Raw genomic sequence first — 57,671 nt, forward strand, 5'->3', positions numbered from 1 at the left:
ATCGTCGTTACCATAATTTTTCCAGTCGGGTGATTGTACCTATGTCCCTTCTGCTCGTGTTTTTACTTGGCTTTGCAACTTTAGCAGAGAAGGAGATAAGTTTGTCTACCAGAGCTACTGTCGAGCCTAGTCGTATCCTTGCAAATATCCAATCAACTAGCAACAATCGCATTCTTGTCAATCATTTGGAAGAAAATAAGCTGGTTAAGAAGGGGGATCTTTTGGTTCAATACCAGGAAGGGGCAGAGAGTGTCCAAGCGGAGTCTTATGCCAGTCAGTTGGACATGCTCAAGGATCAAAAAAAGCAATTGGAGTATTTGCAAAAAAGTCTGCAAGAAGGGGAGAACCACTTTCCAGAGGAGGATAAGTTTGGCTACCAAGCCACCTTTCGCGACTACATCAGTCAAGCAGGCAGTCTTAGGGCTAGTACATCGCAACAAAATGAGACCATCGCGTCCCAGAATGCAGCAGCTAGTCAAACCCAAGCCGAAATCGGCAACCTCATCAGTCAAACAGAGGCTAAAATTCGTGATTACCAGACAGCTAAGTCAGCTATTGAAACAGGCGCTTCCTTGGCCAATCAGAATCTAGCCTACTCTCTCTACCAGTCCTATAAGTCTCAGGGCGAGGAAAATCCGCAAGCTAAATCTCAGGCTGTTGCGCAGGTAGAAGCGCAGCTTTCTCAGTTAGAATCTAATCTTGCTACTTACCGTGTTCAGTATGCAGGTTCAGGTACCCAGCAAGCCTATGCGTCAGGCTTAAGCAGTCAATTGGAGTCTCTCAAATCCCAACACTTGGCAAAGGTTGGTCAGGAATTGACCCTTTTAGACCAGAAAATCTTGGAGGCAGAGTCAGGTAAGAAGGCACAGGGAAATCTTTTAGACAAGGGAAAAATCACGGCGAGTGAGGATGGGGTGCTTCACCTCAATCCTGAGACCAGTGACTCTACCATGGTAGCAGAGGGGACTCTACTAGCCCAACTCTATCCGTCCTTGGAAAAAGAAGGGAAAGCCAAACTAACAGCTTATCTAAGTTCAAAAGATGTAGCAAGGATCAAGGTCGGTGATTCTGTTCGCTATAGGACGACTCATGATGCCAAGAATCAACTTTTCCTAGATTCTACTATTACAAGTATTGATGCGACAGCTACTAAGACTGAAAAAGGGAATTTCTTTAAAATCGAGGCGGAGACTAATCTAACTTCGGAGCAGGCTGAAAAACTTCGGTACGGAGTGGAAGGTCGCCTGCAGATGATTACAGGTAGGAAAAGTTATCTACGTTATTATTTGGATCAATTTTTGAACAAAGAGTAATGTTCGTGTTTTGAGAGTTAAATAATTTTAAAACTGTGAGAAAGATTCTTCTTGCAGTTTTTTCTTTACAATTTTTGAAACGCATTTGTTATTTATTCGTTTAAATTCTTGTATTTTTTGGTTTTTTGTGGTAGAATGTGCTCAAGTAATACGAAAGGCGAACTTTAAAATGTCAAAACAATTGATCTATTCGGGAAAAGCTAAAGATATCTATACAACTGATGATGAAAATCTTATTATTTCAACTTATAAGGACCAGGCGACTGCTTTCAATGGTGTCAAAAAGGAGCAGATTGCAGGAAAGGGAGTGTTAAATAATCAGATTTCATCTTTTATTTTTGAGAAATTAAATGCGGCTGGCGTGGCGACTCACTTTGTGGAGAAACTCTCAGACACGGAACAACTCAATAAAAAGGTGGAAATCATTCCTTTGGAAGTCGTGCTTCGAAACTACACAGCTGGTTCCTTTTCAAAACGTTTTGGCGTAGATGAAGGTATCGCCTTTGAGATTCCAATTGTCGAATTTTACTACAAAAATGATGATTTGGATGACCCGTTTATCAATGACGAACATGTGAAATTCCTACAGATTGCGGATGACCAGCAAATCGCCTACTTGAAGGAAGAAACTCGTCGTATTAATGAGCTTTTGAAAGCCTGGTTTGCTGAGATTGGACTTAAGTTGATTGACTTTAAGCTAGAGTTCGGTTTTGACAAGGATGGTAAGATTATCTTAGCAGATGAATTTTCACCAGATAACTGCCGTTTGTGGGATGCGGATGGCAACCACATGGATAAGGATGTTTTCCGTAGGGGATTAGGAGAACTAACAGATGTTTACGAGATTGTTTGGGAAAAGTTGCAGAGTTTAAAATAAGCTGTTAGCAACGGAAAACCTTCGTCTCTCAACTAAAAGGACTCAGGCTGAAAAGGTCCCCCAGACCTTTTCACTCCGTAGGGGACTAGGTGAATTAGCCGACGTTTATGGGATTGTATGGGGAAAGTTGCAGGGATTGACATAACAACCCCAAGGTCGTTGGAACATTGTAAGAGTTGAAATAAAGGAATAAGAATTGATGGATAAACGTATTTTTGTTGAGAAAAAGGCTGATTTTCAGGTCAAGTCAGAGAGTCTGGTGAGAGAACTCCAGCACAACTTGGGACTTTCAAGCTTGAAAAGTATTCGTATTGTGCAAGTATATGATGTATTTAACTTGGATGAGGACTTATTTGCACCCGCAGAGAAACACATTTTCTCTGAGCAAGTGACAGACCATGTCTTGGATGAAACGGCTGTGCAGGCAGATCTTGCCAACTATGCTTTCTTTGCCATTGAAAGCCTGCCAGGGCAGTTTGACCAGCGTGCAGCTTCTTCACAGGAAGCTTTGCTTTTGTTGGGAAGTTCGAGTGATGTGACAGTTAATACAGCACAATTGTACTTGGTTAATAAAGATATTAATGCGACTGAGTTAGAGGCGGTCAAGAACTACTTGCTCAACCCAGTTGATTCTCGTTTCAAGGACATCACGACAGGGATTGCCAAGCAGGAATTTTCAGAGTCAGACAAGACCATTCCAAAATTGACTTTCTTTGAAAGCTATACAGCAGAAGACTTTGCTCGCTACAAGGCTGAGCAAGGGACGGCCATGGAAGTGGATGATTTACTCTTTATCCAAGACTATTTCAAGTCAATTGGACGTGTGCCAACTGAGACGGAACTTAAGGTTTTGGACACTTACTGGTCTGACCACTGCCGTCACACAACTTTTGAGACGGAGTTGAAAAACATCGACTTCTCAGCTTCTAAATTCCAAAAACAATTGCAGGCGACTTATGACAAATATATCGCTATGCGTGACGAGCTAGGACGTACAGAAAAACCTCAAACCTTGATGGATATGGCTACTATTTTCGGTCGATATGAGCGTGCTAATGGACGTTTGGACGATATGGAAGTGTCTGATGAAATCAATGCCTGCTCTGTTGAAATTGAGGTGGATGTCAATGGTGTGAAAGAACCATGGCTTCTCATGTTTAAGAACGAAACCCACAATCACCCAACTGAGATTGAGCCGTTTGGTGGGGCGGCTACTTGTATCGGTGGTGCCATTCGTGACCCGTTGTCAGGTCGCTCATATGTTTACCAAGCCATGCGGATCTCAGGTGCCGGTGATATTACAGCACCGATTTCGGAAACGCGTGCTGGGAAATTGCCACAACAAGTCATTTCTAAAACAGCGGCCCATGGTTATTCTTCATATGGTAATCAGATTGGACTTGCAACAACTTATGTTCGTGAATATTTCCACCCAGGCTTTGTAGCTAAACGCATGGAGCTTGGTGCAGTTGTCGGTGCGGCTCCTAAGGAAAATGTTGTCCGTGAAAAACCGGAAGCGGGTGATGTCATTATCTTGCTCGGTGGGAAGACTGGACGTGACGGTGTCGGTGGTGCGACAGGTTCTTCTAAGGTTCAAACAGTTGAGTCTGTAGAGACTGCTGGTGCTGAGGTTCAAAAAGGGAATGCTATCGAAGAACGCAAGATTCAACGTCTTTTCCGCAATGGGAAAGTGACACGTCTGATCAAGAAATCAAATGACTTTGGGGCAGGCGGTGTCTGTGTGGCTATCGGTGAATTGGCAGATGGTCTTGAAATCGACCTCAACAAGGTGCCTCTTAAATATCAAGGCTTGAACGGTACCGAAATTGCTATCTCTGAATCTCAAGAACGGATGGCCGTGGTAGTTCGTCCAGAAGATGTAGATGCCTTCATAGCAGAATGTAAAAAAGAAAACATTGATGCTGTTGTCGTTGCGACAGTGACTGAAAAACCAAATCTTGTCATGCACTGGAATGGTGAAAGAATCGTGGACTTGGAGCGTCGTTTCCTTGACACCAATGGTGTGCGTGTGGTCGTTGATGCTAAGGTTGTGGACAAGGATGTCAAACTCCCAGAAGAACGTCAAACATCTGCTGACACTCTTGAAGCAGATACCCTTGCGGTTCTATCTGACCTCAACCATGCCAGTCAAAAAGGATTACAGACTATCTTTGACTGCTCTGTTGGACGCTCAACGGTTAATCACCCACTTGGTGGTCGTTACCAACTCACACCAACTGAGGCATCTGTGCAGAAATTACCAGTTCAACACGGTGTGACTCATACTGCGTCAGTCATGGCTCAAGGTTTCAACCCTTATCTAGCTGAATGGTCTCCATACCACGGTGCTGCTTATGCGGTTATCGAAGCAACTGCTCGTTTGGTGGCTGCTGGTGCCAACTGGTCTAAGGCTCGTTTCTCTTACCAAGAGTACTTCGAGCGGATGGATAAGCAAGCAGAGCGTTTTGGTCAGCCAGTAGCAGCTCTTCTGGGATCAATCGAAGCTCAGATTCAACTTGGTTTGCCATCTATCGGCGGTAAGGACTCTATGTCTGGTACCTTTGAAGAATTGACCGTACCGCCAACCTTGGTAGCCTTTGGTGTGACAACAGCAGATAGCCGTAAGGTGCTCTCTCCAGAATTTAAAGCTGTTGGGGAAAATATCTACTACATTCCAGGCCAAGCACTCTCAACAGAGATTGATTTTGACTTGATTAAGTCTAATTTTGCTCAGTTTGAAGCCCTTCAAAAGGCTCACAAAGTGACAGCTGCATCAGCGGTCAAATATGGTGGTATCCTTGAAGCTCTTGCCCTTGCAACATTTGGTAACCATATCGGTGCTACTGTAACCCTTGAAAATCTTGAGACAGCTTTGACAGCTCAATTAGGCGGATTTGTCTTCACCTCTCCTGAAGAAATCGCTGGAGTAGAGAAGATTGGACAAACAAGTGCAGACTTTACACTCCTTGTCAACGGTGTGAAGCTAGATGGACACAAGCTTGACAGTGCATTCCAAGGAAAACTGGAAGAAGTTTACCCAACAGAATTTACTCAAGCGAAAGAACTTGCTGAAGTACCGGCTGTGGCATCAGCTGTTGTGATTAAAGCCAAAGAAAAGGTTGAAAAACCAGTGGTCTATATCCCAGTCTTTCCAGGCACCAACTCAGAATATGACTCAGCAAAAGCCTTTGAAAAAGAAGGTGCAGAGGTTAACTTGGTGCCATTTGTGACCTTGAATGAAGAGGCTATTGTCAAGTCAGTCGAAACTATGGTTGACAATATTGAAAAAGCTAACATTCTCTTCTTTGCCGGTGGTTTCTCAGCTGCGGACGAGCCAGATGGTTCAGCTAAGTTTATTGTCAACATCCTGCTCAATGAAAAAGTGCGTGTAGCTATTGATAGCTTTATCGCCCGTGGTGGCTTGATTATCGGTATCTGTAATGGATTCCAGGCCTTGGTCAAATCAGGTCTTCTTCCATACGGAAACTTTGAAGATGCCAGCAGTACGAGCCCAACCCTCTTCTACAATGATGCCAACCAACACGTGGCCAAGATGGTAGAAACTCGCATTGCCAATACTAATTCACCATGGTTGGCTGGAGTAGAAGTGGGCGATATCCACGCTATTCCTGTTTCACACGGTGAAGGGAAGTTTGTCGTGACGGCTGAGGAATTTGCGGAGCTCCGTGACAATGGTCAAATCTTTAGCCAATATGTTGACTTTGACGGCAAACCAAGCATGGATTCTAAGTACAATCCAAATGGTTCTGTAAATGCCATCGAAGGAATTACCAGCAAGAATGGTCAAATCATTGGGAAGATGGGACACTCAGAACGTTATGAAGACGGTCTCTTCCAAAACATCCCAGGAAGTAAAGATCAGCACCTGTTCGCGTCGGCTGTGCGTTATTTCACAGGAAAATAAAAGGTATATAAAATGACATACGAAGTAAAATCTCTTAATGAAGAATGCGGTGTTTTCGGTATCTGGGGACATCCAGATGCTGCTAAATTGACCTATTTTGGTCTCCATAGTCTTCAGCACCGTGGTCAGGAGGGGGCAGGAATCCTCTCCAATGACCAAGGAAAACTAAAGCGCCATCGTGACATGGGACTTTTATCAGAAGTTTTCAGAAATCCTGCTGATTTGGATAAATTGACAGGAACTAGTGCGATTGGTCACGTGCGTTACGCGACTGCTGGCGAAGCTTCTGTAGATAACATCCAGCCCTTCCTATTTCGATTCCATGATATGCAGTTTGGCTTGGCTCATAATGGAAATCTGACCAATGCAACCTCTCTCAAGAAAGAACTGGAACAAAGAGGAGCGATTTTCAGCGCGACTTCGGACTCGGAAATCTTGGCCCACCTCATTCGTCGTAGTCACAATCCGAACTTGATGGGAAAAATCAAGGAAGCGCTCAGCCTTGTCAAAGGTGGTTTTGCCTATATCTTGCTGTTTGAGGACAAGTTGATTGCGGCTCTTGATCCCAATGGTTTCCGTCCGCTTTCTATCGGGAAAATGGCCAACGGAGCGGTGGTGGTTTCCTCTGAAACTTGTGCTTTTGAAGTCATTGGTGCCGAGTGGATTCGTGATTTGAAGCCAGGTGAGATTGTGATCATTGATGACAAAGGTATCCAGTATGATAGCTATACAGATGATACTCAGTTAGCAATCTGTTCTATGGAGTATATCTATTTTGCCCGCCCTGATTCTAACATTCATGGTGTCAATGTCCATACGGCACGGAAACGTATGGGTGCTCAATTGGCGCGTGAATTCAAGCATGAGGCGGATATCGTGGTCGGTGTACCAAATTCTTCCCTCAGCGCAGCTATGGGATTTGCAGAAGAGTCCGGGCTACCAAATGAAATGGGCCTCATCAAGAACCAATACACCCAACGTACCTTTATCCAACCGACTCAAGAATTGCGTGAGCAGGGGGTTCGGATGAAGCTATCTGCAGTTTCTGGTGTTGTCAAAGGTAAACGTGTGGTCATGATTGATGACTCGATTGTACGAGGAACAACATCTCGTCGTATCGTTCAGCTCTTGAAAGAAGCGGGTGCGACTGAGGTTCACGTTGCTATTGGCAGTCCTGCGCTAGCTTATCCATGCTTCTACGGTATTGATATCCAGACACGTCAGGAGCTGATTGCGGCCAATCATACGGTTGAAGAAACTCGCCAAATCATTGGTGCGGACAGTCTGACCTATCTTTCTGTTGAAGGTTTGATTGATTCGATTGGGATTGAAACAGATGCGCCAAATGGCGGTCTCTGTGTCGCTTACTTTGATGGTGACTACCCAACACCTCTCTACGACTATGAAGAAGACTATCGTAGAAGTTTGGAAGAAAAGACCAGTTTTTACAAATAGACAATAGATCCTCCATTAAAGAAAAAGAAAAATAAAATGGCAAATAAAAATGCGTACGCTCCACGTCTCACTACTGACTAAAAGCTAAAGCATTTGTCAGTAGACGCTTTGCCCTATGGGACCAAAGCTAGAGACCTGACTAGTATTTTTAGATAAAATGATGGTTTATCTAAAAATACGTCGCAATCTTTCTCAAAAAAAGAAAAGGAATAAACAAAATGGCAAATAAAAATGCGTACGCTCAATCTGGTGTGGATGTTGAAGCGGGTTATGAAGTTGTTGAACGGATTAAAAAGCACGTAGCTCGTACGGAGCGTGCAGGTGTCATGGGAGCTCTGGGTGGCTTTGGTGGTATGTTTGATCTATCAAAAACAGGTGTCAAAGAGCCCGTCTTGATTTCAGGGACTGATGGTGTCGGGACCAAGCTTATGTTGGCTATCAAGTATGACAAGCATGACACGATTGGGCAGGACTGTGTGGCCATGTGTGTCAACGATATCATCGCTGCAGGTGCAGAGCCCCTCTATTTTCTTGACTACGTAGCGACAGGGAAGAATGAACCAGCTAAGCTAGAGCAAGTGGTTGCTGGTGTGGCAGAAGGTTGTGTGCAGGCAGGCGCTGCCCTCATTGGTGGGGAAACGGCTGAAATGCCGGGCATGTACGGCGCAGATGACTATGACTTGGCTGGTTTTGCGGTCGGTGTGGCTGAAAAATCTCAAATCATTGACGGTTCAAAGGTGGCAGAAGGAGATGTTCTTCTCGGACTTGCTTCAAGTGGAATTCATTCCAATGGCTACTCTCTGGTTCGTCGTATCTTTGCAGATTACACAGGTGAGGAAGTCTTACCAGAATTGGAAGGCAAGCAACTCAAGGAAGTTCTTCTTGAGCCGACTCGTATCTATGTCAAGGCTGTCTTACCACTCATCAAGGAAGGGTTGGTCAACGGCATTGCCCACATTACAGGTGGTGGCTTTATCGAAAATGTACCTCGTATGTTTGCAGCTGACTTGGCTGCTGAGATTGAGGAAGACAAGGTTCCCGTGCTTCCAATTTTCAAAGCCCTTGAAAAATACGGTCAGATCAAACATGAAGAAATGTTTGAAATCTTCAATATGGGTGTGGGGCTTATGCTGGCAGTTAGCCCTGAAAATGTAAGTCGTGTCAAGGAATTGTTGGATGAACCAGTCTATGAAATTGGTCGTATCGTCAAGAAAGAAAACGAAAGTGTCATCATCAAATGAAAAAAATAGCGGTTTTTGCCTCTGGTAATGGCTCAAATTTTCAGGTGATAGCGGAACAATTTCCAGTAGAGTTTGTCTTTTCAGACCATCGTGACGCCTATGTGCTCGAACGGGCAGACAAGCTCGGCGTTCTGTCCTATGCTTTTGAACTCAAGGAGTTTGAGAGCAAGGCAGACTACGAAGCGGCCCTTGTCGAACTCTTGGAAGAACACCAGATTGACTTGGTTTGTCTAGCAGGCTACATGAAAATCGTTGGGCCAACCTTATTGGCGGCTTATGAAGGTCGGATTGTCAACATTCATCCAGCCTACCTGCCAGAATTTCCAGGAGCTCATGGGATTGAGGATGCTTGGAATGCTGGAGTTGCTGAGAGTGGCGTGACCATTCACTGGGTGGATTCGGGTGTGGACACTGGTAAGATCATCAAACAAGTCCGTGTGCCACGTCTAGCTGACGATACCATCGAAAACTTTGAAGCTCGCATTCATGAAGCGGAGTACAAGCTGTATCCAGAAGTGTTGGATAGTTTGGGGGCTACACGAAAATAAGGAAACCCTCGAGCTGAAAGAAAATTTTCGACTGTAGCAGATGAAGAACTTTTTTAAAAAAGGAAAAGAAAGAATATGACAAAAAGAGCACTTATTTCAGTCTCAGACAAAGCGGGCATTGTTGAATTTGCCCAAGAGCTTAAAAAATTAGGTTGGGATATCATCTCGACGGGTGGAACCAAGGTTGCCCTTGACAATGCTGGGGTGGACACCATTGCGATTGATGATGTGACGGGCTTCCCAGAGATGATGGACGGTCGTGTCAAGACCCTTCACCCAAATATCCACGGGGGGCTCCTCGCTCGTCGTGACTTGGATAGCCACTTGGAAGCGGCTAAAGACAACAAGATTGAGCTCATTGACCTTGTTGTGGTCAATCTCTATCCCTTTAAAGAAACGATTCTCAAACCAGACGTAACTTACGCTGATGCAGTTGAAAACATCGATATCGGCGGGCCATCTATGCTTCGTTCAGCAGCTAAAAACCATGCCAGCGTGACGGTTGTGGTAGACCCTGCTGACTATACAGTGGTTTTGGACGAGTTGTCAGCCAATGGTGAAACGACTTACGAAACGCGTCAACGTTTGGCAGCCAAGGTTTTCCGTCACACAGCGGCTTATGACGCCTTGATTGCAGAGTATTTCACAGCTCAAGTGGGTGAAAGCAAGCCTGAAAAGTTGACCTTGACTTATGACCTCAAGCAAGCCATGCGTTACGGTGAGAACCCTCAACAAGACGCGGATTTCTACCAAAAAGCTTTGCCGACTGACTACTCGATTGCATCCGCTAAACAGCTTAACGGGAAAGAATTGTCATTCAATAATATCCGTGACGCTGATGCGGCCATTCGTATCATCCGTGATTTTAAAGACCGTCCAACCGTTGTGGCTCTCAAACACATGAACCCATGTGGAATCGGTCAGGCTGATGACATCGAGACTGCTTGGGACTACGCTTATGAGTCTGACCCAGTGTCTATCTTTGGTGGTATCGTTGTTCTTAACCGTGAGGTGGATGCTGCGACAGCTGAGAAGATGCATGGTGTATTCCTTGAAATCATCATCGCACCAAGCTATACGGATGAAGCGCTAGCCATTTTGACTAATAAAAAGAAAAACTTACGTATCCTTGCCTTACCATTTGATGCTCAAGATGCCAGTGAGGTAGAGGCAGAATACACAGGCGTGGTTGGTGGACTTCTGGTGCAAAACCAAGATGTGGTCAAGGAAAGCCCAGCCGATTGGCAAGTGGTGACCAAACGCCAACCAACTGAGACAGAAGCGACAGCTCTTGAGTTTGCTTGGAAAGCTATTAAATACGTCAAATCAAACGGAATCATTGTAACCAACGACCACATGACACTGGGTGTTGGTCCAGGTCAGACTAACCGTGTGGCTTCTGTTCGTATTGCCATTGACCAAGCTAAAGATCGTCTTGACGGTTCTGTCCTTGCTTCGGATGCCTTCTTCCCATTCGCGGATAACGTGGAAGAAATCGCCAAAGCAGGTATCAAGGCCATCATCCAGCCAGGAGGGTCCGTCCGTGACCAAGAGTCTATCGAAGCGGCGGACAAATACGGCTTGACCATGGTCTTCACAGGCGTGAGACATTTTAGACATTAAGAAGGTAAAGGGAGGAAAACAGTTTCTTTCCTTTTTTTGATTAAAAGGCAGAACGAAACGAGATTATAACGAACATTTGTGGTATAATGTTAGTAAATAATTCGTAAAAGAGGTTGTAAGATGAAGCTGTTAGTTGTCGGTTCGGGTGGTCGTGAACATGCGATTGCTAAGAAGTTGCTTGAGTCAAAAGAGGTAGAAAAGGTTTTTGTTTCCCCTGGGAATGATGGGATGACTCTGGATGGTTTGGAATTGGTAAACATCTCTATTTCCGAACATTCTGAATTGATTGAGTTTGCAAAAACCAACGATATTGCTTGGACCTTTATCGGTCCAGATGATGCCCTTGCTGCTGGTATCGTGGATGATTTTAACCAAGCTGGTCTCAAAGCCTTTGGTCCGACAAGATTGGCGGCAGAGCTAGAGTGGTCCAAGGATTTTGCCAAGGAAATCATGGTCAAATACGGCGTTCCGACAGCAGCCTATTGCACATTCTCAGATTTCGAGGAAGCCAAGGCCTATATCGAAAAGCAGGGTGCGCCTATCGTAGTCAAGGCGGATGGCTTGGCGCTTGGGAAGGGTGTCGTCGTTGCTGAGACAGTTGAGCAAGCGGTCGAAGCAGCTCACGAGATGCTTTTGGACAATAAATTTGGTGACTCAGGTGCGCGTGTGGTTATCGAGGAATTCCTCGAAGGAGAGGAATTTTCACTCTTTGCCTTTGTCAATGGGGACAAGTTCTACATCATGCCAACGGCTCAGGACCACAAACGTGCCTATGATGGTGACAAGGGACCTAACACTGGTGGGATGGGCGCCTATGCGCCAGTTCCACACTTACCACAGAGTGTAGTTGATACAGCGGTTGAGACCATTGTCAAGCCAGTCCTTGAAGGGATGATTAAAGAAGGTCGCCCTTATCTGGGTGTTCTTTACGCAGGGCTTATCTTGACAGCTGATGGCCCCAAAGTCATCGAGTTCAACGCTCGCTTCGGAGATCCAGAAACTCAGATTATCTTGCCTCGTCTGACCTCTGATTTTGCACAAAATATTACTGATATTTTGGAAGGTAAAGAACCAGCCATCACTTGGACGGACAAGGGTGTGACTCTGGGTGTGGTTGTCGCATCCAAGGGTTATCCGCTAGACTATGAAAAAGGTGTTGAATTGCCAACCAAGACAGAAGGCGACATCATCACCTACTATGCAGGGGCTAAGTTTGCGGAAAATAGCAGAGCACTGCTATCAAACGGCGGACGTGTCTATATGCTCGTCACCACATCCGATACCGTTAAAGAATCCCAAGAAACCATCTACCAAGAACTCTCCCAACAAAAAACAGAAGGCCTCTTTTACCGAACAGATATCGGAAGCAAGGCAATTCGATAAAGATATAAGAAAAAGCGACGCAGTCGCCAAATACGATAATGATTGTTTGATTTGCGAGCGTTAGCGAGCTAATATAGAACAATCACCGCTGTTGTGAAAGAACGATTGAATGACAATCCAATCGTTCAGGGAAATTGGAAGACCTTGGGCTTCCAATTTAGGCATGAGACACCTTTGGTGGCTGCTGCCGTCCCTCACAACCTAAGGTGATTGTTGAAAAAGAGGAAAAAGGAGAAGAAATGAAACCCGTAATTTCCATCATCATGGGCTCAAAATCCGACTGGGCAACCATGCAAAAAACCGCCGAAGTCCTAGACCGTTTCGGTGTAGCCTACGAAAAGAAGGTTGTCTCTGCCCACCGTACACCGGACCTTATGTTCAAGCATGCAGAAGAAGCCCGTCGCCGCGGTATCAAGGTTATCATCGCAGGTGCTGGAGGCGCAGCCCATTTGCCAGGAATGGTCGCTGCTAAAACAACTCTTCCAGTCATCGGTGTACCTGTCAAGTCTCGTGCCCTTAGTGGCGTGGATTCACTCTATTCCATCGTTCAGATGCCAGGTGGAGTACCAGTCGCAACTATGGCTATCGGTGAAGCAGGTGCGACCAACGCTGCTCTCTTTGCCCTCCGTCTCTTGTCAGTAGAGGATCAGGCTATCGCGACAGCTTTGGCAGATTTCGCGGAAGAACAAGGAAAAATCGCAGAGGAGTCGACGAATGAGCTCATCTAAAACAATCGGAATTATCGGTGGCGGCCAGCTGGGTCAAATGATGGCCATTTCTGCTATCTACATGGGCCACAAGGTTATCGCGCTGGATCCTGCGGCTGATTGCCCAGCCTCTCGCGTGGCGGAGATCATCGTGGCTCCTTATAATGACGTGGATGCTCTGCGTCAGTTGGCTGAGCGTTGCGATGTCCTCACCTATGAGTTTGAAAATGTCGATGCCGACGGATTGGATGCTGTCATCAAGGATGGACAACTCCCTCAAGGGACAGACCTGCTCCGTATTTCTCAAAATCGCATTTTTGAAAAGGACTTTCTCTCAAACAAGGCTCAAGTTACTGTGGCACCCTACAAGGTTGTGACTTCAAGCCAGGATTTGTCAGATATCGACATGTCAAAAAATTATGTCCTCAAGACTGCGACCGGTGGCTACGATGGCCATGGTCAGAAGGTTATTCGTTCAGCGGAAGATTTAGAAGAAGCCTATGCACTAGCGGACTCAGCAGACTGTGTTTTGGAGGAATTTGTCAACTTTGACCTTGAAATTTCTGTTATTGTATCAGGAAATGGCAAGGATGTGACAGTTTTCCCAGTTCAGGAAAATATCCACCGCAACAACATCTTGTCTAAGACTATCGTGCCTGCTCGCATTTCAGAAAGTCTGGCTGGAAAAGCCAAAGCTATGGCAGTACGAATCGCAGAACAACTCAACTTGTCTGGAACCCTTTGTGTGGAAATGTTTGCGAAAGCTGATGACATTATCGTCAACGAAATTGCTCCACGGCCACATAACTCTGGGCACTACTCAATCGAAGCCTGTGATTTCTCTCAGTTTGATACCCATATCTTGGGTGTTCTGGGAGCACCATTGCCAGCCATCAAACTACATGCGCCTGCTGTTATGCTCAATGTCCTCGGCCAGCATGTCGAGGCTGCTGAAAAATATGTCACAGAAAATCCAAGCGCCCACCTCCACATGTATGGTAAAATAGAAGCGAAGCACAACCGCAAGATGGGACACGTGACTTTGTTTAGTGATGCGCTGGATAGTGTGATTGAGTTTGGGAAAGGGATAGATTTTTAGGACAAGTCTATGATACAAATTATCGTTAACGCTTTTGTTGAAAAGGATAAGACTGGAGCAGTCGTGGAAGTCTTGTATGCTAGTGCTGACCAAGATAAGGTACAAGCTAAATATAAAGAACTAACTGCACAATACCCTGAAAACTATTTAGCTATCTATGATTTACCGCTGGATACGGATTTGAATACACTAGATCATTATCCGTCTGTGTTTATTGGGAAAGAGGAGTTTGAGTAGAAATCTTGTTTTACCTAGATAGCTTATTCCCAACAGCTTAAGAAGAAAGGAAAAATTAACAACATGATCAACCGTTACTCTCGCCCTGAGATGGCGAATATTTGGAGTGAAGAAAATAAATACCGTGCTTGGCTTGAGGTGGAAATCTTGGCTGATGAGGCATGGGCTGAGTTGGGGGAAATCCCTAAGGAAGATGTAGCTTTGATTCGTGAAAAAGCGGACTTTGACATCGACCGTATTTTGGAGATTGAGCAGGAGACGCGTCACGATGTGGTGGCCTTCACGCGTGCGGTTTCTGAGACGCTTGGTGAAGAGCGTAAGTGGGTCCACTATGGTTTGACTTCTACCGACGTGGTGGATACGGCCTACGGCTACCTCTACAAACAGGCCAACGACATTATTCGTCGTGACCTTGAAAACTTCACCAACATCATCGCTGACAAGGCGAAAGAGCACAAGTTCACCATCATGATGGGTCGTACCCACGGTGTGCACGCTGAACCTACAACCTTTGGTCTGAAATTGGCGACTTGGTATAGCGAAATGAAGCGCAATATCGAGCGTTTCGAGCATGCGGCTGCTGGTGTTGAAGCTGGTAAGATTTCTGGTGCGGTTGGGAACTTTGCCAACATCCCACCATTCGTAGAGCAATACGTCTGCGACAAATTGGGTATCCGTGCCCAAGAAATCTCTACACAGGTGCTTCCTCGCGACCTTCACGCTGAGTACTTTGCGGTTCTTGCCAGCATCGCGACTTCTATCGAGCGTATGGCAACAGAAATCCGTGGTCTGCAAAAGTCTGAGCAACGTGAAGTGGAAGAGTTCTTTGCCAAAGGGCAAAAAGGGTCTTCTGCAATGCCTCACAAACGCAACCCTATCGGCTCTGAAAACATGACGGGTCTTGCGCGTGTCATCCGTGGTCACATGATTACGGCCTATGAGAATGTCGCTCTCTGGCACGAACGTGATATCTCCCACTCATCAGCTGAGCGCATCATCACACCAGATACGACTATCTTGATCGACTACATGCTTAACCGTTTCGGAAATATCGTCAAGAACTTGACCGTATTCCCAGAAAATATGATCCGCAACATGAACTCGACATTTGGTTTGATTTTCAGCCAACGAGCTATGTTGACCTTGATTGAAAAAGGCATGACCCGTGAGCAAGCCTATGATTTGGTACAACCAAAAACGGCCTACTCTTGGGACAATCAAGTGGACTTCAAACCACTTCTTGAAGCCGATCCAGAGGTGACATCACGCCTCACTCAAGAAGAAATCGACGAAATCTTCAACCCAGTTTATTACACTAAACGAGTGGATGCTATCTTTGAACGTCTTGGACTGGGTGATTAATTAAAAAAATAAACAGCGAGTTGCAATCTCGCTGTTTATTTTTTATCGAAAAGACTTAGTCTTCTTTTCTTTTAGTGAGTCCGTAGGTTGCTAGTGTAGCCATGAGTCCTGCGACTACTAGTCCAGCAGAATCGTGACTTCCTGTTTCAGGAAGTTTTTTCTCTGTTGCCACAGGAGCTGGACCTTGAGGAAGAGCTTTGTTTTCCTCAGCAGGAACAGTTGTTGGAGCTGGTTGGCTTGGGATTTCTAGTTTTGGTTTTTCTTCTGTCGCAGGAGTTGGCACACTTGGGATTTCTTGTGCTGGTTTTTCTTCTTTGACAGCGGCTTGTCCGTTTTTATCACCTACATGTGTTACCAGAGTTCCGACTTCGACTACTTGTGTAACAGCTTCCTGTGCTACGACACTATTTACAAGTGTTTTCACTTCCTTGCCATCGGCAGAAATGCTCACAGAGTAGAAGTTAGTACGGCGACCGTTGACACCTTCCGTCACGATACGAGATTGTCCTTTAGGCAATTGATCGCTTTCACGGGTGATGGTTGTAAATGGAATTACTTCCTCTTGGACATCTAGTCTAGGTTTTGGATCACTAGTTGGTGCAAGACCACTTTCATCACCCTTGTGAGTTACAAGAGCACCGACTTCAACCACTTGGTTCACAGGTTCTTTGGTTACTTGACTATCTAGAACGGTTTCACTAGCCTTTCCATTTTCAGTAAGAACAGATAGGTAAGAAGTGCGTTCACCTAGAACTCCAGCTTTGACAACTTTTTCTTGACCTGCTGGGAGGTTAGGATTTTCTTTCTTAACGTTCTCAAATGGAATTTCTTCTGTTCTTGTGATAAGTTCTGGTCGATTTTCAACTGTAGCAGCAGTTTCACTCTCATCTAGGCTTCCTGAATGAGTTGCAGCTGGTTTGAGACCTTGAAGAGCGGCTTTGAGCTTACCTACTAGTGCGTCTAATTCAGCTTGTTTATTACGGTTGAGGTTGTAATTTAGAGCTGTTTTAGCTGCGTCAAGGGCCTCAAGACTTTCTTTACTATATCCTTCTAAGTTTGTAGGAATTTTAGCTAATTCCTCGCGTAGAGCATTATAATTAGCACGGAAGTAGTCTTTGTTGTGGTCTGCAAAGGCAGTCATGAGTTCAAAGATTTCCTCTTCCTTGTATTCAGCGCTTGGTCTATCTGCCCATATAGCTAACATACTACCAACTGTTGGAAGGTCTACTTCAGGATATTTGGTAGAAGCTAGTTGATTGAATGGTGTTTTTCCAGTATTCTCAATAGCTTTTTTGAGGAAACCACCACCATCTTCTGGTTTTTGACCGAGAATGTAGTACCAGTCACCGTTGGTATTCAAGAACTTATAACCTTTGCTTGCTAGATATTGAGGTGAAGCAAGGTTGTAGCCCCACCAGCCTTTAGACCAGTAAGAAATCAAGACATCCTTATCGAATTCAGCATCATCCTTGTCTTCATAGTAGAAGCCATCGTTGAAGGCCATTGGTTGTAGCCCTCTTTCCTTAGCCATAGCAGCTAGACTGTTAGAATAGTCTGCGAACTTGTTATAGAGTCCATACCATTTGAGGTAGTACCAACCTTGGGCGTTGGTCGCATCATTGGCGTATTCATCTGTACCATAGTTGAATATCTTTGATTTATCAGCAAAGTAATCCATATACTTACCGATAAGGGCTTTGGTAAATCCAACTGCTTCTTGATTTTCAAGGTCCATGGTTGTTTTTGAGACCTTATCAAAGTTGGCTTGAGGATTCGCGATGCCCAATTTTTCCATGGCAACGAGCATAGCATCCATATGTCCTGGACTATTGATAGCTGGAATCAGACCAATACCTTTTTCCTTAGCATATTGAACAAGCTCTGTCACTTCTGTCTGTGTTAGTGCAGTACCGTTTGGATCGTCGTAGTAAGCTTTAGTTCCTTCGATAATAGCTTTTTTAACATCATCACTAGCATAGGTTTTTCCGTTGGCAGTAATAGTCATATCATCGAGTAGGAAGCGAAGGGCATCATTTCCTAGAAGGAGGTGGGCATCAGAGTAGCCGAGCTCGCTCGCCTTGTCTACGATACGTTTGAGTTGATCTAGAGAGAAATATTTGCGACCTGCATCGATGGAAATGACTTTATTCTTATTCAGTTTTTCAAGTTCGCGTTTAGCATCCTCTTCTTTTTGTGCTTCAGGGGTTAAGGCCAAATTTTTAATAGCTTCTTGAAGGTTTGCGATTGCTTGTTCAATCGTGTCTTGTTGAGCACGGCTGAGATTGCTATCGAGCGAACGGATGGCTTTTTCAGCTTCTTTGACAGCAGCAAAACTTTCAGCAGTATAACGGTTAGAGTCTTTTGGAATAGTTTCTAGTGCTTTTTCTGCAGGTTCATAGTTGGCTGCGAAGTATTCAGCGTTGGCATTTGCAAAATGACGCATGAGTTTGAAAAGACGAGATGGAGAATAACGTGCAGATGGGGTATCGGCCCAAGCAGCTACCATACCACCGATGATTGGGACATCAGCTCCTTCTGTTTTGGGTACAGAAGTGATTGGTGTGTTTTTAATACCATTGAGCCCTTGATCGAGATTGTACCAACCTTGGCCATCAGCGTTTCGTCCAAGAACGTAGTACCAAGCATCATTGGTATTAAGGATTTGGTGACCTTTTTCGGCTAGTAGTTTAGAAGAAGCAACGTCGTAGCCCCCCCAACCCCCAGTCCACATAGAAACGATGATGTCTTTGTCAAAACTACCAAAGCTTGTGTCGCTATTGTAGTAGATACCGTCGTTAAAGGCCATTGGTTTGAGACCGTGAGATTTTACAATACGAGCGAGGTCATTAGCGTAAGAGATGAATTTTTCATATCCTTTTTCAGGGTAACCTTCATTTGGATAATATTTATCAGCTTGAAGCACACTCCAACCTTTAGCATCTGTCGCGTCATTGGCATATTCATCTAGTCCAATATTGAAAATTTCAGATTTGTTAGAGAAGTAGTTAGCGTATTTGTCAATCAGAGTTTTTGTGAAATCGACTGCTTGTTTATTATTTAAGTCAACAGTTCGTTCCGACTTTTTACCAAAATAATCAAAGTTAGGATTTTCAATACCAAGTTCTTTCATAGCATGGAGAATAGCATCCATATGTCCAGGACTATTGACAGTTGGAATTACTCCAATTCCTTTATCTTTAGCATAATTAATCAAATCTGTCATCTGATTTTCAGTGAGATGGTTACCATTTGGATCATCGTAATAAGCATTTGTTCCATTTTCAATGGCCCGTTTGACATCATCACTAGAGTAGGTTTTATCGCCCACTTTCATAGACATATCATCCAACATGAAACGGAGGCCATCGTTACCTACCAAGAGATGAAGATCTGTGTAACCATATTCTTTCGCTTTATCGATAATTTCTTTGAGCTGCTCAGGTGAGAAATATTTACGTCCGGCATCAATTGAAACGATTTTTCGTTTAGCTAATTTTTCATTTTCAGTTGCAGCACGTTCCTTTCCTGCCTCTGTTGCTGGTTTATCAGCTTCTGCTTTCGTTTCATCTTTTTTAGCTGGTTTATCCTTGTCAGCTTCTAGTTTGTCAGTTTTTTCTGTATCCGACTCTTTAGAATCAGCCTCTTTTGCTTCTTCTTTTTTAGGGCTAGCTTCTTCTGCCTTTTTATCGGCAGCTTCTTTTTCAACAGAAGTTGGAGTTACCACTTCTTCTTTCTCACTAGGAGTTGAACTAACTTCCTCTTGTGGTTTTTCCTCTATTTTTGGAAGACTAGCTACCTCATCAGTAGCTGGAGTTACTGTTTCTACAGTTTTTGGAGCTTCTGGTTGAAGCTCTGCTTTAGGTGTTTCCTCAGTTCGATTTTCGGATGGTTGAGGGGAATCGGAAACCGTATGGATGGTCGGTTGGTTTTCCGTAGTAGTAAGAGTAACTCCATCAGCTGCAACTGTCTGTGCTTGGAAGGCAAATCCAATTAGGACAGAAGCTGCTCCTACAGCGTATTTACGAATGGAAAAACGCTGTTGTTTTTCACGTTTCATTGCAAAACCTCCTGATTGTATTTTATATTGATAGCGTTTACATAAATCAACACCCTTATTTTATTTCTTATATTAATAAGAGTCAAGAGGAGATGATAAAAAACTATAATAAGTATAAAAAAATATAAAATTAAAGCTTAAGCTTTCAGATTAGTTAGAAAATAAACATATATATATTTAGTATAATTTTTTTAGTCCTATTTCTATAAAATACTCTACAAACTATAGAATCTACTACAAAAGGTAAGCGCTACCTTTTTGGTATGGTATAATAAGCATAGAAAAAGCCCAAGCGATTAGGCTTAGGCTTTCTTCTTAGTGATCACGGTCACATGAAATGAATTTGATTTTGTAGTAATCTGCTCGTTTATATGTTTCGCTGTATGCGAGAACTTGACCAGTAGACTCTAGTTTAGTAGTCTTGGTTTGTAAAACGGTTGGGAATTGTTCATCGACTCCGAGGACTGAAGCCGCATGTTCTGGGGTTGGAAATGCTATTTCATTGATTTCTTCAAAATGTTCATCATTCATGTGAATGTGGTAATCCAATTTGAAACGGTTATAGATAGAGCTATAATATTCAAGATTTGGATAATTTGCGTTGATGTATTGTTCTGGAATGTAAGATGTATGGTAGATGTACACAACACCATCAGTTTCGCGTACGCGTTCAATCTTGTAGTAGAACTGATCTCCGCGTAACCCAAGTTTTTCTAAGTAGCTTAGTTTGTTTCCACGCTCGATAGAAAGGACGGTCACTTTATCATCTTTAGTTTCAAAAACTTCTACATCTGAAAACTCTACGAGTTTGTGTTTGCGTGCGCGTGAAACGAATGTACCCTTTCCTTGTTGGCGGACAATATAGCCATCCTTGGCAAGGTCGTTTAAGGCGCGGACAACTGTGATAGAACTTACATCATACATTGCAATCAATTCAGCTTCAGTGTAGAATTTATCTCCACTGGCAAATTGACCAGAAATGATTTTGTTCTTTAACTCATCTTTAATATATTGATACTTTGGAATTGCCATAATTTCACCTCGAATCTCTTTCTCCATCCTCGATTCTACCACAAATGTAAAGAAAATAGTAGCATTTAGGCAGAAAAATTACAATAATAGGTTAAAAATATTATAATATGTGTAAAAAATCCATTTTATAATTGGATAACTCTCTGTATTTTTAAAATAGCCACTTTCATGCGAACTTTTGATAATTTCGGTAAAAGCTAAGTAAAAAAATGGAAAAATTTTAAAGAATCTTCCAAAACCTATTGACAAATGCAAAAAATTTGATTATATTTAATATTATAATAAATGAAAGCGCAAACTCAGTTAGTCAGAGGTAAAAAAATGACAAGGTTTAAAATTGAGGACGATTTCTATTTAGATGGAAAACCGTTCAAGATTTTGTCCGGAGCCATTCATTATTTTAGAATTCCAGCAGAGGATTGGTACCATTCGCTCTACAACTTAAAGGCGCTTGGCTTTAATACAGTCGAGACTTACGTTGCATGGAATTTACACGAGCCTGTTGAAGGGGAGTTTAATTTTGAAGGTAATCTGGATTTAGAGAAATTTCTCCAAATAGCGCAGGACTTGGGTCTCTACGCAATTGTGCGTCCGTCTCCTTTTATCTGTGCGGAATGGGAATTTGGTGGTTTACCAGCTTGGCTCTTGACCAAGAACATGCGAATTCGCTCATCTGATCGAGCATATATCGAGGTAGTTGGTCGTTACTATGATCAATTATTACCAAGACTGGTGCCTCGTCTGTTGGACAATGGCGGAAATATTCTCATGATGCAAGTCGAGAACGAATACGGTTCTTACGGAGAGGATAAATCTTACCTAAAAGCGATTCGAAAATTGATGGAAGATCGTGGAATTGATTGTCCACTCTTTACTTCAGATGGCCCATGGCGAGCTACTTTGAAAGCCGGAACCTTAATCGAAGATGACCTGTTTGTAACAGGAAACTTTGGTTCTAAGGCGCCTTACAACTTTTCACAGATGCAGGAATTCTTTGATGAGCATGGTAAGAAATGGCCACTCATGTGTATGGAGTTTTGGGATGGCTGGTTTAACCGTTGGAAAGAACCAATCATCAAGCGTGAACCTGAGGAATTGGCAGAAGCTGTTCGAGAGGTTTTGGAGCAAGGCTCTATCAATCTTTACATGTTCCATGGTGGTACAAACTTTGGTTTTATGAATGGTTGTTCAGCTCGAGGGACCTTGGACCTGCCACAAGTTACATCTTATGATTACGATGCTCTTCTGGATGAAGAAGGAAATCCAACTGCCAAATATTTGGCAGTCAAGAAGATGATGGCAACATATTTTCCAGAGTATCCGCAGTTGGAACCACTCTACAAAGAGAGTATGGAGTTGGATGCTATTCCACTAGTTGAAAAAGTTTCCTTGTTTGAAATCTTGGATAGCTTGTCAAGTCCAGTAGAAAGCCTCTATCCTAAAAAGATGGAGGAGTTGGGACAAAGCTATGGCTATCTACTCTATCGAACAGAAACAAACTGGGATGCAGAAGAAGAAAGACTTCGTATCATTGATGGTCGAGATAGGGCTCAGCTTTATGTCGATGGTCAGTGGGTCGAAACCCAATATCAGACAGAGATTGGGGAAGATATTTTTTATCAAGGTAAAAAGAAAGCGCTATCTAGATTGGATATCTTGGTAGAAAATATGGGGCGTGTCAACTATGGACACAAGTTCTTAGCAGATACGCAACGTAAGGGAATTCGGACAGGGGTTTGTAAGGATTTGCACTTCTTACTAAACTGGAAACACTATCCACTCCCACTAGATAATCCTGAGAAAATTGATTTTTCAAAAGGATGGACAGAAGGACAACCAGCCTTTTACGCCTATGACTTTACAGTCCAAGAGCCAAAAGATACTTACCTAGACTTGTCTGAGTTTGGTAAGGGAGTTGCTTTTGTCAATGGGCAGAACCTAGGACGTTTTTGGAACGTCGGCCCAACCCTCTCGCTTTATATTCCTCATAGTTATCTCAAAGAAGGCGATAATCGCATCATTATCTTTGAAACAGAAGGTGAATATAAAGAAGAGATTCATTTAACTCGTAAACCTATACTAAAACATATAAAGGGGGAAAACTTATGACAATTGTAGGATGCCGTATCGATGGACGTTTGATCCACGGACAAGTAGCCAATCTATGGGCTGGAAAACTAAATGTTTCACGTATTATGGTTGTAGATGACGAAGTTGTCAACAACGACGTTGAAAAGAGTGGTTTGAAACTAGCGACACCACCAGGTGTGAAATTGAGTATTTTGCCAATTGAGAAAGCGGCAGCCAATATTCTTGCTGGTAAATACGATAGCCAACGTCTCTTTATCGTTGCTCGTAAACCAGACCGCTTCCTTGGTTTGGTCGAAGCAGGTGTACCACTTGAAACCCTCAATGTTGGGAATATGTCTCAAACACCAGAAACTCGTGCCATCACACGTTCTATCAACGTAGTGGACAAGGATGTGGAAGACTTCCGCAAATTGGCAGAAAAAGGTGTTAAACTTACTGCTCAAATGGTTCCAAATGATCCAATTTCAGACTTTTTGAGCTTATTAAAATAGGAAAAAATTTTTAGGAGGTCATTGTTATGATACAATGGTGGCAAATTTTACTTCTCACTTTGTACTCAGCTTATCAAATCTGTGATGAGTTGACGATCGTTTCATCTGCAGGTTCCCCTGTGTTTGCTGGTTTCATTACTGGTTTAATTATGGGAGATGTGACTACTGGTCTGCTTATCGGTGGTAACTTGCAACTGTTCGTTCTTGGGGTTGGTACCTTCGGTGGTGCTTCTCGTATCGACGCAACTTCTGGTGCGGTTCTTGCGACAGCCTTCTCTGTTTCACAAGGAATTGATACAGCACTTGCGATTACAACAATCGCTGTGCCAGTAGCGGCTCTCTTGACATACTTCGACGTTCTTGGTCGTATGACTACTACCTTCTTTGCTCACCGTGTGGATGCTGCAATCGAACGCTTTGACTATAAAGGTATTGAACGCAACTACTTACTTGGTGCAGTGCCTTGGGCTCTATCTCGTGCCCTTCCAGTCTTCTTCGCCCTTGCTTTTGGTGGTGCTTTCGTACAATCAGTTGTAGACTTTGTTGAAGAATACAAATGGGTTGCAGATGGTTTGACACTTGCAGGTCGTATGCTTCCAGGTCTTGGATTTGCAATCTTGCTTCGTTACCTTCCAGTTAAACGTAACCTTCACTACCTTGCTATGGGATTTGGTTTGACAGCTATGTTGACTGTTCTTTACTCATATGTAACAGGTCTTGGTGGCGCTGTTGCTGGTATCCTTGGTACTCTTCCTGCTGATGTTGCTGAAAAAATTGGTTTCGTGAACAACTTTAAAGGTTTGTCTATGATCGGTATCTCTATCGTAGGGATCTTCCTTGCAGTGCTTCACTTCAAAAATAGCCAAAAAGTAGCTGTAGCAGCACCTTCTACACCATCAGAAAGTGGGGAAATTGAAGATGACGAATTCTAATTACAAATTAACAAAAGAAGATTTTAATCAAATCAACAAACGTAGCTTGTTCACTTTCCAATTGGGATGGAACTACGAACGTATGCAAGCATCAGGTTACCTTTACATGATCTTGCCACAATTGCGTAAAATGTATGGAGATGGAACTCCTGAGTTGAAAGAAATGATGAAAGTTCATACTCAATTCTTCAACACTTCACCATTCTTCCATACCATTATCGCTGGTTTTGACCTTGCCATGGAAGAAAAAGATGGTGTGGGTGCAAAAGATGCCGTTAACGGTATCAAGACAGGTTTGATGGGACCATTTGCTCCTCTTGGAGATACAATCTTTGGTTCACTTGTACCTGCTATTATGGGATCTATCGCAGCAACTATGGCTATCGCAGGCCAACCATGGGGGATCTTCTTTTGGATCGCAGTTGCAGTTGCTTATGACATCTTCCGTTGGAAACAGTTGGAATTTGCTTATAAAGAAGGGGTTAACCTTATCAACAACATGCAAAGTACCTTGACAGCTTTGATTGACGCTGCATCTGTACTTGGTGTCTTCATGATGGGTGCTCTTGTAGCAACAATGATCAACTTTGAAATTTCTTACAAATGGCCAATCGGTGAAAAGATGATTGACTTCCAAGACATCTTGAACTCAATCTTCCCACGCTTGCTTCCAGCAATCTTTACTGCCTTTATCTTCTGGTTGCTTGGTAAGAAAGGTATGACCTCTACTAAAGCTATCGGTATCATTATCGTGCTTGCCTTGGCTCTTTCTGCCTTTGGTAAATTTGTACTTGGAATGGGTGCATAATTTATGACGAAATCATTAATTTTGGTGAGCCATGGTCGTTTCTGTGAAGAACTTAAAGGTAGCACTGAAATGATCATGGGTCCACAAGACAATATTTATACAGTAGCTCTTCTTCCAGAAGATGGCCCAGAAGAATTCACTGCAAAATTTGAAGCTGCTATCGAAGGTTTGGATGATTTCTTAGTCTTTGCGGATCTTCTCGGTGGAACACCATGTAACGTGGTCAGCCGTTTGATTATGGAAGGTCGTGATATTGACCTTTACGCAGGGATGAATCTTCCAATGGTGATTGAATTTATCAATGCTAGCCTGACAGGCGCAGATGCAGACTATAAGAACCGTGCTGCAGAAAGCATTGTAAAAGTTAATGACCTGTTAGCTGGCTTCGATGATGACGAAGATGAATAAGATGTGACAACGTGAAAATCATAGGGAAAATAGGCGATAGGAGGATGGAGCGATGCTCCGACGATAATCGGTCTTTTTCCCAAAGATTTTAGTTGGAACTCATTTCAATAAGATGTGAAAACGTGAAAATCGTTAGAGCATTTTATATAGAATATTCATGGGAATGGGGCTTACTCCCATTCCCATATTTGATAGAAAAAGAGGAACTCAATGCTACATTATACAAAAGAAGACTTGCTCGAATTGGGTGCAGAAATCACTACACGTGAAATCTACCAACAGCCTGATGTATGGAAAGAAGCTTTTGAATCTTATCAAGCAAAACGTGAAGAAATTGCAGCCTTCCTACAAGGGATTGCTGATAAACACGACTATATCAAGGTTATCTTGACAGGTGCTGGGACTTCTGCTTATGTGGGAGATACCTTGGTACCTTACTTTAAGGAAGTCTATGACGAACGCAAATGGAATTTCAATGCTATTGCGACAACAGATATCGTTGCCAATCCAGAAACTTATTTGAAAAAAGATGTGGCGACTGTCCTTGTATCCTTTGCTCGTAGCGGAAATTCGCCTGAAAGTGTGGCGACGGTTGATTTGGCCAAAGCCTTGGTGGATGAGCTTTATCAAGTGACGATTACTTGTGCAGCGGACGGTAAATTGGCTCTTCAAGCCCATGGTGATGACCGCAATCTTTTGCTCTTGCAACCAGCTGCCTCTAATGACGCTGGGTTTGCCATGACTTCTAGCTTTACATCTATGATGTTGACAGCTCTCTTGGTTTTTGATCCTACAGAATTCGCTGTGAAAGCTGAACGTTTTGAAGTTGTATCTAGTCTTGCCCGTAAAATTCTAGACAATGCAGAAGATGTCAAAGAATTGGTTGACCTAGACTTTAACCGTGTCATCTATCTAGGCGCTGGTCCTTTCTTTGGACTTGCTCATGAAGCTCAGCTCAAGATTTTGGAATTGACTGCTGGTCAAGTTGCGACTATGTATGAAAGCCCAGTTGGCTTCCGTCACGGTCCAAAATCTCTTATCAACGAAGATACAGTTGTTTTGGTCTTTGGTACAACGACAGATTACACTCGTAAGTACGACTTGGACTTGGTTCGTGAAGTTGCAGGTGATCACATTGCTCGCCGTGTTGTGCTTTTGAGTGATCAATCCTTTGGTCTTGAAAATGTCAAAGAAGTGGCACTTGGTTGTGGCGGTGTCTTGAATGACATTTACCGTGTCTTCCCTTACATCGTTTATGCCCAACTCTTTGCCCTATTGACTTCACTCAAGGTAGAAAATAAACCAGATACACCGTCCCCTACAGGTACAGTAAACCGTGTGGTACAAGGTGTGATCATCCACGAATATCAAAAGTAAGACTGCGTTTATAGATTCTTGATAAAGGAGTTTGTAAATCATACAAGTAAACCATAGATTGTCAGTAGGCTTTCTATGGTTTGTTTGCTTGAAAGAAATAGTAAAAGGAGAAGAGAATGAAAGCATACATAGAGCGTGTGTTTGGAAATGTTGAGGGACAAGATGTCTTGGCCTATCGCTTTGAGACAAACGGTGGCTACCAGCTTGAGATTATGACTTATGGTGCGACTATCTTGCGCTATGTCACACCTGACAAGGCTGGAAATTTTGCCAATGTTATCTTGGGATTTGATGACTTTGATAGCTATGTAGGCAATAGTCCTAAGCATGGAGCGAGCGTAGGTCCTGTGGCAGGCCGTATTGCAGGTGCGACCTTTGAGCTTAATGGCAAGACCTATGACCTTGAAGTCAACAATGCTAGCAATTGTAACCACAGTGGTTCAACTGGTTGGGATTCTAGCTTGTTTGAACTAGTTGAAGTGAGTGACCATGGCTTAACACTCTACACAGAGCGTACAGATGGGACAGGAGGATTCCCTGGCAATCTCAAGATTTGGATCAGTTACCACTTGGAAGAAACTGGTGCCTATGAAATTAGCTACAAGGTGACGACAGATCAGAATACGCTGGTCAACCCAACTAACCACAGCTATTTCAACTTGTCTGGTGATTTCACGCAGACGATTGACCGTCATGTCTTCCAACTAAACACGGAGGGTATTTACCCAATTGCTCCCGACGGTGTTCCGGCCAAAACTCCAGATGTCAATCGTGATGTGGTCAAACACATCTACAATGGTGCCTTGTTGAATGATATCTTTGCAGAGGAAGATGAGCAAATCCAGCTGGTATCTGGTTTGGATCATCCATTTGCCCTTCCTGCAGGTCATGACAATGCTGGTTTTCTTTATGACCAAAACTCAGGTCGTTTCCTGCTCTTCAAGACAGAGGCTCCTTGCTTTGTAGTCTACACAGCAAACTTTGTAGATGAGAGTATCATCATAGGAGGTCAGCCAATGGTACAGCATAATGGGATTGCCCTTGAAGCGCAGGCTTTACCAGATGCCATTCACAGCGACCTCAAAGACCAGGTCATTCTTAAAGCTGGTCAAACCTTCACCAGTAAGACACGTTATGAACTTGTTGTGAAATAAAAGGATGGGAATTTCTACTTTTGGAGTCAGTAGTGTTTACCTTATAACATTAGTAGAAATGGGCAAAGAATAGAAAAATATGATATAATTTAATATTGAAAATACCTGTCCTATCTAAAGGATAAAAGGAGAAAAGATGAAGAAAATTGTATTTGCTAGCGCTTTGGCTTTGACTTTAGCTGGAGCAGTTTTGACAAATGATGTTTTTGCGAATGACAGATTGGTGGCAACACAATCTGCTGATGGTAGAAATGAAAATGTTTTGAGTTCAGAAGTGTTAAATCCTTCTAGTGGCAACGTTTTAGTTGGAATTAAGGGAGAATTTTTAACCCCAGATAAACAAGCTATTTTGGATGCGATTAATAAGATTCGTAAGGAAGCAGCTGATGAAGGTTTGGTAGATCAGTATGTCCCGATCAAATGGTCTACTGATCTTGAGAAAACTGCTTTTGTACGCGCTACTGAGGTGTCAGTAACTCTGAAACCTGAGCGTCTTTCTACGAAAGAAATCTGGACTGCTTTTCCATCTAGTAATAGTATAAAAGGAGAAGCTTTAGATGTGAACTATGAAGGTTTTCTAAAAGCAATTGAAAACTGGCATGCTGAGAAGGCGAATTATGTAGCGAAAAAGAAGGGTGGAACATCTAAAGAATTTACAGGTTATTATGAGCTTCTAATCAATTCTAAATTTACCTATGTGGGACTTGCAGCCTTTAGAAATTCAGCTAGTTCTCAAAAAGTAGCAACGATTTCTCTAGCTTTAGGTGATGATGCTTCTTCAGAGGAATTGGCTGGTGGCTATGGTCCTGCTATTCAGTATACAGAAGTGACTGCATCAAACCTTTCAACAGTTAAAAGTAAAGCTACAGTTGTAGAAAAACCACTGAAAGACTTTAGAACATCTAGTCAGTCTGGCTGGGTGAAGTCTAATGGAAACTGGTATTTTTATGAGTCTGGTGATGTAAGGACAGGCTGGGTGAAAACAGGTGGCAAATGGTACTACTTGAATGGTTTAGGTGTCATGCAGACTGGATTTGTAGAAGTTGATGGAGCATGGTATTTCCTTGATAATTCTGGCGCGATGTTTACAGGCTGGGGAACAGATGGTAGCAGATGGTTCTACTTTGATGGCTCAGGTGTCATGAAGACAGGCTGGTATAAGGAAAATGGTGCTTGGTATTATCTGGATCAATCTGGTGTCATGAAGACAGGTTGGTATAAGGAAAATGGTACATGGTATTATTTGGATCAATCTGGTGTCATGAAGACAGGTTGGTTTAAAGTAGGCCAGTACTGGTATTACGCATATGGTTCAGGAGCTTTGGCAGTTAACACAACAACACCCGATGGTTACCGTGTAAATGGTAATGGTGAATGGGTAAACTAGGCTGAAAATAGCCAGTTATAGGTACAGTATTCATCTTACCTAGGAAAAATAATGAACGAGAAGAAAGAGGTTGATGGTGAACATTGACCTCTTTTTCTTGGAATAGAGACCTCAAGTTGTCTGGCTTGACTTTCCTGATGGAAATTATATAATAGTTGTAATAATAAAAATTACAACAAAGGAAACATCCTATGACTTATGAATACAAGAGCCACATTTATTTGGCAGAGGCAGTTTTAAATGTAAAGGATTTGGCAAGCCAAACAGCCTTTTATCAGCAGATTATTGGTTTAGAAATCCTATCTCAAACTGAGACAGAGGCCGTTCTAGGCCTTAGTGGAAAAGCCTTGGTACAGCTTATTCAAGCACAAGATAGTGGAGAAGTAAGGGAACATTATGGCCTTTACCATCTGGCCATTCTTTTGCCGACGCGAAAGGCCTTGGCTGATGTCTTGAAACACCTGACAGATGTACAGATTCCTCTTGTCGGCGGTGCAGACCATGGTTACAGCGAGGCTATTTATTTGGAAGATTTGGAGGGAAACGGCATTGAACTCTATCGAGATAAGCCGGTTTCCACATGGGATATTCGAGAAGATGGACGCATTATCGGGGTGACTGAGGCCCTTGCGGCACAGGATATCTATGAGTTGGGGGAAAGAGTAGAGCCCTTTACTTTAGCAGAGGGTACGAGAATGGGGCATATCCATTTGTCCGTCAAGGATAGTCGAAAGTCTAGCCAGTTTTATCAAAAGGTGTTAGGGCTAGAGGATAAATTTAGTGTACCTAGTGCTAGTTGGATTGCAGCTGGGGACTATCATCATCATTTGGCAGTCAATGAATGGGGAGGAAAAGGTCTAGCTTCGCGTAAGCAAGGCTTGTCAGGTTTGGCCTATTATGTCATTGAAGTCGCTCGTAAAGAAGGACTGTTATCGATTGCCCAGCGAGCACAAGAAGTTGATGCACCAATCAAGTGGCTAACATCGAGCCAGTTGGAAATCACAGACCCAGATGGAATCGTGACTCGTATTCGTTTAGCAAGATAGACCGAATGTGATGAAAATCAAAGCATAAATTGTAGAAAGTAGCCCTTATCCTAGTCAAATAGGTAGAAAATTTGATATGATAGTGGAAATAAGGAGAAGAATACAATGACTAGTGAATACCAGAAAATGATAGCGGGAGAGGTTTACCGTCCATCGGACCCAGAATTGCGGGCCTTGGCTCAGGCTTCTCGCCAAAAACAGGCTGCCTTTAACAAGGAAGAAGATCCCTTGAAAGGGGCAGAGATTATCAAGACTTGGTTTGGGTCAACTGGGCAAAATCTCTATGTCAATCCACGCCTGGTGGTCGATTATGGGGTTAATATCCATCTAGGGGAAAATTTTTATTCTAATTGGAACTTGACCATGCTGGATGTTTGTCCGATTCGCATCGGAGACAATGCCATGATTGGTCCCAACTGTCAGTTCTTGACTCCCCTCCATCCACTGGACCCGCAGGAACGTAATTCAGGTGTGGAGTACGGCAAGCCTATCACTATTGGAGACAATTTCTGGGCTGGAGGTGGTGTCATTGTCCTTCCTGGAGTGACACTGGGCAATAACGTTGTTGCTGGAGCAGGAGCTGTAATTACCAAGTCCTTTGACGACAACGTTGTCCTAGCCGGCAATCCTGCGCGCGTGATTAAGGAGATACCTGTGAAATAAAGAGATTGGGCGAAAAGTTTTTAAGATAAGAGAAACGCATAATATCAGGTGTTGAAAAACTTGATATTATGCGTTTTGTTGTGGGAAGATTTACTTTATTTTCTCCAGTCTTATTGTAGTGGAGCCACTCTTCTTTACTATTATGGAATTGTGCACTTGTTGATTAGTTGAGATGGTGATGTTTTTCTATATTTACAAAAATTCATAATGGATAGCGAAATAAATATGAGGACACTTTGAGATGTTGTCATAAATCTTTTTTATGGTCACAATAGAAAATATATATTAGTCAAGCTAGAAGATTCGTAGTAGAATAATTAGCAAATAAAAGCAAAGAGGTTATTTTATGAAATTAGTTAATCTATGGTCAAAACTTTCACTCGGTTTGCAATTATTGCTAGCTTTGATTTTAGGTGTTATTGTTGCAGTAATCTGGCCACAATTTGCAGGTTTTTATCAATTTCTAGGACAAGCGTTTATTAAATTGGTGAACATGGTCATTGTTCCACTGATATTTCCAATTATAGTAGTTGCAGTGGCTAGTGTTATTGGAAAAAAATCGTTTGGTAAAATTTTAACGAAGACCTTACTCTACTTTTTTGCTGTTACAACTGCGATTACTTTATTATTTGTATTTGCTAGTTATTATTTGGGATTTGGTCAAGGTGTGAATATTGGCCAAACTGGTGGTAATGTCGATGGGATAGCTAATAATATCCAATTGAGTGAGTTTTTACTTAGTTTTATTCCATCAAATATTGTGAAGTCAATTTCAGAAGGCTCTCTTCTTCCAATTATTGTTTTTGCTATATTTCTTGGTTATGGAATTGGTAGCTTGAAGAGTGATAAAACCCAAAAAATTCTTGAAGGTTTCCAGATCTGGATTGAAGCTATTTATAAAATTGTAACTGTTATTGTAAAATTATCTCCTGTCGGAATCTTTGGTTTTATTGCAAAAGATGTCGCTAGTACAGGGATTGATAAGTTAGTTGGACTTGGTCAATTTGTTATCGGAACTTATTTGGCTTATGCAGTTCTCATTTTAGTTATTTTCCCTCTGATTGCCTTTATCTTTAAAGTTCCATATTTGACTGCTTTTCGTGAAAATTGGAGCCTCTTGACTCTAGCATTTATTTCAGGTAGTTCGAGTGTTGTGTTGCCGTCCCTATTGAAGGATTTAAAGAAACAGGGACATGATGAGAATACGATTGATTTGGTTGTCCCTTTAGGATATACCTTTAATCTAGAAGGAGCAGCTGTCTATTTTTCAGTAGCCACTGTTTTTATCGCACATGCTTACGGTATCCAATTTTCATTATCAAGTCTCTTATTTACAGTTTTACTTTTGACCTTGATTGGGAAAACTGCAGCTACTGTTCCATCAGGAGCTATCGTAGTTTTGTTGGCAGCAGCACCCCAGCTTGGATTGCCAGTAGAAGGAGTAGCCTTGATTTTTGCAGTTGATTTCTTTGTGAATGCTGGCCGTACAATGATCAATGTTTTGGGTCAAATCTTAGCGGTCAGTGTCATTGAAAAAACAGAAGGTTATAGTTTAGAGGAAGACAAGCAACATCAATTGTCAGTTAACTTTTCTTAAAGGAGATAGGAGTTATGAGTAACGCAAAAGTTTATGTGATTCATGAAAATATTGAATGGACACAGCATTTAGTAAAATGGTTAGAAAAAATACAAGTACCTTATGAATTATGGGATTTATCGAGTGGGATATTAGATCTTCAAAGCCCACCTCCACAAGGAATTTTTTATAATAGGATGTCCGCCTCTTCTCATACGAGAGGGCATCGCTATGCACCAGAGTTTACGGAGCAGGTGCTTACATGGCTAGAGGCTCATGGACGTAAAGTAATTAATGGAACTGGAGCCATCAACCTAGAAATCAGTAAGGTGAAACAATATTTGAAATTAAATGAATCTGATATTGAGACTCCAGCAACAGTTGCTGTTTTGGGACCGGAAAATATCATTGAAGCAGCAAGAAAATTGAATATCTATCCTTTGATTACCAAGCATAATAGAGCAGGAAAGGGATTAGGAGTTCAACTTTTCCAAAATGAAGAAGAACTAGAAGCTTATGTTAATAGTTCTGCTTTTGAACCTTCAGTAGACGGGATTACCTTGTTACAAGCCTACATCAAACCAAGTGATGGTCGTATCCGTCGTTCAGAGTTTATCAATCAGAAATTTCTTTATACTGTTTCAATTGATTCTTCAGATGGTTTCCAACTTTGTCCAGCAGATGGTTGTCAAATTGGTAAGAGGCCAGAACAACTGGAAACTTCTGAAAAATTCCAAATTACAGAACCTTTACCAGAATCTCAAAAAGAAGCTTATGAAGCCTTCCTTAAAAATGCTCATATTGATGTGGCAGCGATAGAATGGGTTCAATCAGAAAGCGGAGATATTTATGTGTATGATGTAAATACCAATACAAACTATAATCCTACAGCGGAACAGAATGCTGACATCTTTGCTCATCAACATCTGGCTGAATATTTAAAGAGGGAGTTAGAAGCTCTTTATAGTGAATGATCATCTTGGAAGTTAATCTTTTAAAAATTTGATAATAACTTTCAGATAGAGTGTGATACAAATACTTTTCTTTCAAGGTAACAGTTATCAGCAACAACTACTAATATATAACACCCCTCTGCAGATTTTAATTACAGAGGGGCTATGTTTGTGATGTTTACTCTAATTCCTTATGATCTATGAAATCACTGAGTGTTGAGAATTCCAAGAATACTGATATTTTTTATCCTCAGTTCCTCAGACCCCTCCTTGACACTTTGCCATCTTTTGATACAATAGTACAAAATTAGAGGAGGTAGGCTATGATTCAGAAACATGCGATTCCTATTTTAGAGTTTGATGACAATCCTCAGGCGGTCATCATGCCCAATCACGAGGGGCTGGACTTGCACTTGCCCAAGAAGTGTGTCTATGCATTTTTAGGTGAAGAGATTGACCGCTATGCGGGGGAAGTCGGGGCGGACTGTGTGGGCAAATTCGTTTCTGCCACCAAGACCTATCCAGTCTATGTCGTGAACTACAAAGGCGAGGAGATTTGTCTGGCTCAGGCTCCTGTCGGTTCAGCTCCAGCAGCCCAGTTTATGGATTGGTTGATTGGCTACGGTGTGGAGCAGATTATTTCAACCGGAACCTGTGGTGTACTGGCTGATATAGAGGAAAACGTCTTTCTCGTTCCTGTTCGTGCTCTGCGAGATGAAGGAGCTAGTTATCACTATGTGGCAGCTTCTCGTTATATGGAAATGCAGCCAGAGGCTATTGCTGCTATTGAGCAAGTTTTGGAAGCCAGAGGGATTCCTTATGAGGAAGTTATGACTTGGACCACAGACGGTTTTTACCGAGAAACGGCTGAAAAGGTTGCTTATCGTAAGGAGGAAGGCTGTGCTGTTGTGGAGATGGAGTGCTCTGCGCTTGCGGCAGTAGCCCAGCTGCGTGGGGTCCTCTGGGGAGAATTGTTGTTCACAGCTGATTCCTTAGCGGACTTGAACCAGTACGATAGTCGTGACTGGGGTTCAGAGGCATTCGAGAAGGCCTTGGAACTCTGCCTGGAGATAGTCTCTCAGTTCTAGCGCTTCTCCTTCTTTTTATGGTACAATGGATGTATGTTATTCAAATTATTTGTGAAAAAACTTGAAAGGGTCTTTGGCGGACTTTCGCCTGCTCGTCGCATTTTGTTAAGTTTCGCTGGAGTTATTTTTATAGGCTCTCTCCTTTTGAGTTTGCCTCTTGTCCAGGCGAGTGGTTCGCAGGCTACTTATTTTGACCATCTCTTTACGACGGTTTCTATGGTCTGTGTGACCGGCCTTTTTACGCAACCGGTAGCTACTACCTATAATGTTTGGGGGCAGTTGATTTGTATGCTTTTGATACAGATTGGTGGTCTGGGGCTTATGACCTTTATCGGGGTCTTTTATATTCAGGGGAAGCAAAAACTCAGTCTTCGCAGTCGTGAAACCATTCAGGAGAGTTTTAGTTATGGGGAGACTCGGTCGCTGAAGGCCTTTATGCAGTCTATCTTTTTGACGACTTTTCTGGTGGAGGGCTTGGGTGCCTTCCTGCTAAGTTTCCGTTTTATTCCTGAGTTTGGCTGGGGACGGGGTGTTTTCACCTCTATCTTTTTAGCCATTTCAGCCTTTTGTAATGCTGGTTTTGATAATTTTGGCAGTAGTAGTTTAGTAGCTTTTCAGACGGATCCCTTGATCAATCTGGTCATTGCTGGCTTAATCATCACGGGTGGTCTCGGCTTTATGGTTTGGTTTGACTTGGCAACCCAGTTTGACAAGAAGAAAAAACGCCGTCTGCGGTTCCACACAAAGTTGGTTCTCTTCCTGACTGCAGGGATCTTGCTGTTTGGAACGGTATCCACACTCTTTACGGAGTGGCACAATCCAGGAACCATTGGCAATCTCAGTGTTCCAGAGAAAGTGTTGGTCAGCTTTTTCCAAACCGTCAGCATGAGAACAGCTGGTTTTGCTTCTATTGACTACACTCAAGCTAGGCCTGTGACCTTGTTTATCTATATCCTACAGATGTTTCTGGGAGGGGCGCCTGGAGGAACGGCTGGGGGGCTCAAGATTACGACTTTCTTTGTTTTGTTGGTCTTTGCTCGTAGTGAGTTGTTGGGCTTGCCTCATACCAATGTTGCGCAGAGAACCATCGAGGCTCGCATAGTCCAAAAATCCTTTAGTGTCTTTATTATCTTTTTGATGACCTTCTTGTTGGGCTTGATGTTGTTGGGAATTACGGCAGAAGGAACACCGCAATTTATCTACCTCATGTTTGAGACCATTTCTTCTCTTGCGACAGTTGGGGTAACGGCAAATCTGACGCCAGAATTGGGCAAGCTAGCTCTCAGCATTGTTATGGTGCTCATGTTTATTGGCCGTATCGGTCCCTTGACCTTGTTGGTTAGTCTAGCGGATTACCAGCCTGATAAGAAAGATTTGATTCAGTATATGAAAGCAGATATTAGTATTGGATAAGAAAGGAAGAACGATGGCAGATCGTACGATTGGAATTTTAGGTTTGGGGATTTTCGGGAGTAGTGTCTTGACGGCCCTAGCCAAGCAAGATATGAATATCATTGCCATTGACGACCACGCAGAGCACATCAATCAATTTGAACCTGTTTTGGCGTGTGGAGTTGTCGGCGATATTACAGATGAGGAACTCCTCAGAACAGCAGGAATTGATACCTGTGATACGGTTGTAGTGGCGACAGGAGAAAACCTGGAGTCAAGTGTGCTTGCAGTCATGCATTGTAAAAGTTTGGGGGTGCCAAGGGTTATTGCCAAGGTCAAAAGCCAGACAGCCAAGAAGGTGCTGGAAAAAATTGGTGCCGACTCGGTGATCTCGCCAGAGTATGAAATGGGGCAGTCCCTAGCGCAGACCATTCTCTTTCATAATAATGTTGATGTCTTTCAGCTGGATGTAAATGTGTCTATCGTGGAGATGAAAGTTCCGAGTGTTTGGGCAGGTCAAAGTCTGAGCCAGCTAGATCTACGTGGCAAATACAATCTCAATGTCCTAGGATTTCGTGAACACGAAAATTCACCGCTGGATGTTCAATTTGGCCCCAATGATCTCTTGAAGGCAGATGTTTATATCTTGGCGGTCATTAATAATCAGTATCTAGATGACTTGGCAGAATTAAATTCGTAAGGAGGGGCACCCCTCTTTTTTGCTGTCCTAAATAGCAAATAGAGAGGAACCTATTTTCCAATTGAGACTAGAACTCCTTGTATTCTAGTAAAAGTCCTTCCAAAACCGGACTTTATGGTAGAATAGAAAGAAGTGACAAGAGAGAGTAATGCTCTTCGAAAATCTCTTCAAACCATGTCAACGTCGCCTTGCAGTAGGTATCATAGGTATAGGTAACTGACTTCGTCAGTCTTATTCACAACCTCAAAACCGTGTTTTGAGCTGGCTTCGTCAGTTCTATCTGCAACCTCAAAGCACTGCTTTGAGCAACCTGCGGCTAGTTTCCTAGTTTGCTCTTTGATTTTCATTGAGTATAAGAAGAAATCATTCCCTTAAAGGAGTAGATTATGAAGTTATTGTCTATCGCCATCCCTAGCTATAATGCCGCAGCCTATCTTCATTACTGTGTGGAGTCGCTAGTGATTGGTGGTGAGCAAGTTGAGATTTTGATTATCAATGATGGGTCTCAGGACCAGACTCAGGAAATGGCTGAGCGTTTAGCCAGCAAATATCCTAACATCGTTAGAGCCATCTATCAGGAAAATAAAGGCCATGGCGGTGCGGTCAATCGTGGCTTGGCAGAGGCTTCTGGACGATATTTTAAAGTAGTTGATAGTGATGACTGGGTGGATCCTCGTGCCTATTTAAAAATTCTTGAAACCTTGCAGGAACTTGAGAGTGATGATCAAGAGGTTGACGCCTTTGTGACTAATTTTGTCTATGAAAAGGAAGGTCAGTCTCGTAAGAAGAGTATGAGTTACGAATCAGTCTTGCCCGTCCAGCATATTTTTGGCTGGGACCAGATTGGAAATTTCTCAAAAGGCCAGTATATCATGATGCACTCGCTGATTTATCGGACAGATTTGTTGCGAGCGAGCCAGTTCCAACTGCCTGAGCATACCTTTTATGTCGATAATCTCTTTGTCTTTACCCCCCTTCAGCAGGTCAAGACCATGTACTATTTGCCTGTCGATTTCTATCGTTATTTGATTGGGCGTGAGGACCAGTCTGTCAATGAGCAAGTCATGATTAAGCGCATTGACCAGCAACTCAAGGTCAATCGACTCTTGGTAGACCAGCTTGATTTGTCCCAAGTGAGTCATCCAAAAATGCGAGAATATCTGTTGAATCATATTGAGATTACGACGGTGATTTCTAGTGCCCTGCTCAACCGAGCAGGAACAGCGGAGCATCTGGCAAAAAAACGGGAGCTGTGGACCTATATTCAGCAGGAAAATCCAGAGGTCTTTCAGGCTATCCGTAAGACCATGCTCAGCCGTTTGACCAAACATTCAGTTTTGCCAGCTCGCAAACTTTCCAATGTTGTGTATCAAATCACCAAGTCCGTTTATGGATTTAATTAATATAAGTATTTCATAAGATGGATTTAAGAAAAATTTTAACTTTTTCTTAATCCTTTTTAATTTTAGGAGATTATACTAGAGTCATCAAATAAAGAAAAACTCTAAGGAGAATCCTATGAAATTCAATCCAAATCAAAGATACACTCGTTGGTCTATTCGCCGTCTTAGTGTCGGTGTTGCTTCAGTTGTTGTGGCCAGTGGCTTCTTTGTACTAGTTGGTCAACCAAGTTCTGTACGTGCCGATGTGGTCAATCCAACCCCTGCTCAAGTTGTGCCAGATGCACCTTCGGTGAGTGAAAAGAACGACTTACCAGCAGAGGTTCTCAAAAAAGCAGTCGATGTAGCTCTTCCTTCAGAACAGGCAGAATCAGCACCTAAAGCAAGCTTGGATGCTACAAGCTCTCCAGAAAAAGCAGATGCAGGTGCTAAAGACCCAGTAGTAGCACCAAAAGAAGAAGCGCAAGCAAAACCAGAATCTAAGAAAGAAACAGAAGATGCGGTTAAACCTGTGGAAAGTCCTGCCGCTACAGTTGCTGGACAAGACCGTGAAGCAAGTGAAGCGCAACCAGCAACTACTCCAGCTGAAGTGCAAAAAGGTGTGGCTGACAATACTAAAGACACAGTAGATGTCCCAGCTACTTACTTGGATAAAGCTAACTTCCCTGGACCGTTCACAGCTGGTGTTAACCAAGTTATTCCATACGAATTCTTCGCTGGTGACGGTATGTTGACTCGTCTGATCTTGAAGGCTTCAGACAAGGCTCCATGGTCAGACAATGGCTCAGCTAAAAATCCAGCCCTTCCACCAGTAGAGAAATTGGGCAAAGGCCTTTACTTCTATGAAGTAGACTTGGCAGGTACTCAAGGTAAATCAGATAAAGAACTACTTGACCTCTTGAAACAAAACGGCACTCAAAGCTATAAAGCTACCATCAAAGTGTACGGTGCCAAAGACGGCAAGGCTGATTTGAGCAATCTCGTAGCGACAAAAGATTTGGATGTCAACTTGAATGGCCTAACTACTCCAGCTGAAGTGCAAAAAGGTGTGGCTGACAATACTAAAGACACAGTAGATGTTCCAGCTGCTTACTTGGACAAAGCTAACTTCCCTGGTCCATTTACAGCTGGTGTCAACCAAGTCATTCCATACGAATTCTTCGCTGGTGACGGTATGTTAACTCGCCTTATCTTGAAAGCATCAGACAAAGCTCCATGGTCAGACAATGGCTCAGCTAAAAATCCAGCCCTTCCACCAGTAGAGAAATTGGGCAAAGGCCTCTACTTCTATGAAGTAGACTTGGCAGGCACTCAAGGTAAATCAGATAAAGAATTGCTTGATCTCTTGAAACAAAACGGCACTCACAGCTATAAAGCAACTATCAAAGTGTACGGTGCCAAAGATGGTAAGGCAGACTTGAGCAATCTCGTAGCGACTAAGGATTTGGATGTCAACTTAAACGGCTTGACTACCCCAGCTGAAGTGCAAAAAGGTGTGGCTGACAATACTAAAGACACAGTAGATGTTCCAGCTACTTACTTGGATAAAGCTAACTTCCCTGGACCATTTACAGCTGGTGTCAACCAAGTCATTCCATACGAATTCTTCGCTGGTGATGGTATGTTAACTCGCCTTATCTTGAAGGCTTCAGACAAGGCTCCATGGTCAGACAACGGTTCAGCTAAAAACCCAGCTCTTCCACCAGTAGAAAAATTGGGCAAAGGCCTTTACTTCTATGAAGTGGACTTGGCAGGTACTCAAGGTAAATCTGATAAAGAACTACTTGACCTCTTGAAACAAAATGGCACTCAAAGTTATAAAGCTACTATCAAGGTGTACGGTGCCAAAGACGGCAAGGCCGATTTGAGCAATCTTGTAGCGACAAAAGATTTGACAGTGAACTTAAATGGACATCAGTCTCATACTCCGATGCAATCAGGTGTCGCCCCATCTTCTAATGGTTCAGCTATGCCGGCTCCAATGATGAATAGTCATCAAGATGCGTCTAAGATGAACGCTCAAATGCCTAGTGCCAATCAAGATGAAATGAAATCTAAAACGCCAGCTGCTAGTCAGGATAAGATGATGCCTAACAAAGAGCAGGACAAAACTATGAATGCTAGCCAACCTATGACAACACCAAGCATGAAACAAGATCAAGCTCCAGCAGCATCAAGCAAAATGTCTGATGAAGGCAAGATGGCATCTACTAACAAGGTGTCAACTCCAATGATGTCTGATCAAATGAAAGACCAAAAAGACATGCTTCCATATACTGGTGAAGCTCAAACATCAATGGCTACTATTGGATTCTTTGGATTAGCCTTGGCTGGACTGCTAGGTGGACTCGGTTTGAAAGCTAAAAAAGAGGAAAATGACTAGTCTAGTGACAGACTTTCTATCTAGGATTTGAAAAATCCAGATATCGTTTAGAATGTTCGTAAAGAGATTAAAATAGTGTTATACTTAAAGCAGTATAGCACTGTTTTTTTCAAAGGAGATACAGATGGGAAAGACAATTTTACTCGTTGACGACGAGGTAGAAATCACAGATATTCATCAACGTTATCTGGTTCAGGCAGGATATCAGGTTTTGGTGGCCCATGATGGAGTAGAGGCCTTAGAAATCTTCAAGCGAAAACCAATTGATTTGATTATTACAGATATCATGATGCCTCGGATGGATGGTTATGATTTGATTAGCGAAGTTCAGTATCAATCTCCGGATCAGCCTTTTCTCTTTATCACGGCAAAGACCAGTGAGCAGGACAAGATTTACGGCCTAAGCCTAGGGGCAGATGATTTTATTGCCAAGCCCTTTAGTCCACGTGAGCTAGTTTTGCGTGTCCACAATATCTTGCGTCGTCTTCATCGTGGAGGTGAGACAGAAGTCGTCAGTCTTGGGGATTTACGGATGAACCACAGTAGTCACGAGGTCCAAGTCGGAGATGTGGCGCTTGATTTGACCGTCAAATCCTTCGAACTTCTATGGCTTTTAGCTAGCAATCCAGAGCGAGTTTTCTCTAAGACAGACCTCTATGAAAAGGTCTGGCAGGAAGACTATGTGGATGATACCAATACTTTGAATGTTCATATTCATGCTCTGCGACAGGAGTTGGCTAAACATGCTAGTACAGAAACACCGAACATCAAAACAGTCTGGGGCTTGGGCTACAAAATTGAGAAAGCACGAGGTAGTTAATGAAATTAAAAAGTTATATTTTAGTGGGGTATATTATTTCAACACTCCTAACGATTATCGTGGTTTTTTGGGCTGTTCAAAAAATGCTGATTGCGAAAAGCGAGATTTACTTTTTGCTTGGGATGACTATTGTTGCCAGCCTTGTCGGTGCTGGGATTAGTCTTTTTCTCTTGTCGCCGGTATTTACGTCGTTGGGCAAACTTAAGGAACATGCTAAGCGAGTAGCGGACAAGGATTTTCCTTCAAATCTGGAGGTTCAAGGCCCTATAGAATTTCAGCAATTAGGGCAAGCTTTCAATGAAATGTCCCATGATTTGCAGGCCACCTTTGATTCCTTGGAAGAAAGCGAACGAGAAAAGGGCTTGATGATTGCCCAGCTATCGCATGATATCAAGACCCCCATTACTTCGATTCAAGCGACGGTAGAAGGGATTTTGGATGGGGTTATTAAGGAAGGAGAACAGGATCATTATCTAGCAACCATTGGGCGTCAGGCGGAAAGACTCAATAAACTGGTTGAGGAGTTGAATTTTTTGACTCTAAATACAGCTAGAAATCAAGTGGAAACGACCAGCAAGGACAGCATCTTTCTTGACCAGCTCTTAATTGAGTGCATGAGTGAATTTCAGTTCTTGATTGAGCAGGAGGAGCGTGATGTCCATTTGCAGGTAATCCCAGAGTCTGCCCGGATTGAGGGAGATTATGCCAAGCTTTCTCGTATCTTGGTGAATCTGATCAATAACGCTTTTAAATACTCAGCACCAGGAACCAAACTGGAAGTGGTGGCTAAGCTGGAAAATAACCAGCTTTCAATCAGTGTGACCGATGAGGGACAGGGCATTGCTTCAGAGGATTTGGAGAGTATTTTTAAACGCCTTTATCGTGTTGAAACTTCGCGTAATATGAAAACAGGTGGTCATGGCTTAGGACTTGCGATTGCGCGTGAATTGGCCCATCAATTAGGTGGAGAAATCACAGTCAGCAGCCAGTACGGTCTCGGAAGCACCTTTACCCTTGTTCTCAATCTCTCTAGCAGTGAAAATAAAGCTTAAAACCCCTTTACAAATCTAGCTATTCATGGTAGAATAGACTTTGTGTGAAATATCAGCAGGAAAGCATGAAGCTCGTCAACAGGTGTCTTATGATAAGTAACCTTGGCTGTTTAGGCGAAGGGCATCTGCACGAATCAGGGCTTTCTAAGTGACTATTTCCACCGAAATATTATTTATATCAGGAGGACATTCAGATGTCACGTTATACAGGACCATCTTGGAAACAAGCTCGTCGCCTTGGCCTTTCACTTACAGGTACAGGTAAAGAATTGGCACGTCGTAACTACGTACCAGGACAACACGGACCAAACAACCGTTCTAAATTGTCAGAATACGGTTTGCAATTGGCTGAAAAACAAAAACTTCGTTTCACTTACGGTGTAGGTGAAAAACAATTCCGTAACTTGTTCGTACAAGCTACTAAGATTAAAGAAGGAATCCTTGGTTTCAACTTCATGCTTCTTTTGGAACGTCGTTTGGATAACGTTGTTTACCGCCTTGGTCTTGCGACTACTCGTCGTCAAGCTCGTCAATTCGTAAACCACGGTCACATCCTTGTTGACGGAAAACGCGTTGATATCCCATCATACCGCGTAACTCCAGGTCAAGTGATCTCAGTTCGTGAAAAATCATTGAAAGTTCCAGCAATCCTTGAAGCAGTAGAAGCTACTCTTGGACGTCCAGCATTCGTATCATTCGACGCTGAAAAATTGGAAGGTTCATTGACTCGCTTGCCAGAACGCGACGAAATCAACCCAGAAATCAACGAAGCACTTGTCGTTGAATTCTACAACAAAATGCTTTAATTTTAAGAAATATCTTACAGAAAGCCTACAACAGTGGGCTTTTTGCTTTGTCTTAAAACGCTGATTTCTGGGTTTATCATCATTTTTGTCATCACTTATAACGAACTAACAGCTTTCTCATAAAATGAGACGGCTGTTTTTGCTTTTTCTTTGGAGAGATGACTGTAAGTGTCCATAGTCATAGCTAGTGTAGAATGACCTAGACGGTGTTGTAATTCTTTATATGGTATTCCAGAGTTTAGTAAAAGACTAGCGTGTGTGTGTCTAAAACCGTGGAATCCAATATTAGGTACACCAGCATGTTTGAAACGTGTGTTTAAACGAGTTGATAGTGTTTTATTGTTTGGGTATTTATGAATAAAATCTGAGAAGACAACAGTTTCAGTTCGACCAAGTTTCCAAGCTTCTTGCCTTTGTCTTTTTTGATACACTTTTAAGACCTCTATAGTTTGTGGGTCAATATCAATTGTGCGATAACTTGCTTCAGACTTTGGACTGTTAATCTCACCTAAATGATTTAGTGTCTTTGTAATATTCACAGTTGCATTATGTAGGTCAATATCTGACCAGTGTAGAGCTAAGGCTTCGTTAATACGGCAACCAGTAGCAAGAAGAAACTTATACAAAGTAATTTCATAGATATTTCTATATATTGCTAAGTTAGTCTCTTCTAAATAGCTGAGAAATTGCTTTAACTCTAAGTTATTAAAGTGTTTTACTTTGTTTCTACCCTTTTTTATTTTACGAGGAAGAATAACTTCACGAGCTGGATTTATATCAATAATCTGCATCGTCACAGCATATTGTAGTATACGTTTATTTAGCGCGTGAATTTTATCATAGTGTAGAAATGCGCCTTCTTCTCGTTTGTTAGCACGTAGAGCTAGTTGATTAACAATGCGCTGAATAATGGGAGCAGTTAACTTATCTAACTTATAAGAACCAAATAAAGGAATCACATGGTTAGATAGTAGTCGCTTTACTGAATCTTGCGTATTTGGTTTCACTGTGTGTTGATAGCTTTCCCACCATAGTTGAGCTACTTCTTCATAGCTTGTTAGTGGGATTGTTTCCTTTTTAGTGAAGCCATTATTTTGGAATTCAGCCTTAGCTGATTGAGCTTTTTTCTTCAATTCAGTTTTTGTTCTAGCTGTCAGATTAGCTTGTACCCTTTTTCCAGTTGATAAATCGGTACCAAGATATACTCTAGAACGATATACAATGCTACCATTTTGTTTCTTTATTTCTGCTATTTTCATTTCTTAACCTTTCTAACATCAGTAGGCAAGCTGTAAAAGGTTATGAAAAATAGATATTATGATTTGTGTCTAGAACGAATACCTTCAATCAGTATTTGTAGAGCAGTTAAGTCTTCAGCTGTGAGTGCTTGACCATCAATAGTTATTTTTACATTCTTCCTAAAGATATAATCAAGGTTGATTTTAATCTTTTCTCCAGTGATAATATCTTGGCTAATATCTTTGTATGTTTTTAACTTTGAGAATATGGATTCATCATTTCTTAATTCAATTAAATCTTTTAAAAGTTGCTTCTCTTTATCGTTATGAACTGAATTCATGTTGATATTGTTGATTATATCACCAATATAAGTGCTAGCCAATGTTTTATATTCAATGCAGTATTCATCGAACTCTAATCCATCTTGTTCGCATTTTTCTTTTATAGAGAGTGAAGCAATGCTTTCAGTAATATCAAGGATTTTAGTTAAACTGGGAATCTTTTTCCCATTTTCAATTTGTGAGATATAAGACTGTGATACTTTTAGGTCTTCAGCAAGGCTCTTAGTAGTTACACCGCCTTCTGTGCGGCATTTTTTAAGATATTCTCCTATCATTATTAACCTCCGTTCAATAACTTTAGTAACATTTTAGCACAAAACCCTTGACATGTAAATAGAAAACTGATAAAATTCAAAACATAACTCAAGTTAATTAACTTAGTTAACAGGCGAGCTGTAATAGTTATGAGAGGATAGTTGTGCACAAAATGGAAAAGAAAGGGGGTGTCTATGTTTAGTACACCACAAGGGATATTATCTCAAGAAGCAGAACTAGCATTATTGGAGAGGATTGAGCATTTAATAAATGATTATCTATCACATACAATGCTTCCATCTCACAGTGACTCGTTTGGCTTGATACAACAGAAAGAGTTAATCAAAGAACTAGGTATTAGTTTAGTAACTCTGCATGAATGGGAGCGTTTGGGGTTAACCCGATACTGTCCACCGATAGAAGGAACTCGCAAAGTTTTCTATAAGAAATCAGATGTTATGAAGTTCCTTTCAATTACTAGAAGGGAGTAACTGTATTGTATGAAAAAATAATAAATATAGATAAAAATTCCTATGATTACTTGAAACACATAGGTACTTGTAACCATGTTGAATCTTTGATTCAATTGCTCAAATACACTATACAGTGTGATGTTTATAAACGAAAGGAACATGACTATGTCATTAATTAAGATTAAAGCAAAAGATTCTGTATTAGAATCTGACTATGAATTTGAAAATTACCCTGAGAGTGCTATTCAATCTTTTGATAACTCTACTCCAATAGATAAATATAAGGATACATGGCGAATATATAAAGATGAGGTAATTGATTCTAACCCACATACAGATGTTTCAGATAAAGAGAAGCAGAAAAAGAGAAAACCTCCTTTTCATATTATGGCAGAATTCTTAATGGCTCATCTCATTGTGGTTAGTATAGCTGAAATAGAGGATGCTGGGGAAGGTAGCTTATTTGTGTATAATCCAAAAGAGGGGATTTATCAACCTGCTTGGGATATAGTTCCTAAATTAGTAAGAAGATTAGAACCTTCTTTTAGGAGTGCTGATATAAACGAGATTATTTGTGCACTAAGTTGTAGCTGTAAAAATGTAAGTATATATCAAGGTTTACGTTACATAGCTTTAGGGAATTGTATTTATGATACTTATTATCGGTATGGAATGAAATACAGTCCTTCAATTGTGTTTACACATAAGGTACAAGTAAATTATAATTCAGAAGCAAATTCTCCAGTATTAGGTGGTTGGTCTATTGATTCTTGGTTAGCTGAACTGTTTAATAATGATGCTGAACTAATTCACTTAGCATGGCAAACAATTTTGGCAGTGATACGTGGTTATGCTGACGAGAGAATTATTTGGCTGATTGGAAAAGGAGGAACAGGTAAGGGTAGTTTCCAGGAGTTGCTAATTAACTTAGTAGGTAGGAGTAACACAGCCTCCATGAAACTAACTGAATTAGATGGTAGAAACCGTTTTGCCACTTCACAGTTAATAGGTAAACACTTAGTTATTGGAGATGATAATCCTATTGATAAGGTGATAACAGACCCTTCTACTATGTTTTCTCTAGTTACTCATGATATTGTCACAATCGAAAAGAAAGGCAAACAGGCCTATTCTGCTCGACTTACTCCTGTGATTGTTCAATCATCTAATCGATTGATTAAGATTCAAGGAGACAAAGAAGCTATAGCAAGAAGAACTTTCATACTTCCCTTCGTTTCTGAATTTAACAAAGATGGTTACAAGAGAGAAATAAAGCAGGTTTATCTAAAACGTCAGGATGTATTAGAATATGTATTGCAAAATGCATTAGAATATGATATCAGTGATGGATTCAAGGATATCAGTCACCACCCTGCTATCAAGGAAATTCATGGGAAGTCTATGACAAGTGTTGAACAGTTTTCATCTTATCTGTTTAGTCGTGTAAAATCTACTTTCTTGCCGAATTCATTTATGCTATGGGCATATAAACAATTCTGTGAAGGAAATGGTTTAGAACGAGGAACTAAGGAAGCCTTTCACAAAGAATTAAAAGATGCACTTCCATCAAACTGGGTCTTTAAGTCAACATTATCTAGTTGTAAAGATTTTGATGAGAGTGATTTGGTTCTTTTTGTTCATTCTAAGACCTTCAGTTTAGATACTACAAAGAGACATAAAGGGTATGTAATGAAGTCATGCTCTTGATACACTTGAAACAGTAAATTTCATTTCTATTTTCAATTTTATTTGTTTTATTTATTCTAAGAAGTTAGAAATTAGTGTATCAAGTGTATCATTCTAGAGATATACAAAGTGTGAACGACTAGCCCGCCATGAGCGAAGGCAAAGGAGTGAAACACTTTGTTTAGTACCAAATACGCCTAATTTATTCCATGGTCTAATTGACAGCAAGAAACAAGGCACTCTCGTACAAATGAACTGTTCATCCGAAAAACTAAAGCCTTTCGTCTGAGGCGTTCTTAGCGTACTTTGTGCCTACTTACTGTCAATTTGCTTTCACGGCATAAAGGCGTATGCTTATGAGATAAATTAGAGAATAAAACTAGCTATTTAAAGAGGTTTTACATTATAGAATTTCATGTTTTTGTAATGTTGACTTGATTCAGCTATCAGTTTTTACTGTACAATAGTATCAATTTCTCTCTCTGTGTTTGTGGTTAGTAATGCGCGTGATAATAGGATTTCTAAGGGTCGATTAAAAAATAGAATAGTAATGGATGTATGTGAATTTTGCTATTCAACGATTAACTCTCTATATCAAACATGTGTTAGTAGTGTGGAATTGTCTGAAGGAGGTTCATGTGATATAAAGGATATACAAAACCCCTGCAATTACTCATTGCAGGGGTTTTCAGCTATTAGAGAAGAATTAATAGGTAGAGGCAATTTTGGTTTAATCTATTTTGTAAAATACCTGTTCGGAGCTATTCGGAGCAGTTTGTCCAGCTATGATTCTATTTTTGCTTAAATCAGAATCAATCCATTTTATAGTAATGCCAATTGGATAAACACTCATACCATATCCTGTAGGTCCTGTGCTAACACTAAAACCTATCTGTCCATCGCTTCCTATACCTGATTTATATATCTGTCCTCCTTTTACTAAACCATTCTTATTAAACACTATTTCATGTCCTAGCTCATTCCTCCAAGTACCAGCTACACTAGAATAGTCTCCATGTAGAATAGCCTGTGTATCAATTTCTTGTGTTGTATTTTCTGTGTGTTTTTCTTCTGTGGGAGTCGTGATAAGTGTGGCATCAGTAGCAAATCTATATTGAAAATGTTCAGAATCTTCTGCGATTTTAACTGTAAATGTAGCAGTCATTCCTTCTTTCCAACCCTTAATGAGTGATTTTTTAATTGGTATTTCAATTCCAGTAATGGGAGCATTGCTAGCTCTTACCCACACACTGTAATATGAGCTCAGTTGTTGAAGATTTCCGTTATATTCTCCCCAAAAAGACTGTCGAATTAGTTCTGCTGTGAAGCGATATAGTTGACCAGTCTTTAATCTGCCATCATTCTCCATGTCTCTAAGCTCTTCGGCTGTCGTATCTATTATACTATCTTCAGTTGAGCTAGAGCTTGTAGTAGATGTGCTGGAAGAAGAGGTGGATGATGCAGAGGAACTAGAAGTAGTAGATGAGATTTGTTGTGAAGAGTGACTATCTACTGTTTCTATATTCCTATCTGGATGTCTAAAGAATAAAAAAGTAGCTCCTATAATGGTAAGAAGTAGAAGTGTAATTGAGGATATAAGAATCCAAAGCTTGTTGTTCTGTGGTAGAGGACAAACTACTACGTGATTCTGATTTTGGTAAACTTCAACAATATCATTTACTTTAGGATGAAAAGTTAACTCATTGATAGGAACATTTAGAGTCTCGTTTGTGTGGAGTCGAATGATAATATGTGTTTCTGAAACGTGAATAATTTGGTTATGTTTTTTATTTTTCATGTAGTATTAGTTCTCGTACATATAGGCAACCATGAGAGGTAGTGTTTTTGTGGATTTAAAGACCGTCTCATAACTTTGTCTTCCTTTTACTAGTCCGTACAATGTTATATGGTCATCTTCGGCTATAACTCTATTGTTGTATTCAGAAGGAATAGAAACCAAAATAATTTTATCATAGTCATCATTTATGGCTACACGCAGTGTATAGGCTTTCCCATCTTCCATAGCTTGTAAAACTTTACCATATACCCTTACTTTAGTATCTACGGCTATTTCATCATGATTCCACTTGTTATAGTCTACTTCACCATAATTTGCTTTATCATTATCTACAGTAATCTTAGGTTTTGATGGTACTGAGGATGATGAACTAGAGCTACTCTCTCTAGATAATGAAGGTGTAGTAGAGCTACTTGCCTTTAAAGAGGATGAGGAGTTAGAACTATTTTGTGATGTAGTATTTCTTGAAACTGTCGTTGGTGTCTTTTCTGTAAACTTTTCTACAAAACCAAATGCCATAAATGACAAAATCACACATACAAGAGCGATAATAAAACATTTGAAAGAAATGTCCTTATTTACTTTACTTTTTTTAATAGATGAAATTATTAGAAATGCAAGATTTAATAAGCACATTATAGTCGACTCAAGTACAACTAGGGCTATGGTTTCCTGATAACCTAGATATATTGAACAAATTACAGTGATAATAGCTATAATTATTACTAAAACTAGATTTATATGTGCGACTAATGATAGTCTTTCAGAAATACTTTTTTTCACTTTGCTAATTTTATTTTTACTATCAATCTTTATAACAATATCACCATAAACCTCGACATAATCCCCTATACTAGGTTCAAAGTCACAAGATTCAATAGGAATTTCCTTTAAACTTCCATCTTCATAACCTATATAAACTGTAGCTTCAGTTATTTTAATAATTTTTCCTTTAATCATTGTTGGTCTCCCTGAATTTTATCTTATAACATTCAAGTTATTAGCTGTTTGTACTTGTTTTTTTATTTCTCTTCAATAAACTGTGTAATCACTTCAACATTAGCTTGACTTGCTTTCGGTAATATGTCATATACTGTACCATTTGTGAAGTAAGTGAGATTGGGGATTGTTTTGAATCCTACAGTTGTTTTAAAGTTATTCCAACTTGTCTTATCTATATGCTCACTATCTAAGTAATACACAGTTGTCTCAGTTTTATCTACTGCTTTTGCTAGCTTTGGAGCAAATTCTTGGCAGTATGGACAACTCTCTCTCCCTGTGTATAGGTAAAAGCTTTCTTTATGTTGTATTTTCTGTTCCACAGCCTCTAAACTTATCTTTTGGAGTCTGTTTATAGCTATCTGGTAGTCTGTTTGTGGCAGAGTGGTTAAGTATGCTGTGAATGTGACGATTATAATAAGTAGTAGTGACAGTAGAATAAGAACTTTCTTACTATTCATCACATCCGTATCCGTCTTTATCTCTATCTAACCATGGACCGTATTGTGGGTCACTAGCAGGTATATTTACACGTCCTGCTTTTCGTGCTTCCGTACAGTTTTTGAACGGTCTTAAATGAGATTGTGGAGCAGGCGTAGACGATTGTGTAGGAGTAGTTATAGTGTGAGATGAAGCTTGTTCTTGCTCTTTTTCTCGTGAAGATGCTTTGCTTTCTTCCTCTTTTGATTTAGAGGCTTCGATACTTGCTTTTTCTTCTTCTTGTGCTTTCTCTGTTTTTCTCACTTCACTGATTACTAACGAGCCTTTATCGATTGAATCGTATTTTTCTATAGATACTGTGTTTCCTGTATAGACCATAAGTTCATTCATTTTCACAGCTAGTGATTCAGGTGTACGAATAAGAAGCTTCTTGCCTGTTATGCTGTACTCACGGTATTCATCTTTTTCTTCAATCCCAATTACCTCGGCTTCAACTTCGTAGAGTTTATCTGTGTTAGAGAGTTTGTGTGCTATCTCTCTCACTGCTTTGGCTCGTAGTATGATTTTAATTTGTGGTGTATTTAGATAAGCGTCTACAGCTATATGTCCAGTTGGAGACCATTTCTCTATTTTAGAGCTAGTTTCACTACTGGATGATGAAGTAGAGGAAGAAGAACTAGACTGTTTAACTTGTGAAGACTGTTTGACAGAATCACTAGCCTTAGTTTGAACTTGTGAGTGTTTAGTACTACTGCTAGTTAATAGTGTAAAGAAAAAAATGAGGATAAGCAATAGTACAATACTACCTATAATCTTTTGTTCTTTGCTCAATTCCTTAAGCTTTTTAAGCATATATAACCTCCTAATATTTAACTTTATTTAATAAAATAAAAGAAATATTTCCTAATAGTTATAATTATATCACACAAATTTTAACAATAGAATATATTTTTAAAAAATATTAAACCATAGAGAATGTAAACCTGATTGTTTAATCTATAAGATAGATAGTAGATTTAACATAGAGGGTGAAGGAATGGATGATATATTAGAAACTATAAGTAATCAGATACGAGACTTACGAGCTTCAAAGAAGATTACACAGCAAGAACTAGCAGAAAGAACAAATCTAAGCGTTCCTTATATCAGTCAGATAGAAAATAATCACAGAAATATCTCTTTGGAAACTTTTGTGAAGATTGTTGATGCTTTGGAAGTTCCATTGAGTGATTTTTTCTTACCTTATTCTGTGCCACAAGATACAGAAATGATGGAACTGTTATTGAAGATTCAGAAACATCCACAGCATAAGATGATTGTTCATAAGGTGATGGAAATACTTGAATTAAGCCAAGATAGTTAGTGTAAAATAAAAAGCAACTAAAGTGTAATTTATCCGAAATATATCCAACAGTAGACAGTTACTTTAGTATTTATTGGTATTTCCTTCATTCTTCAGATTGTTATAGTCTCTTGTGAAGTAATTTTTAATAGTAATCTGTAGGTCAGGTAATTAGAATCTATCCGTACTTTTTACATATTGTGAGGATTAAAGGTTACATTATTCAGATAAGGAATGAGAATTATTTTTCTTTATTGAAGAGGTCGATTAAAAAATAAAAAGAAAGCGCTGAATCTAAGTATCCAGTGCTTATCTATTACCTTAAAAATGTGTTATCTCTTATATAGGGGAACCTGTTAGAAGAATCCTAATAATTGTTGTAATTACAAAAGTAAAAATTACTACTATTCTTATTAATTTACTACTTTAATATTCCAGAAAACTTAACTTCATCAGGAGCCATTATATAACGATTCACAGCGACTTCTTCATCACTGAGTGTGTAATAGAATCTAGGGCTATTTACTCCGTGGGATTTAGCAATTTTATATAAAGATTTGTTTAGCGCACTGATAATTGCTCTAAGTTCTTTATTTGAATACGAAGCATTATTTTCTGTGAGAATGATTCTGATGCCAGGTGTTACAGATGTTTTTTCCATTTCAAGCATATTTGCTCCTAATTGTGTATTTACTTTATCTACACCCTCTTGAATTGCATTATAGAAAGCATCTAAATCTACTTTTCTGTTTTCTTCATTAGATTTTTTCTCAGATTCATTAGATTTTTTTTCTGCTTCCTCTTTCATTTTTTTCTGTTTTTCCCGTTCTTCTTGTTCTTGTCTCTCCTTTTCTTCTTTAATCTTTTCGATTTGTTTATTAAGTTTCAATTCCACTTCATCTACACGGTAAGACAAGTTACCAAATTTTACCTCATAATCGGTTGGATATGTATCTTTTAGGTGTTTAATTTCCTTTTTAACAGATGACAATTCACTATCATTAGAAACAAGCTTCAAAGCTTCCTCTAGCGTTATATTTGGTTTAATATTTTCTGTGTCATTTTCTAGTGTTTCAACTAACTTAGTAACACGTTCCGTATCTTTAGCATATTCTTGCTTACTATTGCTTTCTATTATATGAGCAAACCAAAAACCTAAAAGAGAAAATATCACTAAAAAGCCTATAAAGTAGTTAGCAAATTTCTCAATTTTCTTTTTATTCATAAAAAGCCTCCTGTTTTATATTTATGTTTAAAATATTGTTAAACACTATCCTAATTATACCACAGTTATATATACATTAGTTAATTCTTTTTAATAATTTTTAACTAAAGTAAATATACAACCTTAATCTACAAGATGAATAGAGTAAAATAAAAAGTACCTAAATGGTACTTCTTACTTGCCTACTGAACTCATCACCATGAAATTTGTACTCCTTTTTGTCCACCTTGGAGTAAAGTTTAATCTATTTTATTTAATATGTAAATTCTAAAAATATTACAGAATCAACATTTATAAAGCATAACAAAGTGTAATTTATACTAAATCTATTCTACAACAAAATGTTGTAATATTTTATTGAATCAGATAGGCTTTAGAGCCTTGATATTGAGCACTTTGGGGCGCTTTCCCTTAGTGCTTTTTTTGTTTTTACAATAGCTTTTAAGCATACAGCTATAAGTATCTATACGCGACTAGACCTGTATAGTTTAAAGTGATATAATAGTCTAAAAGGAGGTACTACTATGAATGTTTTAGAAAAAAATACACAGGTAAACTTTAAGACTAACAAAGACTTGTTAGAGAAGGCTAAAGCTATTATCACAGCGCAAAATCTTGATATGACAGCTAGTTTTAACTTGTTTTTAGAACACATTGTAGAAAATAAAGCTTTGCCATTTGAAACTCAAGTAGATAAAGAAAGAGAAGAACTTCTATCAGGGTTGCGTGCTGAAATTGCCCGTAGCTTTGACGATTTAGAACATGGAAGAACTTACAGCCTTGATGAAGTGAGGGCTAACCTTGGAATTTAACGAGAACGTATATAGCCTTATTATCTCCGAAACGGTACAAGAACAGCTAAGAGGTATTAAAGATTATATCTCAGCTAACTACTTTTCAGAACAGGCAGGAGCAAACACAGTTAAGAATATTCTTTATGGTTTGAAGCGGCTTGAAGTTTTTCCAGAAGCAGGATTTGATGCTGATGAAAGAGTAGGAGTTATTATATACCCACCCCACAAAACTCGATGCATCATTTTAGGCGATTACCTAGCCTTCTATCATATTTTAGAGGACAGAAAAGCTGTCTTTATATCAGATATTATTCATAGCAAACAGGACTACATCCGCTTGTTCAAGAAAAAATAGTGCATATTATTGAACTGTGTTTTGGATTCTCTAAAATACTAGACAAGATGAAATTTCTAGTTCTAGCATTTCAATAGATACAAATAAATAGAGAAAAGCAAAAAAAGACTTAGTCTTTATTTAAAATATATTAGAAATAATATGAAAATCTTTTTATAAAAATATTATATTCAATAATACTGACACAATAGAAATTGAGAAGAGATGGTATTCTTCGTTTTTATATTTCAGGTTCTCACAGTATGAAAAATCGATGGTATAATAAGATTAGACGGATTATTTATTGAGGTAATAGCGATGAAATATTTTAAATTAATCAATGGTGGAACTTATCATATTGATGAGTTTGAAGAGAGAACAAATAAAGAATCACTATATTATCAAAATGGCAGTAAGTACGCATTGTGTCCAACTTGTGGTTCTTCGATTCAACTTATCGGGGGGGAATAATAATACGCGAAATAGAGCTGGAAGATATTATGCGGCACATACAAAAAATCCTATAGAAGGACTGCCATACGACATAGGAAGAAAAAGTAATTGTGCAAATTATGAAGGAAATCAAGATAATTGGCAGGGTATTTATCAAAGGAGACAAGGGCTTCCTGAAAATGAAGAATTATCTAGATTTATAGACAATAATAAGTCAGATATTGCTAAAAAAGTTGGTGACTTAATTGGATTTTATGGAATCAAATGCAATGGGGAGCCAAGTGCTATTTTTAACCGATTATTAAATTCTTTCAAAGAAAACGGAGGATTATGTATTTCACCAGAACAATTTGCACCTGAATATATTCCTAGAATGATTATCGAAAGAGCTGAGCCAGTTATTTGCTGGGGTTCAATTCCTCATGAAGAAATACGCAATCGTATCCTACAACATCCACTGTTACAAGATTCAATTGATGGGAGACAATTTAAACCAAATATTGAAACAAGGCTTGTTTGTGTTTTAAATAATGGAAACGCTCCTACTCAAATCCAAATCAGATTATTGTTTGAAGAAAGGGAATTGAACTTAAAACAAGTAAATGCTAAAATTTAGTGCAACGAAAGATAAAAAAGAGAAACCTCATAATGAAGTTTCTCTTGCTTTTAATCGTCCGAATCAATATTCTTATTTCAAAAAAGTAGTGAAAAAGGTAGTGATTCGAATGATTTCCCTTGCAATATAGTGAAATTAACAAAAAGAAAAAACGCTTGAATCAGCGTTTTTCTTCTGTATTGATTCGTATTGAACCCTTACTTAACTTCTGTAAACACAACGTGTTTGCGAAGTTTTGGTGAGTATTTCTTCAATTGAAGACGGTCTGGAGTGTTACGTTTGTTTTTAGAAGTAAGGTACAAGCGTTCACCAGATTCTTTGTGTTCAAGTGTAATATTTACGCGCATGGTATCTCCCTTCTATTATTCAGCTGATGCAGCTTTAGCGATTTTACGTCCTTTGTAGTATCCTTTAAGTGATACACGGTGAGAACGTGAGTAATCTCCAGTAGTTTCGTCAAAGTTTACAGATGGAGCTGTTACTTTGTAGTGTGTACGACGTTTGTTTTTCTTCGCTTTTGAAGTGCGACGTGCAGGTACTGCCATTTTGATTTCTCCTTTAGGTATTTAAATTCGATTCAATCTACTGATTTTCATCAACCATACTAGGATAACACATTTTTTTTGTAAAGTAAAGTTACTTGACAAAAAAAGATGAAAAAATTAGAAGGTCATCGACCAAATTAATCGAAATTTTCTGAAAATTCAAGAATTTTCTTCTGTTCATTGCCTTTAAAATGTGCTATAATAGTAAAAACTGAAATGGGAGGGAACAAATGACTGAATTAGATAAACGCCACCGCAGTAGCATTTATGACAGTATGGTAAAATCACCAAACCGTGCCATGCTTCGTGCGACTGGTATGACAGATAAGGACTTTGAAACACCGATTGTGGGAGTAATTTCGACTTGGGCGGAAAATACACCATGTAATATCCACTTGCACGATTTTGGGAAATTGGCTAAAGAAGGTGTCAAATCTGCAGGTGCTTGGCCTGTTCAGTTTGGGACAATTACCGTAGCGGACGGGATTGCCATGGGAACGCCCGGTATGCGCTTCTCTTTGACATCTCGTGATATCATTGCGGACTCTATCGAGGCGGCTATGGGTGGTCACAACGTGGATGCCTTTGTCGCTATCGGTGGCTGTGATAAGAATATGCCTGGTTCTATGATTGCCATTGCCAATATGGACATCCCAGCTATTTTCGCCTATGGTGGAACCATTGCACCGGGAAATCTTGATGGCAAAGACATTGACTTGGTTTCTGTCTTTGAGGGGATCGGAAAATGGAACCACGGTGATATGACAGCTGAGGACGTCAAACGTCTTGAATGTAATGCCTGCCCTGGCCCTGGTGGCTGTGGTGGTATGTACACAGCTAATACCATGGCGACTGCTATCGAAGTTCTCGGTATGAGTTTGCCAGGCTCATCCTCTCATCCAGCTGAATCAGCTGATAAGAAAGAAGACATCGAAGCAGCAGGACGTGCTGTTGTTAAGATGTTGGAGCTCGGTCTCAAACCATCAGACATCTTGACTCGTGAAGCCTTTGAAGATGCCATCACTGTAACCATGGCTCTCGGTGGTTCTACCAATGCCACTCTTCACTTGCTTGCCATTGCCCATGCTGCCAATGTTGACTTGTCACTTGAGGACTTCAATACGATCCAAGAACGTGTGCCTCACTTGGCTGACTTGAAACCATCTGGTCAGTATGTCTTCCAAGACCTCTACGAAGTCGGTGGTGTGCCTGCGGTTATGAGATATCTCTTGGCAAATGGTTTCCTTCACGGGGACCGCATCACATGTACTGGTAAGACTGTCGCTGAGAACTTGGCTGACTTTGCAGACCTCACTCCAGGTCAAAAAGTTATCATGCCACTTGAAAATCCAAAACGTGCAGATGGTCCGCTTATCATCTTGAACGGGAATCTTGCCCCTGACGGTGCGGTTGCCAAGGTATCAGGTGTTAAAGTGCGCCGTCACGTTGGACCAGCTAAGGTCTTTGACTCAGAAGAAGATGCGATTCAGGCTGTTCTGACAGATGAAATCGTTGATGGCGATGTAGTCGTTGTTCGTTTCGTTGGACCTAAGGGTGGTCCTGGTATGCCTGAGATGCTGTCACTTTCATCAATGATTGTTGGTAAAGGTCAGGGAGACAAGGTTGCCCTCTTGACAGACGGACGTTTCTCTGGTGGTACTTATGGTCTGGTTGTTGGACATATCGCTCCTGAAGCTCAGGATGGTGGACCAATTGCCTACCTTCGTACAGGCGATATCGTTAC

The 57,671-nt window shown here is 40.8% G+C and carries 51 protein-coding genes (2 of these 51 cut by a window edge); 40 read left to right on the top strand and 11 right to left on the bottom strand.

Annotation, left to right across the window (positions count from 1 at the left end; all coding sequences use genetic code 11):
* The 13 genes from comB to purB all read left to right on the top strand — a co-directional run.
* Positions 1-1,313 carry the 3' portion of a competence pheromone export protein ComB gene (gene comB / locus UKS_RS00305; RefSeq protein WP_156011330.1) on the top strand. The gene continues 37 nt to the left of window position 1, outside the view, so the window shows 1,313 of its 1,350 coding nt (coding positions 38-1,350); the start codon falls outside the window, past its left edge; the stop codon is at positions 1,311-1,313.
* Positions 1,314-1,482: 169 nt separating this feature from the next.
* On the top strand, positions 1,483-2,190 hold the full coding sequence (purC, locus tag UKS_RS00310; protein WP_173020425.1) for a phosphoribosylaminoimidazolesuccinocarboxamide synthase: 708 nt from the start codon (positions 1,483-1,485) through the stop codon (positions 2,188-2,190).
* Between the two features lie 199 nt (positions 2,191-2,389).
* Positions 2,390-6,115, top strand: coding sequence for a phosphoribosylformylglycinamidine synthase (locus UKS_RS00315; protein ID WP_156011332.1), 3,726 nt, complete (start codon positions 2,390-2,392; stop codon positions 6,113-6,115).
* A 12-nt stretch (positions 6,116-6,127) separates the two neighbouring features.
* Positions 6,128-7,570, top strand: a complete 1,443-nt coding sequence (gene purF, locus UKS_RS00320) for an amidophosphoribosyltransferase (protein WP_156011333.1) — start codon at positions 6,128-6,130, stop codon at positions 7,568-7,570.
* A gap of 218 nt (positions 7,571-7,788) precedes the next feature.
* Positions 7,789-8,811, top strand: a complete 1,023-nt coding sequence (purM, locus tag UKS_RS00325; RefSeq protein ID WP_156011334.1) for a phosphoribosylformylglycinamidine cyclo-ligase — start codon at positions 7,789-7,791, stop codon at positions 8,809-8,811.
* On the top strand, positions 8,808-9,359 hold the full coding sequence (gene purN, locus UKS_RS00330) for a phosphoribosylglycinamide formyltransferase (RefSeq protein ID WP_156011335.1): 552 nt from the start codon (positions 8,808-8,810) through the stop codon (positions 9,357-9,359). The genes purM and purN overlap by 4 nt, the downstream gene beginning before the upstream one ends.
* A 75-nt stretch (positions 9,360-9,434) precedes the next feature.
* Positions 9,435-10,982: a bifunctional phosphoribosylaminoimidazolecarboxamide formyltransferase/IMP cyclohydrolase gene (gene purH / locus UKS_RS00335; RefSeq protein WP_156011336.1), complete on the top strand. Its 1,548-nt coding sequence runs from the start codon at positions 9,435-9,437 to the stop codon at positions 10,980-10,982.
* 120 nt (positions 10,983-11,102) lie between these two features.
* Entirely contained in the window at positions 11,103-12,365 is a 1,263-nt protein-coding gene (purD, locus tag UKS_RS00340; RefSeq protein ID WP_156011337.1) for a phosphoribosylamine--glycine ligase, read from the top strand.
* A gap of 93 nt (positions 12,366-12,458) precedes the next feature.
* Positions 12,459-12,575 (top strand): phosphoribosylaminoimidazole carboxylase, encoded by a 117-nt coding sequence (locus UKS_RS09770; protein ID WP_078137223.1) that lies wholly within the window; start codon positions 12,459-12,461, stop codon positions 12,573-12,575.
* A 29-nt stretch (positions 12,576-12,604) separates the two neighbouring features.
* Positions 12,605-13,093, top strand: coding sequence for a 5-(carboxyamino)imidazole ribonucleotide mutase (gene purE, locus UKS_RS00345; RefSeq protein ID WP_156011338.1), 489 nt, complete (start codon positions 12,605-12,607; stop codon positions 13,091-13,093).
* The gene (purK, locus tag UKS_RS00350) at positions 13,080-14,171 is read left to right on the top strand and encodes a 5-(carboxyamino)imidazole ribonucleotide synthase (RefSeq protein ID WP_156011339.1); all 1,092 of its coding nucleotides are present in this window, start codon (positions 13,080-13,082) and stop codon (positions 14,169-14,171) included. Before purE ends, purK begins: the two co-directional genes overlap by 14 nt.
* 9 nt (positions 14,172-14,180) lie before the next feature.
* Complete coding sequence (locus UKS_RS00355; RefSeq protein ID WP_156011340.1) at positions 14,181-14,408, top strand: phosphoribosylaminoimidazole carboxylase; 228 nt, start codon at positions 14,181-14,183, stop codon at positions 14,406-14,408.
* Positions 14,409-14,471: 63 nt separating this feature from the next.
* A complete protein-coding gene (gene purB / locus UKS_RS00360) occupies positions 14,472-15,770 on the top strand; it encodes an adenylosuccinate lyase (RefSeq protein ID WP_156011341.1) in 1,299 nt (432 codons plus the stop codon).
* Between the two features lie 55 nt (positions 15,771-15,825).
* Here purB and strH read toward each other — a convergent pair whose 3' ends face one another.
* Positions 15,826-19,827: an LPXTG-anchored beta-N-acetylhexosaminidase StrH gene (gene strH, locus UKS_RS00365; RefSeq protein WP_156011342.1), complete on the bottom strand. Its 4,002-nt coding sequence runs from the start codon at positions 19,825-19,827 to the stop codon at positions 15,826-15,828.
* 315 nt (positions 19,828-20,142) lie between these two features.
* On the bottom strand, positions 20,143-20,859 hold the full coding sequence (locus UKS_RS00370; RefSeq protein WP_049497057.1) for a GntR family transcriptional regulator: 717 nt from the start codon (positions 20,857-20,859) through the stop codon (positions 20,143-20,145).
* 321 nt (positions 20,860-21,180) lie between these two features.
* Between UKS_RS00370 and UKS_RS00375 the strand changes: the two genes are divergently transcribed.
* The 20 genes from UKS_RS00375 (at position 21,181) to rpsD (ending at position 43,386) form a co-directional block, all read left to right on the top strand.
* A complete protein-coding gene (locus tag UKS_RS00375) occupies positions 21,181-22,968 on the top strand; it encodes a glycoside hydrolase family 35 protein (RefSeq protein WP_156011343.1) in 1,788 nt (595 codons plus the stop codon).
* Positions 22,965-23,441, top strand: a complete 477-nt coding sequence (locus tag UKS_RS00380) for a PTS sugar transporter subunit IIB (RefSeq protein WP_049496992.1) — start codon at positions 22,965-22,967, stop codon at positions 23,439-23,441. The genes UKS_RS00375 and UKS_RS00380 overlap by 4 nt, the downstream gene beginning before the upstream one ends.
* Before the next feature lie 26 nt (positions 23,442-23,467).
* A complete protein-coding gene (locus UKS_RS00385; protein ID WP_156011344.1) occupies positions 23,468-24,373 on the top strand; it encodes a PTS mannose/fructose/sorbose/N-acetylgalactosamine transporter subunit IIC in 906 nt (301 codons plus the stop codon).
* Entirely contained in the window at positions 24,360-25,181 is an 822-nt protein-coding gene (locus UKS_RS00390; protein WP_156011345.1) for a PTS system mannose/fructose/sorbose family transporter subunit IID, read from the top strand. The genes UKS_RS00385 and UKS_RS00390 overlap by 14 nt, the downstream gene beginning before the upstream one ends.
* 3 nt (positions 25,182-25,184) lie before the next feature.
* On the top strand, positions 25,185-25,589 hold the full coding sequence (locus UKS_RS00395; RefSeq protein WP_156011346.1) for a PTS sugar transporter subunit IIA: 405 nt from the start codon (positions 25,185-25,187) through the stop codon (positions 25,587-25,589).
* 210 nt (positions 25,590-25,799) lie between these two features.
* Positions 25,800-26,966, top strand: coding sequence for an SIS domain-containing protein (locus UKS_RS00400; RefSeq protein ID WP_156011347.1), 1,167 nt, complete (start codon positions 25,800-25,802; stop codon positions 26,964-26,966).
* A 116-nt stretch (positions 26,967-27,082) separates the two neighbouring features.
* Positions 27,083-28,120 carry an aldose epimerase family protein gene (locus UKS_RS00405; RefSeq protein WP_156011348.1) on the top strand — a complete coding sequence of 346 codons (1,038 nt, stop codon included), beginning with the start codon at positions 27,083-27,085 and terminating at the stop codon, positions 28,118-28,120.
* A 136-nt stretch (positions 28,121-28,256) separates the two neighbouring features.
* Positions 28,257-29,507, top strand: coding sequence for a CAP domain-containing protein (locus tag UKS_RS00410; protein WP_156011349.1), 1,251 nt, complete (start codon positions 28,257-28,259; stop codon positions 29,505-29,507).
* 191 nt (positions 29,508-29,698) lie between these two features.
* Entirely contained in the window at positions 29,699-30,553 is an 855-nt protein-coding gene (locus tag UKS_RS00415) for a VOC family protein (RefSeq protein ID WP_156011350.1), read from the top strand.
* A 105-nt stretch (positions 30,554-30,658) separates the two neighbouring features.
* Entirely contained in the window at positions 30,659-31,216 is a 558-nt protein-coding gene (locus UKS_RS00420; RefSeq protein WP_156011351.1) for a sugar O-acetyltransferase, read from the top strand.
* Positions 31,217-31,562: 346 nt separating this feature from the next.
* A complete protein-coding gene (locus tag UKS_RS00425; RefSeq protein ID WP_156011352.1) occupies positions 31,563-32,813 on the top strand; it encodes a dicarboxylate/amino acid:cation symporter in 1,251 nt (416 codons plus the stop codon).
* A gap of 14 nt (positions 32,814-32,827) precedes the next feature.
* Positions 32,828-33,766 carry an ATP-grasp domain-containing protein gene (locus UKS_RS00430; protein ID WP_156011353.1) on the top strand — a complete coding sequence of 313 codons (939 nt, stop codon included), beginning with the start codon at positions 32,828-32,830 and terminating at the stop codon, positions 33,764-33,766.
* A 302-nt stretch (positions 33,767-34,068) separates the two neighbouring features.
* On the top strand, positions 34,069-34,833 hold the full coding sequence (locus UKS_RS00435; protein ID WP_049496965.1) for a nucleoside phosphorylase: 765 nt from the start codon (positions 34,069-34,071) through the stop codon (positions 34,831-34,833).
* 33 nt (positions 34,834-34,866) lie between these two features.
* A complete protein-coding gene (locus UKS_RS00440) occupies positions 34,867-36,246 on the top strand; it encodes a TrkH family potassium uptake protein (RefSeq protein ID WP_156011354.1) in 1,380 nt (459 codons plus the stop codon).
* Between the two features lie 13 nt (positions 36,247-36,259).
* Positions 36,260-36,925 (top strand): potassium channel family protein, encoded by a 666-nt coding sequence (locus UKS_RS00445; protein ID WP_156011355.1) that lies wholly within the window; start codon positions 36,260-36,262, stop codon positions 36,923-36,925.
* Between the two features lie 386 nt (positions 36,926-37,311).
* Positions 37,312-38,328: a glycosyltransferase family 2 protein gene (locus UKS_RS00450; protein WP_156011356.1), complete on the top strand. Its 1,017-nt coding sequence runs from the start codon at positions 37,312-37,314 to the stop codon at positions 38,326-38,328.
* A gap of 115 nt (positions 38,329-38,443) precedes the next feature.
* A complete protein-coding gene (locus UKS_RS00455) occupies positions 38,444-40,708 on the top strand; it encodes an SSURE domain-containing protein (RefSeq protein WP_156011357.1) in 2,265 nt (754 codons plus the stop codon).
* A gap of 124 nt (positions 40,709-40,832) precedes the next feature.
* Positions 40,833-41,528, top strand: a complete 696-nt coding sequence (locus UKS_RS00460) for a response regulator transcription factor (protein WP_117306180.1) — start codon at positions 40,833-40,835, stop codon at positions 41,526-41,528.
* Positions 41,528-42,580: a HAMP domain-containing sensor histidine kinase gene (locus UKS_RS00465; RefSeq protein ID WP_156011358.1), complete on the top strand. Its 1,053-nt coding sequence runs from the start codon at positions 41,528-41,530 to the stop codon at positions 42,578-42,580. The genes UKS_RS00460 and UKS_RS00465 overlap by 1 nt, the downstream gene beginning before the upstream one ends.
* 194 nt (positions 42,581-42,774) lie before the next feature.
* Positions 42,775-43,386: a 30S ribosomal protein S4 gene (gene rpsD, locus UKS_RS00470; protein ID WP_008810013.1), complete on the top strand. Its 612-nt coding sequence runs from the start codon at positions 42,775-42,777 to the stop codon at positions 43,384-43,386.
* 95 nt (positions 43,387-43,481) lie between these two features.
* Here rpsD and UKS_RS00475 read toward each other — a convergent pair whose 3' ends face one another.
* Both UKS_RS00475 and UKS_RS00480 read right to left on the bottom strand, forming a co-directional pair.
* Complete coding sequence (locus tag UKS_RS00475; RefSeq protein ID WP_156011359.1) at positions 43,482-44,645, bottom strand: tyrosine-type recombinase/integrase; 1,164 nt, start codon at positions 44,643-44,645, stop codon at positions 43,482-43,484.
* Positions 44,646-44,701: 56 nt separating this feature from the next.
* A complete protein-coding gene (locus UKS_RS00480) occupies positions 44,702-45,241 on the bottom strand; it encodes a helix-turn-helix domain-containing protein (protein ID WP_156011360.1) in 540 nt (179 codons plus the stop codon).
* Between the two features lie 174 nt (positions 45,242-45,415).
* Between UKS_RS00480 and UKS_RS00485 the strand changes: the two genes are divergently transcribed.
* Positions 45,416-45,712 (top strand): hypothetical protein, encoded by a 297-nt coding sequence (locus UKS_RS00485; protein WP_156011361.1) that lies wholly within the window; start codon positions 45,416-45,418, stop codon positions 45,710-45,712.
* Between the two features lie 147 nt (positions 45,713-45,859).
* Positions 45,860-47,401 (top strand): phage/plasmid primase, P4 family, encoded by a 1,542-nt coding sequence (locus UKS_RS00490; RefSeq protein WP_173020426.1) that lies wholly within the window; start codon positions 45,860-45,862, stop codon positions 47,399-47,401.
* Positions 47,402-48,110: 709 nt separating this feature from the next.
* Here UKS_RS00490 and UKS_RS00495 read toward each other — a convergent pair.
* The 4 genes from UKS_RS00495 to UKS_RS00515 all read right to left on the bottom strand — a co-directional run bounded on the left by UKS_RS00495 (position 48,111) and on the right by UKS_RS00515 (position 51,470).
* The gene (locus UKS_RS00495) at positions 48,111-49,178 is read right to left on the bottom strand and encodes a DUF6287 domain-containing protein (protein ID WP_156011363.1); all 1,068 of its coding nucleotides are present in this window, start codon (positions 49,176-49,178) and stop codon (positions 48,111-48,113) included.
* A gap of 6 nt (positions 49,179-49,184) precedes the next feature.
* Positions 49,185-50,138 carry a hypothetical protein gene (locus UKS_RS09775; protein WP_232049745.1) on the bottom strand — a complete coding sequence of 318 codons (954 nt, stop codon included), beginning with the start codon at positions 50,136-50,138 and terminating at the stop codon, positions 49,185-49,187.
* A gap of 62 nt (positions 50,139-50,200) precedes the next feature.
* Positions 50,201-50,638 carry a thioredoxin domain-containing protein gene (locus tag UKS_RS00510; RefSeq protein WP_156011364.1) on the bottom strand — a complete coding sequence of 146 codons (438 nt, stop codon included), beginning with the start codon at positions 50,636-50,638 and terminating at the stop codon, positions 50,201-50,203.
* Positions 50,631-51,470, bottom strand: a complete 840-nt coding sequence (locus tag UKS_RS00515; RefSeq protein ID WP_156011365.1) for an excalibur calcium-binding domain-containing protein — start codon at positions 51,468-51,470, stop codon at positions 50,631-50,633. Before UKS_RS00515 ends, UKS_RS00510 begins: the two co-directional genes overlap by 8 nt.
* A gap of 184 nt (positions 51,471-51,654) precedes the next feature.
* Here UKS_RS00515 and UKS_RS00520 point away from each other — a divergent pair, with 184 nt between their 5' ends.
* Positions 51,655-51,981: a helix-turn-helix domain-containing protein gene (locus UKS_RS00520; protein WP_156011366.1), complete on the top strand. Its 327-nt coding sequence runs from the start codon at positions 51,655-51,657 to the stop codon at positions 51,979-51,981.
* Positions 51,982-52,381: 400 nt separating this feature from the next.
* Here the strand turns inward: UKS_RS00520 and UKS_RS00525 are convergent, their stop codons facing one another.
* Positions 52,382-53,185: a hypothetical protein gene (locus UKS_RS00525; RefSeq protein WP_140834014.1), complete on the bottom strand. Its 804-nt coding sequence runs from the start codon at positions 53,183-53,185 to the stop codon at positions 52,382-52,384.
* 524 nt (positions 53,186-53,709) lie between these two features.
* Here UKS_RS00525 and UKS_RS00535 point away from each other — a divergent pair.
* From UKS_RS00535 to UKS_RS00545, 3 genes are all read left to right on the top strand, one after another.
* Positions 53,710-53,997, top strand: a complete 288-nt coding sequence (locus UKS_RS00535) for a type II toxin-antitoxin system RelB/DinJ family antitoxin (protein WP_049494786.1) — start codon at positions 53,710-53,712, stop codon at positions 53,995-53,997.
* Complete coding sequence (locus UKS_RS00540; RefSeq protein WP_049494785.1) at positions 53,987-54,334, top strand: type II toxin-antitoxin system RelE/ParE family toxin; 348 nt, start codon at positions 53,987-53,989, stop codon at positions 54,332-54,334. The genes UKS_RS00535 and UKS_RS00540 overlap by 11 nt, the downstream gene beginning before the upstream one ends.
* Before the next feature lie 385 nt (positions 54,335-54,719).
* A complete protein-coding gene (locus UKS_RS00545) occupies positions 54,720-55,382 on the top strand; it encodes a hypothetical protein (protein WP_232049746.1) in 663 nt (220 codons plus the stop codon).
* Positions 55,383-55,579: 197 nt separating this feature from the next.
* On the opposite strand, the gene rpmG is transcribed toward UKS_RS00545, so the two are convergent.
* Entirely contained in the window at positions 55,580-55,729 is a 150-nt protein-coding gene (rpmG, locus tag UKS_RS00550; RefSeq protein WP_001265622.1) for a 50S ribosomal protein L33, read from the bottom strand.
* Between the two features lie 15 nt (positions 55,730-55,744).
* Complete coding sequence (rpmF, locus tag UKS_RS00555; protein ID WP_000290417.1) at positions 55,745-55,927, bottom strand: 50S ribosomal protein L32; 183 nt, start codon at positions 55,925-55,927, stop codon at positions 55,745-55,747.
* A gap of 230 nt (positions 55,928-56,157) precedes the next feature.
* On the opposite strand from rpmF, the gene ilvD reads away from it, so the two are divergent.
* Positions 56,158-57,671, top strand: the 5' portion of a protein-coding gene (gene ilvD / locus UKS_RS00560) for a dihydroxy-acid dehydratase (RefSeq protein ID WP_156011367.1). 190 nt of this gene lie beyond the right edge of the window; the window shows 1,514 of its 1,704 coding nt (coding positions 1-1,514); the start codon lies at positions 56,158-56,160; its stop codon lies off the right edge, out of view.

The sequence above is a fragment of the Streptococcus sp. 116-D4 genome (assembly GCF_009731465.1).
GTDB lineage: Bacteria > Bacillota > Bacilli > Lactobacillales > Streptococcaceae > Streptococcus > Streptococcus pseudopneumoniae_E.

What these genes read in the sequence shown, in the direction of transcription:
- UKS_RS00385 (WP_156011344.1), top strand. Translation starts at nt 23,468, where the DNA reads ATGATACAATGGTGGCAAATTTTACTTCTCACTTTGTACTCAGCTTAT.
- UKS_RS00415 (WP_156011350.1), top strand. Translation starts at nt 29,699, where the DNA reads ATGACTTATGAATACAAGAGCCACATTTATTTGGCAGAGGCAGTTTTA.
- UKS_RS00420 (WP_156011351.1), top strand. Translation starts at nt 30,659, where the DNA reads ATGACTAGTGAATACCAGAAAATGATAGCGGGAGAGGTTTACCGTCCA.
- purE (WP_156011338.1), top strand. Translation starts at nt 12,605, where the DNA reads ATGAAACCCGTAATTTCCATCATCATGGGCTCAAAATCCGACTGGGCA.
- UKS_RS00535 (WP_049494786.1), top strand. Translation starts at nt 53,710, where the DNA reads ATGAATGTTTTAGAAAAAAATACACAGGTAAACTTTAAGACTAACAAA.
- UKS_RS00405 (WP_156011348.1), top strand. Translation starts at nt 27,083, where the DNA reads ATGAAAGCATACATAGAGCGTGTGTTTGGAAATGTTGAGGGACAAGAT.
- purN (WP_156011335.1), top strand. Translation starts at nt 8,808, where the DNA reads ATGAAAAAAATAGCGGTTTTTGCCTCTGGTAATGGCTCAAATTTTCAG.
- purC (WP_173020425.1), top strand. Translation starts at nt 1,483, where the DNA reads ATGTCAAAACAATTGATCTATTCGGGAAAAGCTAAAGATATCTATACA.
- rpsD (WP_008810013.1), top strand. Translation starts at nt 42,775, where the DNA reads ATGTCACGTTATACAGGACCATCTTGGAAACAAGCTCGTCGCCTTGGC.
- UKS_RS00355 (WP_156011340.1), top strand. Translation starts at nt 14,181, where the DNA reads ATGATACAAATTATCGTTAACGCTTTTGTTGAAAAGGATAAGACTGGA.
- UKS_RS00480 (WP_156011360.1), bottom strand. Translation starts at nt 45,241, where the DNA reads ATGATAGGAGAATATCTTAAAAAATGCCGCACAGAAGGCGGTGTAACT.
- UKS_RS00440 (WP_156011354.1), top strand. Translation starts at nt 34,867, where the DNA reads ATGTTATTCAAATTATTTGTGAAAAAACTTGAAAGGGTCTTTGGCGGA.
- purH (WP_156011336.1), top strand. Translation starts at nt 9,435, where the DNA reads ATGACAAAAAGAGCACTTATTTCAGTCTCAGACAAAGCGGGCATTGTT.
- UKS_RS00370 (WP_049497057.1), bottom strand. Translation starts at nt 20,859, where the DNA reads ATGGCAATTCCAAAGTATCAATATATTAAAGATGAGTTAAAGAACAAA.
- UKS_RS00485 (WP_156011361.1), top strand. Translation starts at nt 45,416, where the DNA reads ATGTTTAGTACACCACAAGGGATATTATCTCAAGAAGCAGAACTAGCA.
- UKS_RS00390 (WP_156011345.1), top strand. Translation starts at nt 24,360, where the DNA reads ATGACGAATTCTAATTACAAATTAACAAAAGAAGATTTTAATCAAATC.
- UKS_RS00430 (WP_156011353.1), top strand. Translation starts at nt 32,828, where the DNA reads ATGAGTAACGCAAAAGTTTATGTGATTCATGAAAATATTGAATGGACA.
- purB (WP_156011341.1), top strand. Translation starts at nt 14,472, where the DNA reads ATGATCAACCGTTACTCTCGCCCTGAGATGGCGAATATTTGGAGTGAA.
- UKS_RS00460 (WP_117306180.1), top strand. Translation starts at nt 40,833, where the DNA reads ATGGGAAAGACAATTTTACTCGTTGACGACGAGGTAGAAATCACAGAT.
- purK (WP_156011339.1), top strand. Translation starts at nt 13,080, where the DNA reads ATGAGCTCATCTAAAACAATCGGAATTATCGGTGGCGGCCAGCTGGGT.
- UKS_RS09775 (WP_232049745.1), bottom strand. Translation starts at nt 50,138, where the DNA reads ATGATTAAAGGAAAAATTATTAAAATAACTGAAGCTACAGTTTATATA.
- UKS_RS00425 (WP_156011352.1), top strand. Translation starts at nt 31,563, where the DNA reads ATGAAATTAGTTAATCTATGGTCAAAACTTTCACTCGGTTTGCAATTA.
- UKS_RS00380 (WP_049496992.1), top strand. Translation starts at nt 22,965, where the DNA reads ATGACAATTGTAGGATGCCGTATCGATGGACGTTTGATCCACGGACAA.
- UKS_RS00465 (WP_156011358.1), top strand. Translation starts at nt 41,528, where the DNA reads ATGAAATTAAAAAGTTATATTTTAGTGGGGTATATTATTTCAACACTC.
- UKS_RS00445 (WP_156011355.1), top strand. Translation starts at nt 36,260, where the DNA reads ATGGCAGATCGTACGATTGGAATTTTAGGTTTGGGGATTTTCGGGAGT.
- UKS_RS00545 (WP_232049746.1), top strand. Translation starts at nt 54,720, where the DNA reads ATGGCAGTAAGTACGCATTGTGTCCAACTTGTGGTTCTTCGATTCAAC.
- UKS_RS00400 (WP_156011347.1), top strand. Translation starts at nt 25,800, where the DNA reads ATGCTACATTATACAAAAGAAGACTTGCTCGAATTGGGTGCAGAAATC.
- UKS_RS00410 (WP_156011349.1), top strand. Translation starts at nt 28,257, where the DNA reads ATGAAGAAAATTGTATTTGCTAGCGCTTTGGCTTTGACTTTAGCTGGA.
- UKS_RS00375 (WP_156011343.1), top strand. Translation starts at nt 21,181, where the DNA reads ATGACAAGGTTTAAAATTGAGGACGATTTCTATTTAGATGGAAAACCG.
- UKS_RS00475 (WP_156011359.1), bottom strand. Translation starts at nt 44,645, where the DNA reads ATGAAAATAGCAGAAATAAAGAAACAAAATGGTAGCATTGTATATCGT.
- purM (WP_156011334.1), top strand. Translation starts at nt 7,789, where the DNA reads ATGGCAAATAAAAATGCGTACGCTCAATCTGGTGTGGATGTTGAAGCG.
- UKS_RS00520 (WP_156011366.1), top strand. Translation starts at nt 51,655, where the DNA reads ATGGATGATATATTAGAAACTATAAGTAATCAGATACGAGACTTACGA.
- purF (WP_156011333.1), top strand. Translation starts at nt 6,128, where the DNA reads ATGACATACGAAGTAAAATCTCTTAATGAAGAATGCGGTGTTTTCGGT.
- UKS_RS00495 (WP_156011363.1), bottom strand. Translation starts at nt 49,178, where the DNA reads ATGAAAAATAAAAAACATAACCAAATTATTCACGTTTCAGAAACACAT.
- UKS_RS00490 (WP_173020426.1), top strand. Translation starts at nt 45,860, where the DNA reads ATGTCATTAATTAAGATTAAAGCAAAAGATTCTGTATTAGAATCTGAC.
- UKS_RS00395 (WP_156011346.1), top strand. Translation starts at nt 25,185, where the DNA reads ATGACGAAATCATTAATTTTGGTGAGCCATGGTCGTTTCTGTGAAGAA.
- UKS_RS00450 (WP_156011356.1), top strand. Translation starts at nt 37,312, where the DNA reads ATGAAGTTATTGTCTATCGCCATCCCTAGCTATAATGCCGCAGCCTAT.
- rpmG (WP_001265622.1), bottom strand. Translation starts at nt 55,729, where the DNA reads ATGCGCGTAAATATTACACTTGAACACAAAGAATCTGGTGAACGCTTG.
- UKS_RS00435 (WP_049496965.1), top strand. Translation starts at nt 34,069, where the DNA reads ATGATTCAGAAACATGCGATTCCTATTTTAGAGTTTGATGACAATCCT.
- UKS_RS00525 (WP_140834014.1), bottom strand. Translation starts at nt 53,185, where the DNA reads ATGAATAAAAAGAAAATTGAGAAATTTGCTAACTACTTTATAGGCTTT.
- strH (WP_156011342.1), bottom strand. Translation starts at nt 19,827, where the DNA reads ATGAAACGTGAAAAACAACAGCGTTTTTCCATTCGTAAATACGCTGTA.
- purD (WP_156011337.1), top strand. Translation starts at nt 11,103, where the DNA reads ATGAAGCTGTTAGTTGTCGGTTCGGGTGGTCGTGAACATGCGATTGCT.
- UKS_RS00455 (WP_156011357.1), top strand. Translation starts at nt 38,444, where the DNA reads ATGAAATTCAATCCAAATCAAAGATACACTCGTTGGTCTATTCGCCGT.
- UKS_RS00510 (WP_156011364.1), bottom strand. Translation starts at nt 50,638, where the DNA reads ATGAATAGTAAGAAAGTTCTTATTCTACTGTCACTACTACTTATTATA.
- rpmF (WP_000290417.1), bottom strand. Translation starts at nt 55,927, where the DNA reads ATGGCAGTACCTGCACGTCGCACTTCAAAAGCGAAGAAAAACAAACGT.
- UKS_RS00315 (WP_156011332.1), top strand. Translation starts at nt 2,390, where the DNA reads ATGGATAAACGTATTTTTGTTGAGAAAAAGGCTGATTTTCAGGTCAAG.
- UKS_RS00515 (WP_156011365.1), bottom strand. Translation starts at nt 51,470, where the DNA reads ATGCTTAAAAAGCTTAAGGAATTGAGCAAAGAACAAAAGATTATAGGT.